The following is a 56268-nucleotide window of genomic DNA, read 5'->3' as shown; positions in this document are numbered from 1 at the left end:
ACTGGCCGTATTGCGGCTGCTGGCCCTGCTGCTGGCCATACTGCTGCTGGTCATAGCCCTGTTGCCCGTACGGATCGGACGACTGTGCGCCGTCCCGGCCGGCGGTGTTGTTCGGGTCGTACGGGTCGTAACTGCTCATTGCTGGAGGTCCCCCCGGAAGTGCTGGTGTTGACAACTGATTCTAGATGGGGCCGCCGCGCTCAGGCCGGCGACAACCAGGTCCAGCCCGGGACGTTCCGGGCCACCCAGAAGACCACGGTGATCACCGTCAGCGCGGTGGTCACCCAGGGCCGTGTGATCGAGAGTTTGGGTCTGCCCTGCCACTGGCGGCGTGTCCACAGGGCGAACATCACCACGAGACCGACCAAGGCGATCACCACGAGCGGGTTGAAACCGAATGCGCCCGACACATCGCCGTCGACCACCGAGGCGGACGCCCGCATCGCTCCGCACCCTGGGCAGTACAGGCCGGTCAGCCACAGGAAGGGACAGGTCGGGTAGTTGCCGGGCTCACGCGGATCGACCGCGTGCAGCAGCACGCCGACGCCGACGGCCGCGAACCCGAATGTCACAGGCGCGATCATCCTGCGTAGCCGGCCGTGCATCGGCCGCCACCCGGGGATGGGATCGGTGTGCTGCAGGAACCAACCTTGCCGAGGAGCGGGCGAACAGACAGCGGAAGGCGCCCGCACCGCTGCGGGTCCGGGCGCCTTCACGTCCGCCATCAGGCGTTGGTGTCTTTCAGGATGGTGAACATCAAGATTGCGTAGATGATGCCGAAGACGATTCCGGCGATCGCGCTCCAGATGGAGAACTTCTTGGCCTTCTCCGAGGCCTCGCGGGCGCCCGCGTGGTCGCCCTGGGCCCACAACGAGTTCACCTTCGTGGCCTGGATGATCGCCACGATGCCGAGCGGAAGACAGCACAGGACCGTCGTGATGATCGCCATCGCGAGGTTGTTCGGCGGCGGGGTGCCGACGGCTCCGCCATCACCGGGCATCGGGTTGTAGCCCGGTGCACCGGCACCGTACTGGCCACCCTGCTGGCCGTACTGGCCGTCGTTCTGCTGACCGTACTGGCCGCTGTGCTGGCCGTAAGCGTCGTCGCTGCCCTTGTTGTTCGGGTCGTACGGCTGGTTCGGATCGTTCGGACCGTAGTTGGTCATGTCTTCCCTCCCTGCAACGCAGCACGTTGCTTTTTTGGCCGGTGTTCCGGCGTTTCGCACCACCCTATGGGGCGGAGCACGACGACCGGTGAAGCCGAAGCGGCTCGTTTTCGTCCGTGGAAGGCGACGTCACGAAATCGCGTCCGGTTCCATCCGGTCCACCGTCCGGACAGCGAATCGGTCAGCGTGCCGCTCGAGAAGTGGCGATCTGGTAGAGCGTCACCGACGCGGCAATACCGGCGTTGAGCGACTCGACGGACGAACTCATCGGCACCGACACGATCTGGTCGCAGTTCTCGCTCACCAGTCGCGACAACCCCTTGCCCTCGGACCCGACGACGACCACCAGCGGCTCGGTCGACAGTTCGAGCTGCGGCAGTTCGACGTCGCCGTCCATGTCGAGACCGATGACGAAGAACCCGGCCTTGCGGAACTCCTCCAAAGCGCGGTTCAGGTTGCCCGCCATAGCGACCGGAACGCGTGCCGCCGCACCCGCGGACGTCTTCCACGCCGCCGCCGTCATACCCACCGACCGGCGTTCGGGAACGATGACACCATGGCCGCCGAACGCGGCCACCGAGCGGATGATCGCGCCGAGGTTGCGCGGGTCGGTGATGCCGTCGAGTGCGACGACCAGCGGGATACCCGGCGCCTCCGGGTCGATCAGGTCGCTCGGGTGCGCGTACTCGTACGGCGGGATCTGCAGCGCCAGGCCCTGATGCACCGCATCGTCGGTCAGTCGATCGAGCTCGCCGCGCGGGGTCTCCAGGATCGGGATCGCCCGGTCGGCGGCGAGTTTCAGCGCCTCGCGGACGCGGTCGTCGGAGTCGATCCGGCCGGCGACGTACATCGTGGTGACCGGGATGTGCGCGCGTAGCGCCTCCAGCACCGAGTTGCGTCCGGCGATGACCTCGGACGACGCCTTACCGCGACGGTTGCCACCACGCGATCCGGGACGGGAGGTACCTCCGGTCTTCTGGGCCGCCTTGTACGCCTTGTGGTTCGGACGCTCGGCCGCCTTCGGGGTCGGGCCCTTGCCCTCGAGGCCGCGACGGCGCTGGCCGCCACTGCCGACCTGCATGCCCTTCTTCGAGCTGCCCTTGCGGATCGCTCCGCGGCGCTGGGAGTTGCCTGCCATCGATCAGTCCTTCGTTCGTTGGGCGGCGCGATCGGCCGCCGACATGAGTGACCAGCGAGCGCCGTCCGCGGTGTCCTCGACCGCCACACCGGCGGCGGACAACTGGTCGCGGATGAGGTCCGCGGTGGCGAAGTCACGGTCGGCACGGGCCTGCTTGCGCGAGGCCAACAGCACCTCGATCACGTGGTCAAGCGCTTCGTTCGAGCGATCGTCGCCGCACGAATTCCATTGAGCGTCATACGGATTGACGCCGATCACTTCGGTCATGGCGACGACCTCGAGCGCGAGTTCCTCGGCCCGGGTCCGGTCGCCCGCGTCCAACGCGGTGTTGCCCTCGCGGATCGCGTCGAAGACGACCGCGAGCGCTCCGGAGACATTGAGGTCGTCGTCCATCGCAGTCGCGAACGCGTCCGGAACGGCCACGAAGTCGCCGGACGGCGCCTGGTCGAGCGCGCGTTCGAGGAAACCTTCGATCCGTGCGACCGCGGCAGCGGCCTCGTCCAGAGAACCGTCGTGGTACTCGATCGTCGCCCGATAGTTGACCGCGCCGAGGTAGTACCGCAGGACCAACGGGCGAACCTTCTTGGTGATCTCACCCACGGCCAGGGTGTTGCCGAGCGACTTGCTCATCTTCTCCCCGCCGAGGGTGACCCAGCCGTTGTGCAGCCAGTACTGCGCGAACCCCAGACCTGCAGCGCGCGACTGTGCCTGCTCGTTCTCGTGGTGCGGGAAGCGCAGGTCGATGCCGCCGCCGTGGATGTCGAACTCGTCGCCGAGCCAGCGGCGAGCCATCGCCGAGCACTCCAGGTGCCAGCCCGGTCGGCCCTGCCCGTAGGGGGTCGGCCAAGTGGCGCTCTCCGGTTCGCCGGCCTTGTGGCCCTTCCAGAGCGCGAAGTCGCGCGGGTCACGCTTGCCGCGCGGGTCGGCGTCAGCTGCCGCCTCCATGTCATCGACCTTCTGGCGGGTCAGCGAGCCGTATTCGGGCCAGCTGCGTACGTCGAAGTAGACGTCTCCGCTGCCGTCTTCGGCGGCGTACGCGTGCCCCTTCTCGATCAGGATCTGCATCAGTTCGACCATGTCGGTGACGTGGCCCGTGGCGCGGGGCTCGTACGACGGACGGCGCACGCCGAGCAGGTCGAGTGCATCATTGGTCTCGCGCTCATGCGCGTAGGACCACTCCTGCCACGGCACGTCGTGCTCGGCCGACTTGTTCAGGATCTTGTCATCGATGTCGGTCACATTGCGGACAAGGGTGACTTCGTACCCGTGACCGATCTCCAGCCAACGGCGCAGGATGTCGAACGCGACCGTGAAGCGCACGTGGCCGATGTGCGGCGACCCCTGAGTGGTGAGACCGCAGATGTACATGCCCACCGTGCCCGCACGAAGGGGCTCGAAGGAACGCAGCTCACCGGCTGCGCTGTCGAAGAGTTGCAGAGTCACCCGGCAAGTTTATCGGCGCCGTGAAGTACAGCAGACCACTCGGGTACTGCGTGCCCCATCCGAGTTGGCCGCCGGCCATCGAGGCGAGACCGGTGACCGAGAAGGCGTTGACCGGGCCGCGCGGATGCCACGGGCCTGACGGACGGATGGGCGATCGTCACCGGTTGACCTCGCGAGTGTCGTGAGGTTCGGGGCATCCCGACCACGAAGGTCATGACACTCACATCAGGTCACGCCCCCTCGGGACGCTCCCACTCGTCCTGTCGGGCGGCTTCTTCGCCGATGGTGGTCGAGTCGCCGTGGCCGGTCAGCACGATCGTCTCCGCCGGAAGGGCGAAGAGCTTCGTGCGGATGGAGTCGGTGATGGTGTCGTAGCTGCTGAACGAGCGCCCCGTCGCTCCCGGTCCCCCGTCGAACAGCGTGTCTCCGGTGAGCACCACGCCCAGCGTCGGGATCCGGAGACACACGGCGCCGGGGCTGTGGCCGGGCGTGTGGATCACCTCGATGGTGACCTCGCCGACCTCGATGCGGTCGCCGTCCGCCAGTTCGTGGTCGGGCCCGACGGAGTAAACGCGGTCCCAGAGCATCCGGTCGGACGGGTGCAGGTAACTCGGCGCTTTGGTCGCATCGAATACCTCACCCACCGCGGTGATGTGGTCGTCGTGCGCGTGGGTACACAGGACGGCCTTCACCGTCCGCCCACCGACGGCGTCCAGGATCGGGGCGGCATCGTGTGCCGCGTCGACGATCACGCACTCCTTGTCGTCACCGATGATCCAGACATTGTTGTCGACGTCCCAGGTGCCCCCGTCGAGACTGAAGGTGCCGGACGTGATCACCCGCTCGATCCTGGTGTCGCCGTGTCCCGCAACGATTTCGGCTGCCATGACGCTCCTCAGATCTCGACGACGGAGCGCAGCACGTCGCCCCCGTGCATCTTGTCGAACGCGGACTCGACGTCGTTCAACCCGATCCGCTCGGTGATGAACGCGTCGAGGTCGAAGCGTCCCTGTCGGTACAGGTCGATGAGCATCGGGAAGTCGCGCGAGGGCAGGCAGTCGCCGTACCAGCTCGACTTCAGCGCGCCACCGCGGCCGAACACCTCGATCAGTGGCAGTTCGATCTTCGTGTCCGGCGTCGGGACACCGACCAGAACGACCGTGCCGGCGAGATCGCGGGCGAAGAACGCCTGCTCGTAGGTTTCGGGTCGGCCGACCGCTTCGACCACGACATCGGCGCCGAAGCCACCGGTGAGTTCGCGGATGCGCTCGACGGCGTCCTCGTTCTTGGAGTTGACGGTGTGCGTTGCCCCGAAGACCTCGGCCTGCTCGAGCTTTCGGTCGTCGACATCGACCGCGATGATCGTCGTCGCTCCGGCGACCTTCGCTCCGGCGATCGCAGCGTTGCCGACGCCGCCACAACCGATGACCGCGACGGAGTCTCCACGGCCGACCTGGCCGGTGTTGACCGCCGCGCCGAAGCCGGCCATCACGCCGCAGCCGAGCAGACCGGCGGCAGCGGCGGACGCGTTCTCGTCGACCTTCGTGCACTGACCGGCCGCGACCAGGGTCTTCTCGATGAACGCGCCGATGCCCAGCGCAGGCGAGAGCTCTGTGCCGTCGGTCAAGGTCATCTTCTGCTTGGCGTTGGCGGTGTCGAAGCAGTACCACGGCTTGCCCTTCGCGCAGGCGCGGCACTGACCGCAGACCGCGCGCCAGTTCAGCACCACGAAGTCGCCAGGCTTCACCTCGGTGACCCCTTCGCCGACGGCCTCCACCCGTCCGGCGGCCTCGTGGCCGAGCAGGAACGGGAACTCGTCGTTGATGCCACCTTCGCGGTAGTGCAGATCGGTGTGGCAGACCCCGCAGGCCTCGATCGCGACGACCGCTTCACCGGGACCGGGATCAGGCACAACGACGTCGACCACTTCCACCGGAGCGCCCTTGCTGCGGGCGATGACACCTTTGACGGTCTGGGGCATTTGCGCACTTCCTCACGGTTTCGACACCTGCTCGAACTTCTTCCCCGCCAGCCTAGATGAGCTCGGGTACGTCGAAGGGCCCGACCGTCTCGCGGTCGAGCCCTTTCGTCGTCGGGTGGTGCGGTCGTTGCGGACTCAGTGTCCGCCGCCGTCACCCTTCTCAGCCGAGTCGTCCGGACGGCTGCCCGGGTGCGTGACCTCTTCGCTGCCGTACGGTGGCTGATCGAGCACGACCGGCACGGAGACCTGCTTGCTGCCGCCGTCGGCGGTGGCGAACACGACCGTGGTGGACTCACCCGGGGGAACCGGGGTGGCGGGGATGTCGATCGGGGACACAGTGGCCTTGCCGTCGCCGCTGGGCTTGCCGTCGAGGCGGACGGACTGCATCGGCGGAATGGAGACCTTGGTCGGCTGTCCGCCGGCCGGAGTGACTGTCAACTGCGCGGCAGTGTTGCCGTTGTTGGTGGCCAAACCCTGCATCAAGCCCTTGTCGCCCTTGTTCTTGGTGACTATGAGCACGTTCGACAGGTTGACCGTGCCGACCTCGGCGTTGTTGCCGTCGGAGGCGACGTAGTCCATGTCGGTGGTGGGTTCGCTGAAGTAGTAGCAGCCGCTCAGGGCAGTGCTGGCAACGCCGGCGACCAGCATCGCTCGAGCACCGCGGCGGACGGCCGGCCGGGAAGTCACACGTCGCATCACATCTGCATGGTACCGGTCTGCCCGCCGCCCCGGGGCCCCACCCTGCACCGGCCCATGACGACCCACGCGAAGCACGTGCGGCGACTCCTGTCAACCCCTCGGCCGCGATCTGTGCACGTCCGTTGTGGCCTCTGACCTGCACAAACGGTTTCTGTGACCCCGGCCACCCGTGTTATCCTTGACTTCGCGAAAGGGGCACACAACATATGGTTTTCAAGGTCGGCGAGACGGTCGTTTACCCGCACCACGGGGCGGCTCTCATCGAAGAAATCAAGGTCCGAACGATCAAGGGCGTGGAGAAGCAGTACCTCGTCCTGAAGGTTGCCCAAGGCGACCTGACGATCGAGGTTCCGGCGGAGAACTGCGATCTCGTGGGTGTCCGCGATGTCGTCGGCAAGGAAGGCCTCGACCGCGTGTTCGAGGTGTTGCGTGCCGATCACACCGAGGAGCCGACCAACTGGTCGCGTCGCTACAAGGCGAACCTCGAGAAGCTGGCATCCGGCGACGTCATCAAGGTGGCCGAGGTCGTGCGTGACCTGTGGCGCCGCGACCAGGACCGCGGCCTGTCCGCGGGTGAGAAGCGGATGCTCGCCAAGGCGCGCCAGATCCTCGTCTCCGAACTCGCGCTCGCCGAGCACACCAACGAGGACACCGCAGAGGCCACGCTGGACGAGGTCCTCGCGTCCTGAGTTCCATCACGAACAGCGACCACGCCCACGGCACTCCTGCCGTGGGCGTGGTCATCGTCGCCGCCGGCATGGGCACCCGCCTCGGCGCGGGTATGCCCAAGGCTCTCGTCGATATCGGCGGTGATGCCCTGATCGTCCACGCGCTGCGTTCGGTACGTGAGGTCGGTCGGGTGTCCGACGTGGTCGTCGTCGTCCCGGGCGGGCACCGGGGCGAGTTCGAACCGTTGTGTGAGGGCGCCGTGCTCGTCGACGGCGGCGCTGAACGCACCGACTCGGTAGCCGCCGGACTGGCCGCGCTCTCCGACAGGACCGAAGTCGTCCTCGTGCACGACGCCGCTCGCGCCTTTGCTCCCCCGGCCTTGTTCGACGCCGTGATCGACGCCGTGCTGGGCGGTGCCGACGCGGTGGTCCCCGGCCTACCCGTGGTCGACACCGTCAAGCAGGTGGACGCCGGCGGTGTGGTGGTCGGTACGCCGGATCGCTCGTCACTGCGTGCCGTTCAGACGCCGCAGGGTTTCCGCCGGTCCGCGCTCGTCCGGGCGCACTCCCGGGGTGCCCAGGCGACCGACGACGCGGCCCTGGTGGAGTCGGACGGCGGACACGTGGTGGTCGTCGACGGCGATCCCCGCGCGCTCAAGGTCACCGTTCCGGCCGACCTCGACGCAGTCCGGCGTCTGATCGCAACCGACCCACAGGAGCAACTCATCGATTCGCCGCAGCATCCTGCACCCTTGCCCCGCACCGGGATCGGTGTCGATGTACACGCCTACGCCGATGACGAGCGACCGCTGTCCCTCGCCTGCCTCACCTGGCCCGGCGAACGTGGAATCGAAGGACATTCCGACGGTGACGTCGCCGCTCACGCGGTGTGCGATGCCCTGCTGTCGGCCGCCGGTCTGGGTGACCTCGGCACTCAGTTCGGCGTCGACCGACCGCAGATGAAGGGGGCAACCGGCGCGGCGATGCTGGCCGACGTGCACGGCACCCTCGAGCGAGCAGGTTTCCGCATCGGCAATGTCAGTGTGCAGATCATCGGTAACCGGCCGAAGGTGGGTCCGCGCCGCGAGGAAGCGCAACAGGCGATCTCGGCCGCGCTCGGCGGGGCGCACGTCTCGGTGTCAGCGACGACCACCGATCACCTCGGCTTCCTGGGCCGCGGCGAGGGCATCGGCGCGATCGCCAACGCGCTGGTCATCCGTGGCTGACGCCCGAACGTGAACGAGCCCCTGCAGGTTCTGCAGGGGCTCGTCCATGGCGCAGGAGGCGCCGGAGAATGTCAGCGCTGCAGGCCCTCGTTCGGGTCGCCGTACCGGCCGGTGACCAGGTAGACGATGCGGTCCGCGACGGCGACGGCGTGGTCGCCGAATCGCTCGTAGTAGCGCGACAGCAGCGTGACGTCGACCGCGGTCTCGGTCGGGTAGTTCCAGCCCTCGCTGTGCAGGGCGGCGAAGATCTGCCGGTGCAGGTCGTCCATGTGGTCGTCCAGGCGCTCGATCTCCTGCGCTGCGTGGACGTCCTTGCTGTCGATCGCCTCGCCGGTCTTCTTCGCCAGGTCGATCGCGCACTCCGACATCGAGGTGATGTGCGGCAGCACTTCCTGCGGAACGGCCTGCTTCGGGTAACGCATCCGGGCGATCTTCGCGATGTGGCGGGCCAGGTCGCCCATCCGCTCGATGTCAGATGCCATGTGCATGGCGGTGACGACCATCCGCAGGTCGGTGGCCACCGGCTGCTGACGGGCCAGCAGGTCGACCGCCAGGTCGTCGACCTGGCGTCGCACGGTGTCGATGTCGTCGTCCGCAGCGATGACGCTCTCGGCCACGCCGAGGTCGGTGTTCACGAGTGCGTCGGTGGCGCGCGTCATCGCAGTACCGACCATCTCGGTCATGTGAACGAGCTGATCGGAAACACGATCGAGGTCGTCGTGGAAGGCGTTGCGCATGCTTGCTGAATCCTTGCTTCGGGGTGAACTCGAAAGGAGCCGAGATGGTCGGGCGGTTTTGCCGGCCTCGACCGACTTCACCGGTCGTGGCCCATTGTGCCCCAGACCGGTGACTCGCCGAGGGTCGCAGGCTGCGGTGAACGGCGACGAACGCGCAGGTTAACGGCCGATGGCTCGCAGTCGTACGCGTCTGACCAGCACCGACGACGCTTCACCGACCCCGTACATTGGGCCGCGTGTTGGAGGTCCTACTCGCCCTGAGCGCCCTGTGCGTGGGCCTCGTCATCGGCTGGTCGGCCGCCAGACGTCGGACTGCCGAGACCGCGGCGAAGAGCATCGCCACCACGCACACCAACCCGGAGCCGATCGCCCCGGAGGCCGCCGAGATCCTCGATGCGTTGCGCTCGGTCTCGCTGGTCGTCGACGCCAGCGACCGCGTGGTGCGGGCGAGCCCGTCCGCAGCGGCGCTGGGCCTCGTCCGCGGCCACGAGATCGTGCATGAACAACTGCGCACCCTCGTGCGCACGTCTCGGCGAGACAAGGACCTGCACGAACTCGAACTCGACCTGACCCGCGGACTCAACGGCGCCGGACGCCTGGTGCTCGGGGTGCGGGTGACGCCACTGTCCGACGACCACGTCCTCATCCTGCTCGACGACCGCTCGCAGCTGCGACGCGTCGAGGAGACCCGGCGTGACTTCGTGGTCAACGTCAGTCACGAACTGAAGACTCCCGTCGCCGGACTCAGTCTGTTGTCAGAGGCGATCGACGATGCTCGCGACGATCCGGAGGCGGTACACCGGTTCACCAAGCGGATGCGCACCGAGGCCGACCGCATCAACCGGTTGGTCATGGAGATCGTCGAGTTCTCCAGGTTGCAGGTCGCAGAGACCCTCGACGATCCGCAGCGCGTCGACGTGCGCGAGTGCGTCGCGGAGGCCATCGAGCATATGCGGCTGATGGCCGACGAACGCAGTATCGGCATCCAGGCGCACGACGAGGGCAACCGCGCCGAGGTGTTCGGCGACCCCGACCTGATCACCACCGCCGTGCGCAACCTGATCGAGAACGCAGTCAACTACTCCGGCAGCGGCACGCGGGTGGACGTCGCTGTGAAGGGCTCGCCCGATCTGGTCACCGTTGCAGTGAAGGATCAAGGCAGCGGCATCCCGGCCGGCGAGATCGAGCGCGTCTTCGAACGCTTCTACCGCGTCGACGCCGCCCGGTCGCGACGCACCGGCGGCACGGGGCTCGGCCTTGCCATCGTCAAACACATCTGCGCCAACCACGGCGGTGAGGTCACCGCGTGGTCCGAGGAGGGCCACGGCTCGACCTTCACCATCCGGCTGCCGGCCGCACATCCCGAACCCTCCGAAACAACGATCGGCCGACCGGTCGACGAAGCCCGAAAGGTCACCTCATGACGCGCATCCTGCTGGTCGAGGACGAGGAGTCGCTGTCCGACCCGTTGTCCTACCTGTTGTCCAAGGAGGGCTACGAGGTGTCGGTAGCGGAGACCGGACCCGACGCGCTGCTCGACTTCGATCGCAACGGCGCCGACCTCGTCCTGCTCGACCTGATGCTGCCCGGCATGTCCGGCACCGAGGTGTGCCGGGTGATCCGGCAGAAGGCGAACGTGCCGATCATCATGCTGACTGCCAAGGACAGCGAGGTCGACAAGATCGTCGGGCTCGAGATCGGCGCGGACGACTACGTCACCAAGCCGTATTCCTCCCGCGAACTTCTCGCCCGCATCAAGGCGGTGCTGCGCCGTGGCCAGGACACCGGGGAGCTCATGCCCGCCACCCTGCACAGCGGACCGGTGCGCATGGACGTCGAACGCCACACGGTCAGTGTTCAGGGCGAGCCGGTTTCGTTACCGCTCAAGGAGTTCGAGCTGCTCGAGCTGCTGCTGCGCAACGCCGGACGCGTGCTCACCCGGGGTCAGCTGATCGACCGCGTCTGGGGCAGCGACTACGTCGGTGACACCAAGACGCTCGACGTGCACGTCAAGCGGCTGCGCGCGAAGATCGAGGAAGACCCGGGCAACCCGAAGGTGATCGTCACCGTCCGCGGCCTGGGCTACAAGTACGAGGGCAGCTGACACACGCCGAAAGTCCGCAGAACCGGCGAATTGACGCAGGCGTTCTGCGGACTTACGGTTCAGCGGCCTTGGTTGGCGACCGCCTCGGCAGCTGCCTTCGCGGCCTCGGGGTCGAGGTACTTTCCGCCCTTGACGGTGGGCTTGAAATGCTCGTCGAGTTCGTAGACCAGCGGCATTCCGGTCGGGATGTTGAGGCCGACGATGTCGTCGTCGGAGATCCCGTCGAGGTGCTTCACCATCGCGCGTAGGCTGTTGCCATGAGCGGCGACCAGAACGGTCTTGCCGTCCTTCAGGTCGGGAATGATCGAGCCCTCCCAGTACGGCAGGAAGCGCTCGATGACGTCCTTCAAGCACTCGGTGCGCGGCGCGTCATCGCCGAGATCGGCGTACCGCGGGTCACCGTCCTGGGAGAACTCGGCGCCGGGCTCGATGGGCGGCGGCGGGGTGTCGAACGACCGGCGCCAGGTCATGAACTGCTCCTCGCCGAACTCCTCCAGCGTGGCCTTCTTGTCCTTGCCCTGGAGCGCGCCGTAGTGACGCTCGTTCAGGCGCCACGACCGGTGCACCGGGATCCAGTGACGGTCGGCGACGTCGAGGGCGAGGTGGGCGGTCGTGATCGCGCGGCGCAGCAGCGAGGTATGCACGACGTCGGGCAGGACGTCTGCTTCCTTCAACAGCTTGCCGCCGTTCGCGGCCTCGGAGCGGCCCTTCTCGGTGAGGTCGACGTCGACCCAGCCGGTGAAGAGGTTCTTGGCGTTCCAGTCGGATTCGCCGTGCCGCAGCAGCACGAGTGTGTAGGTCATGACTCCAGCCTAACCACCGACATAGGTGCGGTGGTCAGGCCAGCAGGTGCTTGAACGCCTCGAGGTTGCGGGTGGATTCACCGCGCGAAATTCGCCACTCCCATTCCTTCTTCATCGAGGTCAGGAAGCCGAGCACCAACAGGTCGTTGAAGGGCTCGTCCGCTGCACGCAGGACGGCACCGAGCAGCTTGTCGAGGTAGGTCTCGTCGACGGCGGCGAGCGGGACGCGTCCGCCGACGTACACGTCGCCGGAGGCATCGATCGAGTACGCGAGACCTGGCAGCTTGAGGTTGCGGCGCAACAGGAACTTGTAGAAGTCGAGGTGGTTCTCATCAGGCTGCCGGATGACGAATGCGGCTGTGATCAGATCGTTCTCACCGACCGTGAGGGACGTGACCGTCTTCAGCTTCTTCTCCCCCGGGAGGGTGACGACGTACTCGCCGTCGTTGACCCCGGCCTCCCAGTCCAGTTCGTTGTCGGCCAGCACCCCTTCCAGGACCGCCACGACGTCGTCGCGCAGGCTCACGGCACTACCGCAGTCGGCACCGTCGCGAAGTCGAGGTGCGTGTCATACGGACGCGGCGGCGCCTCACAGGCGTGCCGGTAGACGTCGAACAGCTTGTCGGTCGTCGCATCCCAGGAGAACTCGCGGGCCCGCGCAATCGCGTTGTCGCTCATTGTTTTCCGCCTCTCGTCGTCGTCCAGCAGGTCGGCGAGGACCGACGCCCACTCGTCGGGATCGTGCGAGTCGACCAGCACTCCCCCGTCGCCCACTGCCGTCGGGAGCCCACCGACGTTCGCAGCGACCACCGGTGTGCCGCACGCCATGGACTCGATCGCGACCAGGCCGAAGGATTCGGAGTGGGAGGGCACGACGGTCAGGTCGGCGGCCGCGAACCAGCGGGCAAGTTCGGTGCGGCTCTGCGGAGGCACGAACTGCACGACGTCGGCGACGCCGAGTTCGCGCGCCATCGCCTGCAGCGCACGGGGACGCTCCCGCCCGCTGCCACTCGGACCGCCGAGGATCGCGACCACTGTCCGGCCGCGGCGCTCAGGTTCGCGTTCGATCATCCTCGCGACGGCCTTGACCAGCACGTCCGGGGCCTTGAGCGGCTGGATGCGTCCGACGAACAGCAGCACATCGGCGTCCTCGGGCAGCCCCAGTTCGCGGCGGCACGCCGACTTGTCGGCCGGCCGCAGGACGTCGAGGTCGACGCCCGGGGGCACGACGCGGACCCGTTCGGGATCGGCGTCGTACAACTCCACGAGTTCGCGGGCTTCGGTATCGGTGTTGGCGATCAACCAACCGGCCACCTTGACGACCTGCTCCTCGCCGATCTCGCGACCCTTGGGTTCGGGCCGATCGCCTGCTGCGAGAGCACGATTCTTGACGCGGCTCATCGTGTGCATGGTGTGGACCAACGGCACGTTCCACCGGTCGGCGGCCAGCCAGCCGACCTGACCGGACAGCCAATAGTGGGAGTGGACCAGGTCGTAATGCCCCTCCGGGCTGATGGCGACGAATCGCATCACTCCCGCCGCGAACGCGCACAGTTGTCCGGGCAGGTCCTCCTTGTCGAGACCCTCGTACGGCCCGGCGTCGATGTGTCGCACGATCACGTTGGGTGCGAGGGTGACGACCTCCGCCAGGCTCGCGGACGTCCGACGGGTGAAGATCTCGACCTCGACGCCCCGCGCACCCAGCCGCTTCGCGGTCTCCACCACGTACACGTTGAGCCCGCCCGCGTCGCCCGTACCGGGCTGGTCGAGCGGCGAGGTGTGGACGCTGATCATCGCCACCCGCTGCACCGGGCATCCGCTGGACTCGGTCATGCGGCTCAGTCTCTCACCCGGGCAAGTCGTCCGGTCGTGGTCTCGATCGCGGCGCTCGCCCCACGGGGCTCGCACCCGGTCGACCACCGCCTGAGTGGCTCGTATCTAGGCTGAGCGGGTGGCCTCTGCACGTCCGGTGGGCGCGATCACGCGCGGCACCACGAACCCCAATCGCCTGCGCCGGTGCGACCGGTGGCTGGTGGCCACCCAGCGACATCGCCTGACGGCCCCGCTCGGCGCGCCCCTGGTGGTGGATCTCGGGTACGGCGCATCACCGGTCACCGCCGTGGAACTACGCGACCGGCTCCGCGCCGTACGCCCGGATGTCCGGGTCGTCGGAGTCGAGATCGACCCCGCCAGGGTGCGCGCGGCGCAGCACCTGCAGGACGACACGCTCAGCTTTCGCATCGGCGGATTCGAGCTGCCGGTGGACGGGAAGGTCGACGTGGTCCGCGCGTTCAACGTGCTGCGCCAGTACGACGAGTCCGAGGTGGAGTCTTCGTGGAGCCTTGTGCAAAAACGTCTTTCACCGACCGGGATCTTCGTCGACGGGACCTGCGACGAGATCGGGCGACTGGCCACCTGGGTGACGCTCGACCGTCGCTCACCGCTGAGCTTGACCTTCTCCTGGCGGCTCGGGGGGCTGGACACACCGTCGGTGATCGCCGAACGTCTGCCCAAGGCACTGATCCACCGCAACGTGCCGGGTGAACCGATCCACGAGTTTGTGCGGACCTTCGACCGTGCGTGGGCGACGGCTGCGCCGCACGGTTCGTTCGGTGCACGGCAACGCTTCCTGGCGGCGGTCGACACCATCCGTGCAGACGGCTGGCCCGTCCTGCACGGGCGTAGTCGCCACAGGCTCGGCGAACTCAGCGTGGAATGGTCTGCGGTCGCCCCGAATCGGAGGTGATCAGCCCACGAGTCCGGTGGTCGCCACGTACGCGGTGCCGTCGCCCGAGCAGTGCAGGTGGTCGACGGATGCCGGAACGAAACACGACTGTGCCGGACCCAACTCGATCTGCTCGACACCGTCGTCGAGCGTGATCTTTCCTCCGATGCAGAGCACGATGCGCGGCTTGTTACGTCCTGGTGCTTCTTCAGGTTGTGTACCCGGGTTCACTTGGTGCAGTTGGAAATACGGCACATCGACCGGGAAGCTGTGCACTCGAACACCCGACGGCGGTTCCTCCACCACAACGGGGCGGTGGACGTCGACGATACGGAGCAGTTCGGTGATGTCGATGCGTTTGGGAGTCAGGCCGGCTCGGACGACGTTGTCGGAATTGGCGAGGATCTCGACCGTCACCCCGTGCACTGCGGCGTGCAGCACTCCTGCTGGCAGGAACACGTAACTGTTCGCGGGCACGACGTGGTGCCTCATGGTCAGCAGCACCGCCGCGCCGACGTCGCCGGGGAACTGGGCGGCAATGCGGTGGATGGCCTCGTAGTGCGGGTGGTCTCGTCGGTCACCACATGCCCGGACGACCTCTTCGGTGAGCTCGCGCTGAACCGACTCCTCGGCCTGCAGGATCGACCGGAGCAACTGCTTGACGCCCGAGCCGGCCGCGGCCTCGATCAGTTCCCCGAACCGTTGACACTGCAGTTCCCCTGCCGCGGAACGGATCTCGTCGAAGGCGAGCGTCCCGGCGAACATCTCGAACTCGGTGACCGTGAGCCAGGCCTCCGGCTTCGGCCAGTTGTCGACATAGGTGCCGGTGGGCGCGGTCAGCGCTTCCTCACGGCTGGGATGCGCCTGGATCGACAACGCCTGCTCCGGTGCGAGCAGCTTGAGCAGGAACGGCAGTCGACGCTGGAACTGAGTCACGGTCGTCTCACCGAGCATGCCGATCGGGTCGGCAGCGATGAGCTTGTCCAACGTTGTGCGGTCGTCGTGGTGACCGACGACGCAGGGCGACGCCTCGTGTGCACCCATCCACATCTCGGCCTCGGGGGACTCGGTCGGCGAGGGCCGTCCGGCCAGTTCGGCCAGCGCCGTGCGCGACCCCCACGCGTAATCCCGGATGCGTGGTTCGAGCCGGACGATCATGCGAGGAAGTCTCGCACGAGCTCTCGTACGCGAGCCCGATGACTCCACAGGATCCCGCCTGCTGGGAGCACCTCGAGCCGGGCGTTCGGGATCAGGTCGGCGATCTCACGCGAGACCCACAGCGGGTGCGCGGGATCGTCCTCCTGGCCGAGCACGAGCACCTGCGCCTGCACCGCCTGCAGTGATCGACGGTCGTGCACCGCGGTCGCGTGTGGGATCGTCCGCAACGCACGGGACACGTCTGTCCGGACGATCGTGTGTGCCTGGTCCATACACCAGTTACGCACGACGGGATCGTCCCGGTGCTCCCCCGGCTGTTCCAGCAGCAACAACTCGAAGACACCGTCGACGTCGTGCTCGTCGGCGAACCGGCCCATCTCCAGCAATCGCTCGAGGGCGACGTCGGTGCGGGGTGTGTCAAGCACGGCAGGCAGCGCCAGCACAATGCGTTCGAAGCGGTCGGGCACCCGCTCGAGAAGGTGAGCGATCGCGCCGGCTCCCATGCTGACGCCCAACGCCCGGGTGGCGTCGACGTGCGTGGCCACAGCGTCGAGTTCGTCGGCCAGCGCGGTGTAGGTCCACGCCGATTCCGGCGAGGACGAGGCACCGTGGCCGCGGAAGTGGAAGTACGCCTGGCGTCCGGGCACGCCGGAGCCGAAAGGGCGCGTGGTCGATATCGAACCTGCGAGCCCGTGGGCGAAGACGGTGACTGGTTCGTCACGTCCGACCAGCAGGTACTCGATGCCGCCTTCGGACGTCGACAGGATGCAGGTGCGGGTGCTCACCATCGTCCGCGGGAACCGCCACCGCGGCGGGACTCGACCTGTCGCAACGCCGGACGGACGTCGGCGAGGTACACCCCGGCAGCCACGATCGCGATGATGCCGAAGAGGTTGAGCGGTGACTGGATCACCAGCAGCGCGAACACCGCAGCCAGGCCCGTGATCAACAACCAGCGTTGCTTGGTCATCTTGTCGGCGGCTCGGAACGCATCCTCGCGGCGACGCAGCGCATCGACGAACGCGAAGGCCGTGGTGGCCATCAGGGCGAGGCCGAGCAGCAGCGCGACGGTGGACTGGATGCGAAAAAGAGGTTCGAGCACGTCACCAGCCTAAACGTCGAACGTCGCCGATGTCCGCCGCTCAGACGTCGACGACGACGGTGAACGGTCCGTCGTTGACCAGCGACACCTGCATCATCGCGCCGAAACGTCCGGTGGCGACCTCGACCCCGGCGGCAACCAGCGCAGCGACGAGATCCTCGATGAGGGGTTCGGCGACCTGGCCGGGGGCGGCTGCGCTCCAAGAGGGACGTCGACCCTTGCGGGTGCTGCCGTACACGGTGAACTGCGAGACCACCAGCACTGGCGCACCGGCGTCCAGCACGGACTGCTCGTCGGCGAGGATGCGCAGCTCGCCGATCTTGCGAGCCATCGCGGCGACCTGTTCGGCACCGTCCTCGTGGGTGACACCGACCAGCGCCACCAGACCGGGACGATCGATGGCACCGACTGTCTCCCCTTCGACAGTCACTTCCGCGTGGGTGACCCGCTGCAGCACTGCCCGCATCAGACCGCCCGCACCGCACCGACCGGCTGCCCGTGGCCGAGGATCGGCGCGCTCGCAAGACGTTCGAGCACCTCTGCTTCCACCCCCAACTCGCGCAGTGCCGCTGCGGCAACCACCGGACGGGCCCGTTGGCCGCCGTCCGCGATCTTGACGACCACGCCACGACCGTCCGGGAGCCCGATCGCGTAGACCGCCTCGGCACCGTCCTTGGCCACCAGCCCCGGGACGCAGCGGATCAGATCGGTGACGTCGCGTCGGGTGCCACCGAGAAACTCGGGAAACTCGCGGATCGCTTGTGCGACAACACGTTCCGGGCCGTCCGTGGCGGCCGCAAGGCGGCCGAACGCACGCGCCAGACCGAGCGGCGAAACCGCCATCACCGGAGCCCCGCAACCGTCGATCCCGGTCGCGGCGACGGACTCGCCGCACAGGTCGGCGAGCGCGTCCGCCATCGCGACCTGCAACGGATGGGACGGGTCCCGATACGTGGCGGTGTCCCAGTCGTTCACCACACACGTGGCGAGCATCGCAGCGTGTTTGCCCGAACAGTTCTGGGCGATGGACGTCGGTTCGTGGCCGGCCGCGAGCCATTCGCGCCTGGCCTGCTCGTCGTACGGCAGATCGGGGGTGTTCTGCAGGTCGTCCTCGGAAAGGCCGGCGCCGGCAAGGATGCGGCGCACGCCGTCGAGGTGGAAATCCTCACCCGAATGACTGGCGCTCGCCAGCGCCAGCAGGTCGGCGGGCAGGTCGAGTCCGGACCGCACCATCGCGAGCGCCTGGATCGGCTTGTTCGACGAGCGGGGAAAGTGCGGCGCGCTCGCGTCACCTCGTTCGAACAGCACCGAGCCCTGCGCGTCGACGGCCACGACGATGCCGCGGTGCACCGACTCCACGAATCCACTGCGTTCGACGACTGCGACGATGGGGGCTTCGGAGAGTGCTTGCTGCGATCGTTGAGTCACGCAGGCGAGGCTAACGACGAAGCCCCCACCGGGGCGAGGTGGGGGCTTCGTCGTTTCTGCTCAGTCGAGCAGGGTCGGTTGTCTTCAGGCGTTGCTGTTCGCCGAAGCAGCCTTCTTGGCCGGAGCCTTGCGGGCCGTGGTCTTGCGAGCAGTGGCCTTCTTGGCGACGGTCTTGCGCGCCGGACGCTTGGTGGCAGCGCCCTCCTTGGCGGCGTTGCTGCGGACCTCGGCGCGAGCCTCGTCCTCGACCTTGCCGGCGACGTCGGCGACGACCTTGGCGGCGTCCTTGCGGCCGGCCGCGAGGGTCGAGACGGCGGTGGTCTGCGCGTCCTTGGCGGTCTTGCGAGCGGTGCTGCGAACGTCCTTGGCCTGCTGGCGCGCGGTGGTCTCGATCCCGTCGACCTGCTTGCGCAGCGACTTCACGACCTTCTCGCCGCGCTTGGCGAGGGTGACGTACTGGTCGCCGGCCTCGATGCTGGCGTCGTCGATGACCTTGGTCGCGGTCGCGGGCAGCGCCTCGACCTGTTCGCGGACATCGGCGATCTGCTTGGTGAAGCGAACCTGCACGGCGGACGGCTTGAGCTCGGCACCGACGGTCAGCGCACGGTCACGGACGGTGGTGTAGACCGTGTCCGCAGCGCCGACGGCGGCGTACAGCGGGGTGGCTCCGGTGATGGACTTCTTGAGGTCGAACTTGGTGGCCATGGCCACTCCTTCCGGTTCGGTTATCTGGAGTATGTGCTGCCGATGCGGCCGGCGGATCAGTCCTCGGTGAACGATGCGTAAAGATCGAGGAGAACCTTGCGCTGCTTGTCCGAAAGGAGCGGGTCGGACTTGATCGCCACACGGGTGTCGATCAGCGTCTCGGTCTCGCCTGCTTCGTCCAAGAATCCGGCCTGCACGTACAACTGCTCGGCCGAGATCCGCAAACCCTTGGCCAGCGCCTGGAGTATCTCCGCGCTCGGCTTCTTCAGTCCCCGCTCGATCTGGCTGAGGTAGGGGTTGGAGATTCCCGAGCGTTCGGCCAGCTGCCGCAAGGACAACTGCGCCTGCTGGCGCTGGTCCTTGAGGTAACCGCCGAGATCGCTGACGGGGTTCGGAGTCATGTCTTCATCATGCTTGCTGCAGTTAGCACTTTGCAAGCCAGAGCAAGCGTGAGACGAGTCACACCGGTGGACTGTGTCGTCAGGCCCGCACGATCGGCGTCTGCGCCGCAGTCACATCGCCCGCGCGCAGCACGGCCTCCACCGGCACATTGCGCTTGACGACGGCCAGCGCGATCGGCCCTTCCTCGTGATGACGGGCCACCGAGGTCAGTCGTCCGACGGCCCGTTCGTTCGCGGGCGCGAACAACTCGGCGCCCGGGTCGGGCAATACGTGGCCCGAACCGTCGAGATGCAGGAAGACGAGGCGGCGCGGTGGCTTGCCGAGGTTGTGCACCCGCGCGACGGTCTCCTGGCCGCGGTAGCACCCCTTGTGCAGATGCAGTGAAGTGCGTAGCCAATCCAACTCGTGCGGAATCGTGCGGTGGTCGGTGTCGACCAGGTGCCGCGGACGCCACTGGCTCACCCGCAACGCCTCTGCCGCCCAGGTGCCCGCGAGCGAACGTTCACGCACGACGGATTCCAGTTCATCGCGCGGAACGATCAGTTCACGCCACGCGCGACCGAACGCCGGGTGCGGCTCGACGTCGCAGTAGGCAGCCGTGTCCGGGCCGAGGTCGGGCCACGGGTCCACCCAGGCAAGCATCTCGACCGCCTCTGTCGACGGGTCGCCGAGCACCGCGAAATCGGCGCTGCGGTCGGCCACCTCGACGCGGAGCATGAACTGCATCGACCGCAACCAGGTCACCAGCGCCTCGGCGGTGCCCGGCTCCACGGTGATCCAGATGGTCTCCCCGTCGTCGATCAGGTGCAGGTCGTGCTCGACATGACCGTGTGGACTGAGCACCAGCGACTCGGTACTCACTCCCGGCTGCAGGTCGTCCAGCTTCTGCGTGGTGATCGAGTGCAACCAACTGCGACGGTCCGGCCCGCTCACGGTGACCACGCCCCGGTTGCTCAGGTCGACCAGGGCCTGCCTCGCCTCCAACAGTCGCTGTTCACGCATCGGGTCGCCGTAGTGCGCCGCCACGCCGGCGTCGAGCCCGTCGGCCTCGACCGCCTTCGGGCGATCCAGGAGCGGGGAGCGGTAATCGTCGAGCTTCGCAGCGTTCACGTGATCAGCGTACGTCCGCGTGCGCCTGCCTAGACTGGCGACCATGACCGACCCGTACGAGCCCACCGGACCCGCGAGCGACCGCCCGTCCGGCGACGCCGACCGCGACGACCGGTTGACGCCCCGTGACTCTCGGGGACACCACCGTGCGGTGGCCGCAGGCACCGGTGAAGGCCCGTCCGACGAAGCGGACCCCGCTGCTCACGACGAGCCGGACGACGTCGAGGAGCCGAAGAAGAGGGCCGGCTGCCTGAAGGTCGGTTGTCTGACCCTGCTGACGATGTTCGTGATCAGCGCGCTGGCCGTGGGTGGGTTCGCCGCGTACCTGAACTGGAAACTCGACAACAACATCCAGCGGTCGGACATGATCCCGGACGATGCCGGCCAGCCGACGCGCAAATCCGAGGCGGGCGAGGCCCTCAACATCCTGCTGATGGGTTCCGACTCTCGCAGTAAGGACCTCAACGACTCCAGCCGGTCCGATGTCATCCAACTGGTGCACATCAGCGACGACCGCAAGAGCGTCCAGGTCATCCATTTCCCGCGTGACCTTTACGTGTCCATCCCCGGGCACGGTAAGAACAAGATCAACGCGGCGTACGCGTATGGTGGCGAGAAGCTGCTCATCCTGACCCTGCAGAACCTGCTCGGCGTCAAGATCGACCACGCCGCTCAGATCGGCTTCGAGGGATTCGGCAAACTGACGAACACCGTCGGTGGTGTCGACGTCTACGTGCCGCAGCAGTACAACGACGGCAGGCAGACCTGGACAGTCGGCCGGCATCACATGGACGGCGAGCAGGCTCTCAGATTCGTCCGCCAGCGCTACCAGTTGCGAGAAGGCGACATCGACCGCGGACGCAACCAGCAGGCCTGGATCAAGGCCGTGATGGCCAAGACGCTGAAGGCCGGCACCCTGCTGAACCCGGTCAAGCTCAACAAGATGGTCGACGACCTCACCGCCGACAAGAATCTTCGGGTCGACGAGGACATGCAGGTGCAGAGCATCGGCCTCAGTCTGCGCAACCTACGGATGAGCGGCGTCACCTTCTACACCGCGCCGTTCACCGGCCTGGGAAGTGACCCGAGGGCCGGGTCGATCGTGATCGCCGATGAGGCGAAGATCAAGCGCCTCGGGGCGGCCGTCGCCAACGACGACTTCAGCAACTACAGCGTCTCCACCAACGCGCTGCAGTAACTGCAGCAACACTCTTCAGACCCCACGACCGAGGAAGGCACCTTCATGCCGATCGAGATCGACCCCGACATGCCGCGCGACCTGGCTCCCCTGGCCTGGCTGATCGGACGCTGGGAGGGCGCCGGCGTGGTCGGCTACCCGACCATCGAGTCCGCGAACTTCGGCCAGGAGATCCACTGCTTCCACGACGGCCGCCCTTTCCTGGAGTGGCACAGCCGTACCTGGCTGCTGGATCAGGAGGGCAACAAAGTGCGTCCGTTGGCGACCGAGCTCGGATTCTGGCGTCCGCTGCCTGACAACGAGGTCGAGCTGGTGCTCACCCACCCGTTCGGCGTCGTCGAGCTGTACTACGGCCGCACGTCCCCTGCGAAGATAGAACTTCGCACCGACGGTGTGCTGCGCAGCCCGAGCGCCAAGGAGTACTCCGCGGGCGCCCGGATGTACGGCTACGTCAACTCGAATCTGATGTGGGCCATGGACATGGCAGCGATGGGTGAACCGTTGCAGAGCCACGTGTCCGCCGAACTCAAGCGGGTCGCCAACCACTGACCCTTCGCCGACCGGTGCCCGCTCAGCGGGTCAGGGCCCAGACCACGGCGAACGGCACGATCCCGACCACCAGGACGCTCCCTGCGCCGAGGGCGACCGCGGCCGGCGCCTCGGACGCGCGTGGCAGTGAGCCCACCACGCGACGCAAGGCGTGTGCAATGCCACACGCGGCGAGCGCACTGAGCATCGGTGCGTTCCAAGGGGTTTCGCTGAGCACGCCGAGCGCGGCTCCGGCCGCCACGGCCAGCAGGAGACTGATCGGCAGCGACCATTCACCCAGCGTCCGGCCGCCGAGGAAGAAATCGACGACCACACCGACGGCCACGCCGAGACAGGCCGCGTAGGTGACGAACTTCGCGTCGAACTCGACCAGGGTGCTCAGGTGGAACGCGCCGACGGCGAGCACGGCAAGCCCGAACACCGCGCCTGCGATCGAGAGAGTCAGTGAACGCCGACCATCACTGCGAAGGAGTTCGTGCAGGAACGCCACCATCAGACCGATCGCGAGCGCCGTCGTCAGCCAACGAAGGCCGTGCGAACGGGGCGCGAGCAGTTCGACGACGCCGATCCCGACCAGTCCGGCGAGCAGGACAGCCGAACTGCCCGGTGGGCGAGGCAGATCCAGCAGGATCGGCCAGCCCCACGCGACGGCAACGCCGCAGGCGATCAGCGCGAGGGCCAACGGGAGCGCACCGCCGTAGGTGCCGAGTGCGACGGCCGCGCCGGCAGCGAGTCCGGAGACGACGGTCAGGGCGCCCGGGCTCGGGCGTTCCTCGACGTCTTCCTGGTCGCTGTGTCGCACGGCGGACATCATGGCAGCCCGGGTGGCCGCTGACTCACTCATGGGCTGCGTGTCATCCGCCGGCGAAGGGCGGCAACACCTCGATGACGTCGGACGGCCCGACCTCATGGGAGGCCTCCACCCGGCGACCGTCGACGAGCAACGCGCAGTGCGGGACGACGGAGGCGAGCGCCGGACGCTGCTGGATCACGAGTTCGAGGGCCTGGGCGACGGTGGCGGCCTCGACCGCTTCGGTCTCCACCCCGGCCGCTGCCTTGGCACCGGCCCAATAACGCATCGTCGGCATGACCCCAGCGTACGGCCCGAGGTCGGCTACTCCTGGTGTCGCACCGGCACACCGACGAAAGTGCGCCGGAAGTGACGCAGATTACTGACGCGCAGCCGCTGTCGAACCTACTCTGGTCTGTCATGGCCAACCTGCTGCTGCTCACCGACGCCCGCGGGGCGAGCGTCGAGGTGCTGCCGGCTTTGGCCCTGCTGGGTCACCGGGTCCGGATCCTGCCCGCGGTGACCGACGTACTGGTCGACCCACCCCCGAGTGACGCCGTGCTGCTCGATGCTCGCCGCGATCTGGTCGGGGCCCGGACGATGGCCAGGTTTCTGCGCGGAGCCGGCTCGACCGATCCCGTCCTCGGTATCTTCACCGAAGGCGGGCTGGCCGCGGTCAACGCCGACTGGCAACTCGACGACGTGCTGCTCGACAGTGCAGGTCCGGCCGAAGTCGAGGCACGTCTGCGTCTGGCACTGTCGAGCCGACCCGAGCAGGAGGAGGAGAACCTCACCAAGATCGTGGTCGGCGACCTGGTCATCGACGAACAGGCGTACTCGGTGCGCGTCGGACGCACCATGCTCGATCTCACTTACAAGGAGTTCGAGCTGCTGAAGCAGTTGGCGGCCCACCCGGGACGCGTGTTCACCCGCGCGCAGTTGCTGCAGGAGGTGTGGGGATACGACTACTTCGGGGGCACCCGCACAGTCGACGTGCACGTGCGTCGCCTGCGCGCCAAGCTCGGACCGGAGAACGAGTCGTTCATCGGGACGGTCCGTAACGTCGGGTATCGATTCGCCGGGCCGCGCGAGGCGCGCGGCAGTGACGAGAAGACCTCCGAGATCGATCAGAGCGAGCACGCCGACACCTGACCGCTCTGACCCGGACGTGGTGGAATCGGAGCATGGACCATCCAGCACTTTCAGACGTCGTGACCCTTGCCGCCGCTGCCGAAGCCGTCGACGGTGTCGCCCCGCTGTCGGAGGCCACCTTCCTCGCCCTTGACGCCCCTGCGTCCGATCAGGAGCTGCACGGCTACGTACAGGGAGCGGGCGGCCTGGACGCCTACTCCCACCTGCGGCTGGAGGATGACGGCACCGCCTGGGCCGAGATCGTGGTCCATCCTCGCGCCCGCCGCCACGGCCACGCGAGTCGTTTCCTGGAGTTCGTCCGTAACCAGAATCCGCAGGTTCGGGTGTGGGCGCACGGTGATGTTCCGGCCGCGCAGGAGACCGCGAGACACCGAGGGATGCAGGTCGTCCGCGACCTGTGGGTGATGTCCCGTCCGGTCGACGACAGCATCACGGATCCTGTTGTGCCCGAAGGTTTTTCGACCCGCTCCTTCCGGCCCGGTGATGAGGAGGACTGGCTCGCGGTCAACGCACGCGCGTTCGCGCACCACCCCGAGCAGGGACGGATGACCTTGCCCGACCTGCAGGCGCGCATGGCGGAGCCGTGGTTCGACCCGTCCGGCCTGCTGTTGGTCTTCGACGACGCGACCGGCCGGCTCGCGGCCAGCCACTGGACCAAGATCGCCGAGCCGTCGAGTGGCGTCGGCGAGGTGTATGTGGTGGCCGTCGACCCCGAGTTCCAGGGGCGCGGCCTCGGCGGTTACGTCACCTCGATCGGGTTGGCACACCTGCGGGACAAGGCAGTTCGGGAGATCGAGTTGTACGTCGAGGGCGACAACGAGCCGGCGATCGCCACCTACCGCCGTCGCGGATTCGAGCGGTCTGCGCAGGACGTCATGTACGCCTGGCCCGGACAGGCCTGACACCATGGGCGCCATGGACGCGGTGGAGCAGAAGACGGAGCACGACGCCGAGCAGGACGCGCAGAGCACGCCGGCGGCGACTGCCGAGACAGATGCGCACGCACCGGCCGCCAGCGACGTCGCGCTCGCCCGCATGGCCGAGCGTGCGCAACGTGCCCGTGGCTCGAACGGACGGTTCATCCGCTCGGCCGAGACCGGCGCCGACGACGCCACCGGTGAGTTGCCCGACGACCGCTTCCTGGACCGTGAGGTCTCCTGGCTGCAGTTCAACGAGCGCGTGCTCGAGCTCGCCAACGACCCCGAGGTGCCACTGCTGGAGCGGGTCCGGTTCCTGACGATCTTCGCCAGTAACCTCGACGAGTTCTTCATGGTGCGCGTCGCCGGGCTGAAGCGACGGATCGCCGCTGGTATCGCGGTGCGTTCGGCCTCCGGGTTGGAGCCGCGCGAGGTGCTCGACGCGATCTCGCAGGCCGCCCACGAATTGATGGATCAGCATGCTTTCGCCTTCCACGAGGTGATCCGAACGGCGCTGCTGGACGAAGGCATCAGCATCCTGCGGCCGGACCAGCTGACCGAGCCCGAACTCGCGCACGTCGACACCTACTTCCAGGAACGCATCTACCCGGTGCTCACTCCGCTGGCGGTCGACCCGGCGCACCCGTTCCCCTATATCTCCGGCCTGTCGCTGAACCTCGCTGTGCTGCTGGTGAATCCGAAGACCGGACGCGAGCACTTCGCCCGGGTGAAGGTGCCCTCGGTGCTCCCCCGGCTGATCCACCTGCCGGCCGACGAGACCAGCGACGAGTTGTACGAGGACCGCTTCGTATCGATCGAGGACGTCATCGCCAAGAACCTCGGCGAGCTGTTTCCCGGCATGCAGGTCGCCGAACACTTCACCTTCCGCGTCACCCGCAACGAGGACCTCGAGGTCGAGGAGGACGACGCCGAGAACCTCCTCACCGCGCTGGAGAAGGAGCTCACCCGGCGCCGGTTCGGCCCGCCGGTGCGACTCGAGGTCGCCGACGACATGGACGATCACGTCCTGGAGATGCTGGTCCGCGAACTCGGCGTGCACCGCAAGGAGGTCTACCGACTGTCGGAGCCGCTCGACCTGCGCGGCCTGTCACAGGTCGCCGACCTGTCCCGCACCGAACTGCGCTGGCCGGCCTTCGTGGCAAAGGCGCACCCGGCGCTGTCCCCGGTCGAGCGCTCGACGCAGGCCGACATCCTGGGCGAGATGCGCGGCGGCGACATTCTGCTCCACCACCCGTACGACTCGTTCTCCACCAGCGTCCAGGCGTTCATCGAGCAGGCGGCGGCCGACCCGCAGGTGCTCGCCATCAAGCAGACGCTCTACCGCACCAGCGGTGACAGCCCGATCATCCAGGCGCTCATCGAGGCAGCCGAAGCCGGCAAACAGGTGCTCGCGGTCGTCGAGATCAAGGCCAGGTTCGACGAGGAGAACAACATCTCCTGGGCCCGCAAGCTGGAGCGGGCGGGCGTCCACGTCGTGTACGGCCTGGTCGGGCTGAAGACGCACGCGAAATTGTGTCTGGTCGTGCGTCAGGAGGGCGACACGATTCGTCGTTACTGCCACGTCGGCACCGGCAACTACAACCCGAAGACCGCGCGGCTGTACGAGGACCTCGGCCTGCTGACCAGCGATCCCGTGGTCGGCGAGGACCTCACTCGCCTGTTCAATCAACTCTCCGGAATGGCCCCGCGCGCCCGGTTCAGACGGCTCTTGGTCGCCCCGCGCTCGGTCCGATCCGGCCTGATCGCGAGGATCGAGGAAGTCGCCGAAGCAGCCCGCGCCGGCGGCTCGGCGACCGTGCAGATCAAGGTCAACTCGATGGTCGACGAGAAGATCATCGATGCGCTCTACCGCGCCTCGCAGGCGGGCGCTCATGTCGACGTCTGGGTGCGCGGCATCTGTGCGCTGCGCCCGGGCGTGCCCGGGATGTCGGAGAACATCCGGGTGCGATCCGTCCTGGGTCGCTTCCTCGAGCACTCCCGAGTGTTCCGGTTCGCCGTCGACGGCGGCGACGAGACCGTCTACATCGGCAGCGCCGACATGATGCACCGCAACCTCGACCGTCGTGTCGAGGCGCTGGTGCAGGTCATCGACCCCAAGCACGTCCGGGCCCTAGGCGAACTGCTCGCCCTCGGCATGGCAGACACGTCCGCGTCGTGGCACCTGCAGGCCGACGGACACTGGGAGCGCCACCACAAGGACGCGTCCGGCGACCCGCTGATCGACGTCCAGGCCGATCTCATCGCCACCTACGCCCGTCGCCGCACGAAGGCACAGCGCCGTTGAGCCAGACGAACGGACAGGCCCCGTTGGCGACGATCGGCGCGAGCGGTGTGGTCCTGTGGCGCCGGCACCGCGGCGCGTTGCAGGTGCTGCTGGTCCACCGGGCCAAGTACGACGACTGGTCGTGGCCCAAGGGCAAGCTGGATCCCGGCGAGTCATGGATCGAGGCGGCAGTGCGCGAGGTGCAGGAGGAGACCGGGCTGCGTGCCCGCGTCGGCATCCCACTGCCGGACGCGAGCTACCCCTTGCGCTCGGGCGAACTCAAGCACGTCCAGTACTGGGCCGGCGAGGCGATCGCGGGCGACGGCGCCCTTGAGAACGAGATCGATGATGTCGCATGGTTGCCGGTCGACAAGGCCTTGGCACGGTTGAGCTATACCCGCGATTCCATTCAGCTCCAAGCGATCGTCGAAGCCGAGCGCCGGTTCGGGTTGGCCACCTGGCCGTTCGTCGTCGTCCGGCACGCGGTCGCCGTGCCCCGGGTCGACTGGGACGGCGAGGACTCCGAGCGTCCGCTCACCCCGGACGGAGTCGAACGCTCCCGCACACTCGTCCCGTTGCTGGACGCCTACGCCCCCACCCGCATCCTGAGTTCGGCATCGGTTCGTTGCTCGGCCACGGTCGCGCCCTATGTGGAGCATGCCGATATCGAGCCGATCTTCAAGGACGGACTGTCGGAGGAGGGCTTCGCCGACGACCCGCGCAAGGTGGTCAAACATGTCGCCCGCGCGTTCGCCAGGACCGACCCGGTTGCCTTCTGCACACACCGTCCGGTACTGCCTTCGATGCTGCTGCAGATCGCCAGCTACTGCACTCCGGGTGGACTGGCCGGCACGACCTTGCGCGGCCTCGCCGAGAACGGGATGGACAAGGGCGAGGCACTGGTCTGTCACGTTGCCGGGGCGGGTGACACGGCGCGCGTGGTCGCCGTCGAACGCCACCGACCTTGACCTCGCCGGCGTTTCTTGGTCAACCGTCCGGGTCCACGCTGTGATTCGGGCCACACGAGGGCCGCGTCAATAACAGAACCGCAGGTGGCGGTGGGATTTCGATGTGGCCAGTTCACCGTGTGTTCACCGACTGGGGGTCATTCGGTCACGTGCCCTGCCTACCTTCGCATCGTCGGTGCATCTGCCGGCGTATCTGGTAGTCACACCTGAGAGGTTCCCCCGTGAAGATCACGCGTTCCGGCCGCGCAGCCAGCGTGGCACTCGTTGCCGCCTTTGCCCTCACCGCTTGCGGCAGCGACAGCAACACCCCCGGATCGAGCGACAGCTCCAAGGACAACGGCTCCACGAGCTCCTCCTCGGCCGCCGGCGGTGCAGAGGGCGGCAAGGACGAGTGCGGCACCACCAAGATCACCGCCGAGGGTTCGACCGCCCAGGACAACGCGATCCAGGACGTCATCGCTTCCTACGGAGAGAAGTGCGCCGACGCCGGCGTCACCTACAACGGCACCGGCTCGGGTGCAGGTATCAAGCAGTTCATCGCCAAGCAGGTCAACTTCGCCGGCTCCGACTCGGCGCTGAAGACCAAGGAGAAGGACGGCAAGATCGAGCAGGCCGAGGCCGACAAGGCGTGCGCCTCCCCGGCGTGGAACCTGCCGATGGTCACCGGCCCGATCGCCATCACCTACAACCTCCCGGGTGTCGACAAGCTCGTCCTCACCCCGGCCGTGATGGCCGACATCTTCAACGGCAAGATCGCCAAGTGGAACGACAAGGCGATCGCCGACCTCAACAAGGACGCGAAGCTGCCGGACAGCGACATCAAGCCGATGTTCCGCTCCGACGAGTCGGGCACCACTGAGAACTTCACCAAGTACCTCGCCGCCTCGGCGAAGGACAAGTGGACCGCAGAGCCGGCCAAGAAGTGGTCCGGCAAGGGTGAGGGCAAGGCCAAGACCGCCGGTGTGGCATCCGCCGTCAAGAGCACCGAGGGAGCCATCGGCTACGTCGAGTGGGGCGCAGCCAAGGACAACAAGCTGTCGTACGCACAGGTCGACAACGGTTCCGGTGCTGTCGAACTGACCGGCGAATCGGCCGGTAAGGCCGTCGCCGCCGCGAAGGTCGACGGCAAGGGCCACGACCTGAAACTGAAGCTCGACTACGCGACCAAGGAGGCCGGCGCCTACCCGATCCTGCTGGTCACCTACGAGATCGTCTGCTCGAAGTACCCGGACGCCAAGGTCGGAGCGAGCGTCAAGGCGTTCCTGAACCACTTCGCCTCGGACGACGCGCAGAAGGCCATCGAGGAGATCGGCTACGCACCGCTGCCGGGCGAGATCGCCGGCAAGGTCAAGAACGCCATCGGCGCCATCAAGTGATTCACCGTCGGTGGTGGGTCGGCGATCGCCGGCCCGCCGCCGACGTTTGCACTTTCTCTTCATCTGCGAGTTAGGTAGCACGCATGACCTCCATCACCGGAGTCTCGGCCGCGGACAGCAGTCCCGACCCGGACGGCCGCACGCCACTCGAGGGCGATCGCGCCAACACCGGACGTCTGGGTGACAAGCTCTTCGGCGGAGCCGCCACCGCCGCCGGACTGATCATCATCCTGATCGTCACCCTGATCGGCGTCTTCCTGATCGCCCAGGCGATTCCGGCGCTGATGAAGAACAAGGACAACTTCCTCACCTCACAGGCCTGGGACGTCTCCAACCCTGACGAGATGCGCTTCGGCATCGCCCGTCTGCTCTGGGTGACCGTGAGTTCCTCGGTGGTGGCCATGCTGATCGCGGTGCCCCTGGGCGTCGCCATCGCGCTCTTCCTGACGCAGTACGCGCCCAAGTGGCTGGCCAAGCCGGCCGCGTCCCTGGTCGACCTGCTCGCAGCTGTGCCGTCGATCGTCTACGGCCTGTGGGGCGCCAACATCGTCGGCCAGTACTTCAAGCCGGTCGGTGACTTCCTCAACACTTACTTCGGCTGGATCCCGTTGTTCGCAGATGCGAGCAATGCGCGCGGGTCGTCGATCGCGTTCGTCTCCATCGTCCTCGCGATCATGATCCTGCCGATCGTCACCGCCCTGTCCCGCGAGGTGTTCGCCCAGACCCCGGCAGCCCACAAGGAAGCCGCGCTCGCCCTCGGTGCCACCAAGTGGGAGATGATCCGTACAGCCGTGCTGCCCTTCGGCAAGCCGGGCGTGATCTCGGCGGCGATGCTCGCACTCGGCCGAGCCCTCGGCGAGACCCTCGCGGTCATGCTGATCGTGTCTGCCCTGGCCGGCGGTTCGGAATGGAACCTTTCGTTGCTTGCCGGCGGCGAGACCTTCGCCTCCAAGATCGCCAACAACGCCGGTGAGTTCGACAGCCCCAGCAAGACCGGCGCCTACATCGCAGCGGGTCTGGTGCTGTTCATCCTCACCTTCGTGGTCAACGCGATTGCCCGTATCGTCATCGAGCGCCGGAAGGCCTTCACCGAATGAGCACCGTCGACACTGCCACCGCCACGAACCAGCACGTCGATCTCGGCTCGAAGTCCGCCGGACGCGCGGCCAAGGACAAGGTCGCACAGGCGGTCATGTGGCTGGCCTTCGTCATCGCGATGATCCCGCTGGTCTGGATCCTCGCCACCGTCATCGTCAAGGGTGGCTCCCTGCTGCTGGAATCGCAGTGGTGGACCCACTCCCAGCAGGGCATCACCAACCGTCGCGAGGGTGGCGGTGCGGTCCACGCGATCCAGGGCACCTTGCTGCAGGGCTTCGTCACCGCGCTCATCTCGGTCCCGATCGGTGTCTTCACCGCGGTCTACCTGGTCGAGTACGGACGCGGCAAGCTCGCCCGCGCGGTCAGCTTCATGGTCGACATCCTCACCGGCATCCCCTCGGTGGTCGCGGCGCTGTTCATCTACGCGCTCTGGGTGACCACCTTCGGATTCAACCGAATCCCGTTCGCCGTCTGTCTCGCACTCACGATCCTCATGGTGCCGACGATCGTCCGCTCCACCGAGGAGATGCTCAAACTCGTCCCGAACGAACTGCGTGAAGCCTCGTACGCCCTGGGTGTGCCGAAGTGGAAGACGATCGTGAAGATCGTGCTGCCGACGGCGTTCTCCGGCATCGTCACCGGCATCCTGCTGGGCCTCGCCCGGGTCATGGGCGAGACCGCACCGTTGATCATCCTGGCGCCCTACTTCCGCTCGATCTCGACCAACCTGTTCGACGGCCTGATGGGCACGCTGCCGACGATGATCAACGACGGTCGCGACAACATGGGTCTCGTGCCCACCCAGGAGCGCGTGTGGGCGGCTTCGCTCACCCTGATCCTGCTCATCCTCGTGCTCAACCTGCTCGGCCGGCTCGTCAGCCGGATGAGCAAGGTGAAGAGCTGACCGCCGTTTTCGTCACAAGAAGGAATCACGTACATGGGTAAGCGCATCGACGTCCAGGACCTGAACGTCTACTACGGCGACTTCAAGGCGGTCGAGGACGTCACGATGACGGTCGAGCCCCGCTCGGTGACCGCGTTCATCGGTCCGTCCGGCTGCGGCAAGTCCACCTTCCTGCGGACGCTGAACCGGATGCACGAGGTCATCCCCGGTGGACGCGTCGAGGGCAAGGTGCTGCTGGATGACCAGGATCTCTACGCCAACGGCGTCGACCCGGTCGGTGTGCGCCGCACGGTCGGCATGGTGTTCCAACGTCCGAACCCCTTCCCCACCATGTCGATCGGTGACAACGTCACCGCGGGCCTTCGCCTCAACGGCATGAAGAACAAGAAGGAACTCACCGAGCGGACCGAGCGTGCGCTGCGCGGTGCGAACCTCTGGGAAGAGGTCAAGGACCGCCTCGACAAGCCGGGTGCGGGGCTGTCCGGTGGCCAGCAGCAGCGTCTGTGCATCGCCCGCGCGATCGCGGTGCAGCCGCAGGTGCTGCTGATGGACGAGCCGTGTTCGGCGCTCGACCCGATCTCCACGCTCGCGATCGAGGACCTGGTTCACGAGTTGAAGGAGGACTACACGATCGTGATCGTGACCCACAACATGCAGCAGGCGGCGCGCGTCTCGGACAAGACCGCCTTCTTCAACCTCGCGGCCACCGGCAAACCCGGCCGGCTTGTGGAGATGGACGACACCACGACCATCTTCAACAACCCGAAGGTCAAGGCGACCGAGGACTACATCTCCGGCCGCTTCGGCTGACCGGCCGATTCGGGCCGGAGCCCGCCGGCGGCGATCAGGGGGATTCGCCGACGCGACAAGGCCCCGCACCACGAAAAGTGGTGCGGGGCCTTGGTCGTATCCGGGCGGGGAGCGCCTCACGGCGCGTGGCCGCTCGTAGCGGCTGATTTTGGGACCCGGGGCTGCCGCCGCCCGAACACGTAAGAGCCTAACCCGCCCCGACCGGGGTTTGTTCCCCTGACCGGGTGATCGTGACGAGCTACTTCTTGAGCTGACCTTCGGCCACGACGGTCTTGCCCTTGCCGGCGCACTTGTCGTGGTGATGGGAGACGTCGTCGCGGGCCTTCTCACGGGATCGACGCCCGGGGCCGCGCCAGTCGCAGCTCTTGCAGAGCCCGAAGGTGAAGCTGCCGACGTCCTCGGTCAGGTGCTTCTCCTTGACCTCGACGGTCAGCTTCTTGTGACCCCCGATCGGCGGCTTGAGGCGCAGCTTGACCGAGGTCCACTTGTTCTTACCCACGGCCGGAACGGTATCCCCCACCCCCGAAGTAGGACAACCGTACAAGAGGAACTGTGATCGTCCTCATAACGCCGTGATGCACTGAGCTCAATGCAATGTGCCTGACCGCCAGGCGGCCGCTGCTCGCCGCAGGTCCGACGCAGTACCTCGCATGGCGGAGGCGGAAACTGTCTGGGTGCGTGCCGCCTCGTCGTCGTAGCCGTCGTTGAAGTCCGCGCGGTGTGCTCGACCGGTCGCGACGACCTCGCAAAACGCAGCGGCACGCTCGAGCGCGGTGTCGAGTTCGCCGCGATAGACACCGGTCAGAATCGCGTCACCGAGAGCCAGCATGGCATCCGGTGACGGGGGCTCGGCCGAGCCGGCGATGGCCGCGGGCACGTCGGCGCGCAACCTGCCCTCGGCGAAGTCGGCGGACGCCCCCGCAGCGTCCCGGACGATCCACTCACGCAAGGCGTACAGGCGCCACAGGGCACCGGGAAGACTCACTGCCGGCTGCCTCGACCACAGGTCGGCAACCGTCGACAACCCGAGTTCGCCGACTAGGTTCACCAGTCGCGCCGTCAGGGCCGGGTCATCGTCCGCGCGGCCGGTGCGCACCAGAATCGCGGCGGATTCGTGCGCGATCTCGCTGGCCCGCGCCGGGTCGAAGCTGCCGACGTGCGACTCGATCTGCTCCGGGGACATCGGTTGGGGACGCCGGGGGCGACGCTGCTCGTCGGACATTGCTCCAGGTTACGCGTCCATGCGGTTGAGACCGAGCACGACGATGACCGGCTCCCCCGCCTCATCGGACGCTGCCAACGGCACCTCGGCATCGATGCCCCAGTCCAGGTCACCCTCGGGGTCGAGCACGACCTGACGGACCCGCCACAGGTCGGCCTGCTGCTCGATGCGCAACAACTGTGGACCCCGTGCGTCAGGGGTCAGCACCATCTCGTCGTGATCGTCGAAGTAGTGCGAAAGGTCCTGCGACCACGCGGCCTCATCCATCACGATCTGCGTGGGCGGGTCGGTCGACTCGCTCGCCGCACGGTCGAGCGCGGCCAACCGATCGACGCGGCGGATCGACGCGAGTTGGAGGCGCCGGAACATCGCATTGCGGATCTGCACCCGGAAGGCCCGTTCGTTGCGGGTGACACCGCGCGGCGTCGGCGGGATCACCTCCGCGGTGAGCAGTTGCGTGGGGTTGGTGAGCGCTTCCCACTCGTCGATGAGGCTGGAGTCCGTCTGGCGGATCGACTCCCCCAACCACTCGACGATGTCGTCGATCTCCTCGTTCTTGCGGGTGTCCGGCAGCAGTTGACGCATCGTGCGGTAGACATCGGTGAGATAGCGCAGCACGACCCCCTCGGAGCGGGACAACTCGTATTGGCGTACCAATTCGCCGAAGCTCCAGGCGTTCTCGTACATCTCCCGGACGACGGACTTCGGCGAGAGCGCCTCCTGCGGCACCCACGGCTGGTTGCTGCGGTAGGTCTCGAAGGCGGCCGTGAGCAGTTCCTCCAGCGGCTTGGGCCAGGTGACCTCCTCCAGCAGTTCCATCCGTTCCTCGTACTCGATTCCGTCGGCCTTCATCTGGGCGACGGCCTCGCCGCGTGCCCGGTACTGCTGGGCCCGCAGGACCGGGAAGGGGTCCTCGAGAATCGCCTCCACGACAGACACGACGTCGAGTGCGTAGGTGGGTGACTCCGGGTCGAACACATCCAGCACCGCGAGTGCGAACGGTGACAGTGGTTGGTTGAGGGCGAAGCTCTCGTGCAGGTCCGCGGTGAGTTCGACCTGACGACCGTCGTCCAGCGGTGCGTCCAGTCGGCGCACGACTCCGGCTGCGAGAAGCTCCCGGTAGAGGGCGATGGCCCTTTTCGACAGTCGCCGCTGACGACGCTCGTCCTCGTGGTTCTCGCGCAGCAGACGGCTGATCGCTGCGTACGGATCCCCCTCGCGCGCAACGACATTCAGGATCATAGAGTGTGTGACCCGCATGCGGGACTGCAGCGCCTCCGGGGCTGAACCGACCAGTTTGTCGAAGGTCTCCTCGGTGTAGTTGATGAAGCCCTCGGGCGGCTTCTTGCGCTGCACCTTGCGCTGCTTCTTCGGGTCGTCACCCGCCTTGGCCAGCGCGCGGGCGTTCTCGATCTGATGGTCGGGCGCCTGGACGACGACGGTTCCGCTGGAGTCGAACCCGGCCCGACCCGCGCGACCGGCGATCTGATGGAACTCGCGCGACTTGAGCAGCCGCTGCTTGGTGCCGTCGAACTTGGTGAGCCCCGTGAAGACCACCGTCCGGATGGGGACGTTGATTCCGACGCCCAGGGTGTCGGTGCCGCAGATGACCTTGAGCAGTCCACGCTGGGCGAGGGTCTCGACCAACCGGCGGTACTTGGGCAGCATGCCGGCGTGGTGCACCCCGATGCCGTGCCGGATCAGCTTGTTCAGTTGCTTGCCGAAGCCGGCCGAGAACCGGAACCCACCGATGAACTCACCGATCTGCGCCCGCTCGTCGGCGGTGAGGATCTTGAGCGAGAGCAGTGATTGCGCTCGTTCCAGCGCGGCGGCCTGGGTGAAGTGGACGACGTACACCGGCGCCTGGTGCGTGGTGAGCAGTTCCTCCAGCGTCTCGTGCAGCGGGGTCATCGCCCACTCGAACGACAACGGCACCGGGCGCTCGGCGTTCGCGACGACTGCAGTCGGTCTACCCGTGCGGCGGGTGAGGTCCTGCGCGAAGAAGCTGACATCGCCGAGAGTCGCCGACATCAGCACGAACTGGGCCTGCGGGAGTTCCAGCAGGGGTACCTGCCACGCCCAACCGCGATCCGGATCGGAGTAGAAGTGGAACTCGTCCATGATCACCATGCCGACGTCCGCCGACCTGCCTTCGCGCAGAGCGATATTCGCGAGGATCTCGGCGGTGCAGCAGATGATCGGGGCGTCGGCGTTGACCGACGCGTCGCCGGTGAGCATGCCGACGTTGTCGGCGCCGAAAATCTCACAGAGGGCGAAGAACTTCTCCGACACCAGCGCCTTGATCGGAGCCGTGTAGAAGCTCACGCGGTCGTCGGCCATCGCGACGAAACTCGCCGCCGTCGCGACCATCGACTTTCCCGAGCCGGTCGGCGTCGCCAGGATCACGTTCGCCCCGGAGAGGATCTCGATGATCGACTCTTCCTGGTGCGGGTAGAGCGACAACCCACCGTCCGTGGCCCACCCGGCGAACGCCTCGTAGAGCGCATGGGAGTCGGGACTCTCAGGGATGCGCGCGGTGAGGTCGGGTGCCTTCGACGGCGAGGTGGTGGTCATCAGCGACCATCCTGCCAACACTCGCTCGGCCGTCCGAATCGCCGGTTCGCTCCGCCGGTTTTCGGGTCCGCTGTGCGGTAGGTAGGCTGACCTCCGCTCGCCACGCGAGCGAGGGCCTTCAGCTCAATTGGCAGCGGTTATCTACGGAGATTCTGTGCCGCCTCCGAAACCAGAGGGTTTTTGTCGGTGTGAGCATGCTCAGACCGAGACTCGCTGAGCGCTGACGAGTACAACTGAACATCGACTGATGGAGGGGTCTCAGGGCCCCGCTCGGTAGGTCCTTGAGCGACCTGTAGACTCACCGATTAGTAGGGCCTCTAGCTCAATTGGCAGAGCAGCGGACTTCAATAGGAGCGCCTGGTCGGAAACGGCCAGGATGACACCACTCAAAGTCGGGGAACCCCCTGCCGGACTTGTCCGGCGAGGCAATCCCGAGCCAAGCCGGGGAAACCTCGGAAGGTGTAGAGACTGGACGGGTGGCACCTACAACGCTTCGTGCGTCATGGTGAAGGGACAGTCCAGACCACGAACGCCAACTCGGCGGCGTCGAAAGACGAAGTGGCAGGTTAATCCGTTGGTTCCGGGTTCGAGCCCCGGGGGGCCCACCAATGGCCAGGCGTCAGTCGGCACCCACAGAAGTGCTGGTGGCGAAGCGCTTCCGCGACACAAGTCAAGGGGACAAACGTGTCAACATCCACTGCGGCGAACTCGGCGGCGGAGCGAATCGGCCGCGTAATCACCAGCCACTCGGCCACGTCCATCGCGGCCCTTCTCAGCATTGCCCTCTTGATCGAGGCTGCCCAGCGGTGGGAGGAGCTCTTTCCCGGCGCGCACGCACTTGGCGAAGTAATCCGGGCTCTCGCCTACGCGTTGGTTGGAGCGCTCATATTCCACTGGTTGGTGGTGCAGCTTCCCGAGCGACGGAGAGCACGCGCCGCCTATCTGGGGCACGTGCTTGCTTTTCAGACACTTGTGGGTGCGGGCGTTGGGCCGTTGCTCCACTACAGGATGTGGCTGGCCGCCATCGCCGACAACGGTGGGCGGCGAGTCGACGAGTTGTCCGCCCATGACCGAACTGGTCTGTGGGAAGCGGCCCAGCTATGCGCAGACGCGTTGCCCAGCTACTTCGCTGCGGATGGAAACCACTTCAAGGTTCTGCGGTCGGTGATCCTCGGCGTGGAGGTCTCGTTGGACGGAATATCTCCGTCGCTGAGCTTCCTCCATCCCGACGTGGCCCAGGCTCTCGGCCTGTTTCCAACCTCTCGCGGAGTGAACGGGCTGCAGATCCCTCCGCTCGGTTCGGACCGGGAGCTATGCATCAATCGTGCGGCACACATCACGTGGGAGCTGCTTCAGGGTGTTCAGCGCCTTGCTCCGGCACTTGCCGCACACGCCCCGGAGATCGAGCTTCAAGTAAGCGCCGATCTCACCGTGCACGGGAAGCAGTACCAGCTGGCTCCGTCCCGCGAGGATCTGTTCCCGTCAGCCTGAGTTGTAGTCGTCTCGCGCTTGCGCTCATTCGACGTATTTGGCTAGCTCGCAGGTGAGCCGCTCGATGGTGCGTCGTAGTTCTCGATTTTCGTCCTTAGCCTTGCTCAGGGCATCGAGAGTGACGAATAGTCGGGCGCCGAGACTCGCTTCGCTTGACGGTGTTGGTTGTGTTCGGTGTAACCGGTGGCTGCAGGCACCGGTCGCCGCGACAGATCTGATCGCCGCCTACCGGGCGAACGCGTTGTTCGACGCCCACCGCGACGACCCGGAGTTCGGGTATCGGTATCTGGTCGAGGAGGCCACCGACGCGGGCCAGGTGATGGCGCAGCGGACCGCGTGGGCAATCTGCTCCCGGCAGGGCTGGTGGTCGGCGTTCGGGAAACCCAAGCGGGGCAAGAAGAGCAGAAAGGCCGGCCCGCCGGTGCACGAGGACTACTGCGCTGTGGTCGACCAGCACGGCGTGACCCGGCACGTCTTCACTGCGGACCCACCGAACCGGTTGTGGCTGGCTGACCTCACCGAGCACCACACCAGCGAGGGAAAGCTGTACTCGTGCGCGATCAAGGACGTCTACTCCAACCGGATCGCGGGCTACTCGATCGACTCACAGATGAAGTCTCGGCTCGCGGTTACCGCGCTGGACAACGCGGTCGCTCGGCGCGGTGACGTGGCTGGTTGCGTCCTGCACACCGACCGCGGGTCGCAGTTCCGCAGCCGTAAGCATGTCCGTGCGCTCAGCCGGCACGACATGGTCGGATCGATGGGGCGCGTCGGTGCCTGCGGTGACAACGCCGCGATGGAGAGCTTCTTCTCTCTGCTGCAGAAGAACGTCCTGGACCGACGCTCCTGGGCCACCCGAGACGAACTTCGGATCGCGATCGTGACCTGGATCGAACGGACCTACCACCGCCGCCGGCGGCAGGACGCACTCGGCCGATTGACCCCCATCGAGTTCGAGGCCATCATGACCACGCCAGCCACTCAGGCAGCGTGACCGAACCTGTCACCTAACCGTGCAGCAGTCCCGAGCCCGTCCCCACTCCTACGCTCGCGCGGGCGATGTGATGTGGCGGAACAGCGCGGATCTTGTCTACGGGCGATTCCGTCCCCAACTTCGTAGCCGACTTTGGCCGTGACTCAAACTTGCGGATGATGATGCAGAGTGAAGCATCCTCGCTGGCATACGCACCCTGACCTGCGGTAACGGTGATTCAGCCCGATTCCCTGTGATCCCCGATGAACACTGCCCTCGTGGACTCCATTGGTTCCGGGTTCGAGCCCCGGAGGGCCCACAGATTTCTGTCGACCGTCAAGCCCCACCCACCCTGACCGGAGTGGTTCCCTGGTTGTCAGGTGCTCCCGACGAGGGTCACCTGGCACGAACCAACCGACAACAAGGAGTTGATTGTGATGGGTCTCGGCGACAACTTGGGTGGCCTCGGCGACAAGGCCAAGGACCTCGGCGGCCAGCACAGCGACAAGGTCGACCAGGGCATCGAAAAGGGCGGCGACTTCGTCGACGACAAGACCGGCGGCCAGCACGCCGAACACGTCGACAAGGGCCAGGACTTCGCACGTGACCAGTTCGGTGGTGGCGACCAGGGCGCCGGCCAGGGCGGCGAGCAACAGTAGGGCTGCACCACGATCCAGCGCATGTCGGGGCGCGTCACCACGGGTGACGCGCCCCGTTCTCCTTGCTCACCTGCTTGCTCGTCTCCTTGTTCGGCCCTCCGCGTGATGTGCATCGCCACCCCGCAACGCCCGTCCGGACGCCATGGGTGGGCAAGATGGGAGCCATGCCCTTCACCAGCACCTACCGCCTGCAGTTGCACTCCGGATTCACCTTCGCGGACGCGGCGCAGCAGGTGCCCTACCTCGCCGAACTCGGCATCTCACACCTGTACCTCTCCCCGATCCTGACCGCCGTCCCCGGCTCCATGCACGGGTACGACGTCGTCGACCACACGCGGATCAACCCCGAGCTCGGCGGCGAGGACGGTTTCCGCGAACTCGCCGAGAAGACACACGAGCTCGGCCTCGGCATCGTCGTCGACGTGGTCCCCAACCACATGGCGTTCGTCGCCCCGGAGTACCTGAACCGTCCGTTGTGGGAGGTGCTGCGGGACGGGCGGGACGCGTCCACCGAGCAGTGGTTCGACATCGACTGGAAGGTGGGTGGCGGGCGCATCGGCCTGCCCGTGCTCGGCCAGTCACTCGCTGAAGTGCTCGAGGCCGGCGAACTCACCCTCGACACCTTCGACAGCGGCGAACCGGTGCTGCGCTACTACGAGCACGTCTGGCCGGTCGCCCTCGGCACCGAGGAGGGCGACGTCGCCCAGGTGCTGGACCGGCAGCACTACCGCCTGGCGTCCTGGCGCGAGAAGGACGAGGTGCTCAACTACCGCCGGTTCTTCGAGGTCGACGGACTCATCGCGGTGCGGGTCGAACTGCCCGAGGTCTTCGACGCCACCCATGAGCTGCTGCTGCGCCTGCACCACGAAGGCCTCATCGACGGGTTCCGGATCGACCACCCGGACGGCCTCGCCGACCCGTCCGGCTACCTGGAACGCCTGACGTCCGCATGCAAGAAGGACACCCCGATCTGGACCGAGAAGATCCTGGAGGGTGACGAGCGCCTGCCGACGGACTGGAAGTGTGCCGGCACCACCGGGTACGACGCACTACGGGTCGTGCAGGCCGCGTTCACGGATTCCGCGAGCGCCGACGTGCTGGACGAAACCTGGATCGCGGCGGGCGGCAATCCCGACTTCCACGCGATCGTCCAGGACTCCAAGCGCTGGATCGTCACGCATGCGCTCGCGCCGGAGGTCGACCGACTGACCCGTCGCGCCCGCGAGGCGCTGCCCGATCTCGACCCAGAGCGGTTGCGCGAGGCGGTCGTGGAGCTGCTCGTCGCCGGTGAGGTGTACCGCGCATACGTGCAGCCCGATCAGCGTCTGACGCCGGCCGCCCGGGCGCGACTGCGGGAGGCCTTCACGGCCGCGGTCGAGGCGCGTCCGCAACTCCAGCACGAGATCGAGTCCCTCATCCCAGTGACGTTGCTCGCCGACGACGACGAATCCGCAACGGATTTCGCCATTCGCCTGCAGCAGACCTGGGGCCCGGTGATGGCCAAGGGCATCGAGGACACCACCTTCTACCGCTACCACCGCCTCGTTGCACTCAACGAGGTCGGCTCCGACCCCACGCTGGTCGCCGGTGCCAGCCCCGACCTGCTGCACCAGTGGGCCGTCTACCAGCAGCGGAACTGGCCGCGCACCATGACCAGCCTGTCGACCCACGACACCAAGCGCAGCGAGGACGTCCGAGCCCGGATTCTCGCGGTCGCCGGCGAGCCGTCCGCGTGGCAGGAACTGTCCGCGTCCGCAGCCGCACTCGCGCAGGGTCACATCGACGGACCGACGGCTCACCTGGTGTGGCAGACCCTCTTCGGCGTCGGCGAGATCGACGACGAGCGGCTGACCGGTTACCTGGAGAAGGCCTTGCGCGAGGGTAAGGAACACACCGCCTGGGTCGACGGAGACGCCGAGTACGAGGCACGGGTGATCGCGTTCGCCGAGCGCCTGCGTGACGACGCCGGACATTCCGCGCTCAGCACCCGGATCGAAGCCGACCTGGCGGAGTCCATCCGGGCGATCACGTTGGGCACCAAGCTGATTCAGCTGATGCTGCCCGGCGTGCCCGACACCTATCAGGGCACGGAGTACGTCAACCTGTCGCTCGTCGACCCGGACAACCGGCGTCCGGTCGACTACTCCGAGCGTGCGCAGACCCTCGGCACGCACGAGACTCCTGACCTCGATTCCGAGAAACAGTTCGTCGTGCAGAGCGCGCTGCTGACCCGCCGGCGGCACCCCGAGGTCTTCGGTGACTCCGGCGGGTACACCCCGATCGAGTCCGACAGCCCGCACCTGCTCGGGTTCGTGCGTAACTACGCACCCGGCCTGGTGTCCGGCGTGCTGCGCCGCGAGCAGCCCGCCGCCGTCGCCGTTCTGGCCACCCGCACCCCGAGTCGGCTCGCTCTCGAGGGCGGTTGGGCCGACGCCACCGTCGAACTGCCGGAGGGCACCTGGACCAACCTGCTGTCCGGGCGCCTGTACGACGGCGGCCGCCACGTGCGTTGTGCCGACCTCTTCACCACGATGCCGGTGGCGCTGCTGGAGCTCGCCGCCTCATGACGACCAAGGAGAACACCGCTGTGAGTCCGGGAAATCACACCTTCCGTGTCTGGGCACCGTTGGCGCAGACCGAGGTCGAGCTGTGCGTCGACGACACGTCCGTGCCGATGCACCCGGCGGACGACGGATGGTGGCAGGTCGACGCCCCCGGCGGTCCGGGATCGCGATACGCCTACCGGGTCGACGGCGCCGACGAGCGTCCCGACCCGCGGTCGCTGTCGCAACCCGACGGACCCCACGCCCGTTCCGAGGTGGTCGACCTCGCCCGGCACCGGTGGACCGACGAGGGGTGGGAGGGCATCGAACGCAGCGACGCGGTCATCTACGAACTGCACGTCGGCACCTTCACCGACGAGGGCACGCTGGACGCCGCCATCGAGCGTCTCGACCACCTGGTCGATCTCGGGGTCAACCTGATCGAGTTGATGCCGGTCGCCGCGTTCCCGGGCGAGCGTGGCTGGGGTTACGACGGCGTCAGCCCGTACGCCGTCCACCAGGCCTACGGCGGTCCCGCAGCGCTGCAGCGGTTCGTCGACGCCGCCCACAGCAAGGGCCTCGGGGTGTGCCTCGACGTCGTCTACAACCACCTCGGCCCGAGCGGCAACTACCTTCCGGTCTTCGGCCCGTACTTCACCGACCGTCACCACACGCCGTGGGGCTGGGCGGTCAACCTCGACGGGCCACAGAGCGACGAGGTCCGCCGCTACCTCATCGACAACGCCACAATGTGGTTCCGCGATTTCCACCTCGACGCGCTGCGCCTGGACGCGGTGCACGCCCTGATCGACGATCGCGCCGTGCATTTCCTGGAAGAGCTTGCGGCACAGACGGATTCGCTCTCCGACGTGCTCGGTCGGCCGCTGCTCCTGATCGCCGAGTCCGACCGAAACGACCCGGCGACGGTCACCGACCGAGCGCCGGGTGGCGAGGGCGGACAGGGCTTGCACGCCCAGTGGGCCGACGACGTCCACCACACCTGGCACGTGCTGCTCACCGGCGAGACGCAGGGCTACTACGCCGACTTCGCCGACCCAGAAGCGATCACCAAGATCGCCCGCACGCCGTTCTTCCACGACGGCACCTGGAGCAGTTTCCGGCAGCGCCACCACGGCCGTCCGGTCGACGGGTCGAGCACTCCCGGCGACCGTTTCGTGGTGTCGCTGCAGACCCACGACCAGGTGGGCAACCGGGCCACCGGCGACCGCCTCTCTCACCTGGTCTCCCCCGGCCGTCTGGCGATCGGTGCCGCATTGATGCTCACCTCGCCGTACACACCGATGCTGTTCATGGGTGAGGAGTGGGGCGCTTCGACCAAGTGGGCGTACTTCACCGATCACGAGGAGTCCGACCTGGCTACAGCAGTCTCAGAAGGACGCCGCAAGGAGTTCGCCGATCACGGCTGGAGCGACGAGGTGCCCGACCCGCAGGCGAGGTCCACGCGGGACGCGTCGGTGTTGCAGTGGCGGGAGCTCGACGAGCCGACCCATCGCGCGCTGCTGGAGTGGTACCGTGCGCTGATCTCGCTGCGCCGGGAGGTCGCCGACCTGCACAACCCGTCACCGGAATCGTCGCGCATCGAGCGCTCGGGCGATCTGCTGATCGTGCACCGAGGTGAGCACCGGGTCGTCGCGAACCTCGGTGGCGAACCGGCGCGCATCGACAACGACCAGCACATCGTGGCTGCGTTCGAGACCTCCATGGACGCTGGTGGAGACGTCGTCGTCGAGCCGGACGGCGTCGTCCTGCTCGGGCCCCGTACCGACAACGAAGGGACAGTTCGATGAGCAAGGGTTACTGGATCGCACACATCTCGGTGCACGACCCGGATGGTTACACCCAGTACACCGACCGCAACGGTGCGGTGTACGCGAAGTACGGCGGACGTCTGCTCGTGCGCGGCGGCACCTTCGAGGCGGTCGAGGGCAAGGCACGCGACCGCAACGTGGTCGTCGAATACCCCAGCTATGAGGCTGCCCTGGCGGCGTACCACTCACCGGAGTACGCCGAGGCGAAGAAGTACCGCCAGGCGTCCTCCGACGGCGAACTGCTCGTCATCGAGGGCTACGACGGGCCACAGCCCGGCGAGTGATTCCCGAAACCGCTGCATCACAGCGGTATCGGTCACTTCACCAGGAAATCCGACCACCCGGATTCGGGGGCGTCGTTCAGTGCCCGAAGTGCGTCCAGGGTGGCCGGCTCCTGGGCGTCGAGCCAGTCGCACAGTTGCCGGAAGGTGACAAAACGGGTGTCCGGCTTGGCCGCCATCCGGACGATGGCGTCCTCAACGGCGTCCATGTAGATGCCGCCGTTCCAGCCTTCCAAGTGGTTGCCGATGATCAGCGGTGCCCGGTTGCCGTCGTAGGCGCGCTCGAAGCCGGCGACGTAAGTGTCGGCCGCCTGCTTGCGCCAGCCCGGACGTTTCGCCGGATCGCCGTTGGTGCCGCCGGACTGGTTGACCATGATGTTGTAATCCATCGAGAGCACCGTGCCGCCCTTGCCGGCGAACGGGATCGACTGCAGCGACAGGTCCCACAGCGTGCCGTCCTTCTTCGGCCACACCTGGTTGTTCCCGGCACTCGTGTCATAACGCCAGCCGAGCTTGCTCGCCGCCTTACGGACGTTCTTCACCCCTTGCAGGCATGGAGTGCGTCCGCCGACCAGTTCCTTCTCGTAATCGAATGGCAGCGGCGGTAGGTCGGTGAACCCGGTGTTCGTCTTCCAGGTCCGCACGACGTTCTTGGCCTGGCGGATCTCGTCCAGCCAGTCCGCCTCGGACCAGGTCTCCACACCGTTGTCGCCACAGAAGTGGCCGTTGAAGTGGGTGCCGATCTCGTGGCCGTCGAGCCAGGCCCGGCGCAGCAGTTCGATGGTCCGGCGGATCTCGGCGTCCTTCTGGAATCCGACATCGGAAGCACCCGCCTTGAAGCCCGGACCTTTGTAGAGCGTTCGCTTCGACTCGGGGAGCAGGAAGATTCCGGTGAGGAACCACGTCTGCTGGCACTTGTACTTCTTGCCGACCTCGAGGAAGCGCTCGAACAGCGGCGGCATGTCCTGGTTCTCGCCCGCGCCGTCCCAGGAGATCACCACGAACTGCGGCGGGGCCTGTCCCGGCTTCAGCTTCTCCGGTTCGGGCTGGTGCGGCTGCGGACCACAGTCCGCGGTCGATCCGTCACCGATCAGCCGCGGGTTGTCGATACTCGGCTTGCCCGACGGTTTGCCTGGGGCGCTCGTGCTGGACGATTCGGCGTCCGGGTTCTTGCCGGGCTGCTTGGGATCGGCCTTGTCCTCCCCGCTGCAGGCGGCCAGCGTGCTGGCCGCGAACCCCGCTGCGATGACGGATCGACGGCGGACGGTGCGAGACATTCGATATTCCCCCTGAAACTGCGTTCTAACCCTGGACGCCCCTGTGCGTCGTCCGGTTGGACGTTCAACACCGTGCCAGCCCTCGGCGCCATACCCAAGCCCCCACGCCAGGGTTTGCCGATCGTTTGCCAAGTCCTGGGTTCTGTTTGAACCGTCCGATGCCCGCCGCGCGGGTGGTGTCGGCTCCTAGAGTGGGAGCCATGCCGAACAACTCCGCTCTCCGCTCCCCCGCAGCCCAGAATCTGCTCGCTGCCGCCGTCGCCGGTCTGGGCGTTCTTGCCCGCCCGGCCAGGATCCCCACCTGGGCCCGTCGGGGCCTCACGGTCGCGAACACCGCAGGCACGGCCGGCTCGCTGTTCATGACCGACAAGGCCGCCGAGAACTCCGACGCGCTCGGCCTCAAGCCGGTCCACACCAAGCGTGACGTCGCCGTCACCTCCGGCTCCGCGATCGCTGCGGCCGCCGGCAGTCTGAGCCTGCTGAGCTCCGGCATCGGGCTCAAGCTCGACGCCAAGGCCGAGAACTACCTGCTGAAGAAGGGTGTGCGGCACCCGCGCATCTGGATGGCCGTCGCCGCCGTGGGCCTGGTCTTCGCGATCAAGTCCTTCCAGGATGCGGCCGCGCGTACGGCCGACACGGCAGCGTCCAAGCTGGCTGAGAAGCAGGCCGGCAAGCAGGGTTCGGCCGGCCAGGTCACTGCCGGCACCGCCAAGCCGGCCGTCGCGCGTTCCTCGTTCGCTCCTGCGACCACGGCGTCCGCATCCTCGGACAACAAGTCCACCGTGGGCAGCGCCGACCAGAGCACGAACAACGGCCAGGACAGAAGCGACAAGGCCTCGAACGAGGCCACCGGCACAGGTGGCTCTGACGCCCTACGTGCCGAAGCGTCACGTCCGGCTGCCGGTTCCGCCACTGCGGAGGGCGCATCGGACGCTCCCGGTGCTGCCCCGGCCGGCGACGTCGAGGACACCCCCATCTGGAAGAACGTCACCGACAACCGCGGCGCGTCGACGGACAACAGCGACGAGGGCTCGAACCGGGCCGCAGGTGACAACTCGGACGGGCCGTCCACCCAGCACGCCGACCACGGCTCGGACGCGTTCGGTACGGGCAACAACGGCGCCACCGACGGTTCGGACGCCTCGGGTCACCGTCCCTCGTTGTTCGAGCAGCAGCTGGCCGAGACGACCGTCGACGATGTCGACGAGCCCAACCCCGCCGACCTGTCCACGGAGGACGAGAAGAGCTAGTCAGTTACGCAGGTGGTGCCAGGTCAGGATCAGCACCGCCGCGAGCATGACCAGCGAGCCGAACAGGCTCCACGGGCGTCCCGCCCGGGCGATCGCAGTTGTGACGTCCGGCGGGGCGCCCAGTTCTTTCATCCGTTGTTCGACGGTCCTGCGCACCTTGCGCAGTTTGGTGCGCCCCAGAGTGGCCGCGAAGGGCACGTAGACCAGCAGGACGGACGCGGCGAGCGGCACCCGCAGGTAGACCGCGTTCCAGGGCAGTTCGACAAGCACTGCTGCAGCAAGGACCAGGACGGCGATGAACGCGGCGGCCGCCTGGACCAGGTGGGTCACCCGTGCTCCGCGCGATGAACTCCCCCCGCGCGCCCCACCAGGAACGACAGGACACGGTGCTGCATCCGCGCCTGGGCCCACAGCATCCAGGCCAACGACACGGCCAGCAGTGCGACGAATAGCCCGGCTCTCACGCAGGTGACGATAGCGGCGCCCGTCGCCCCTTAGTCTCGCCGTATGGCCGAACCCGTCATCGAACCCGTCGACGCCCTACGCCGGATCGCCTTCGTGCTCGAGCGTGCGCGAGCCGGCACCTACCGGGTCAAGGCCTTCCGTCAGGCGGTTTCGACGGTGGTGGCGACGCCTCGCGAGGAACTCCGACAGCGTGCGGAGGCCGGAACCCTGGCCGAGCTTCCCGGGATCGGGAAGTCGACCGAAGCCGTCATCCGGCAGGCGCTCGCGGGCGAGCGGCCGGAGTACCTGGCGACCGTCGAGGCGAAGTACCCGGACAAGATGGTGGACGGTGGTGAAGAGCTGCGGGCCGCGCTGCGCGGCGACTGCCACAGCCACTCCGACTGGAGCGATGGCGGATCACCGATTCCCGAAATGGTCGCTACCGCAATGGAACTCGGACACGAGTACCTCGTGCTGACTGATCATTCGCCGCGACTTCGAGTGGCGAACGGACTGTCCGCGGCGCGCCTGGCCGAGCAGTTGCAACTCGTCGACCGCATCAACGCCCACCTCGCCGACTCGTTCACCCTGCTGAAGGGGATCGAGGTCGACATCCTCGATGACGGCGGACTCGACCAGACCGAGGAGATGCTCGATCAGCTCGACCTGCGCGTCGCGTCCGTGCACTCCAAGCTTGCTATGGCGTCCGCGCCGATGACCCGTCGGATGATCGCCGCCGTCCAGAACCCGCGCACGAACGTCCTCGGGCACTGCACCGGACGCCTCACCGGTGGTTCACGTGGCACGCGAGGTCAGTCCTGCTTCGACGCGAAGGCAGTCTTCGAGGCATGCGCTGACAGCGATGTCGCCGTCGAGATCAATTCGCGCCCGGAGCGTTGCGACCCGCCCGACGACCTAATCGTCCTGGCTCGGGATGCCGGCTGCCTGTTCAGCATCGACAGCGACGCCCACGCGCCCGGTCAGCTCGACCTGTTGCAGTTCGGCTGCGCCCGCGCGCAGGAGTTCGACATCCCGATCGAACGCATCGTGAACACCTGGGAACGTGACCGGCTCGTGGAGTGGGCCGCGAGGCGCTGACCTGCACAAATGCGTTCGAATCGGCCGGCGTCCGGGGTCGTTTTGGAAATCCTCCGAAGACTCCCCTATAGTTGCGCAGGTCCTCAACGGATCCGAGCCGAGTTCGCTCGGCGGTGGAACTGACCAGGACAGGTCCCCATCGTCTAGCGGCCTAGGACACCGCCCTTTCACGGCGGCGGCACGGGTTCGAATCCCGTTGGGGATACGCAAGTCAGGTCTTGCAACAGCAAGGCCCCGTAGCGCAGTTGGTTAGCGCGCCGCCCTGTCACGGCGGAGGTCGCGGGTTCGAGTCCCGTCGGGGTCGCCAGTTCGGTGACGAGGCTCTGCCGAGCCGAAAGGTTCGGTGGGGCTTTTTTCACCGGGCGGAGTTGGCCAGATAGCTCAGTTGGTAGAGCGAGCGACTGAAAATCGCTAGGTCGGCGGTTCGACCCCGTCTCTGGCCACATCGATGAAACCCGCTGCCCATGGCAGCGGGTTTCTGCGTCTGCTGAGTGGCAGCGCGAGCCGGATGAACCCGCAACATGCCGCGAATCCTGTGGTGGGCAGAATGAACCCATGCTCCGGATCCTGACGCGAGTCACCTTCGCACTGCTGCTATTGCCCCTGCTGCTGATCAACCCGGGGCAGGCGATGGCTCATGACAGGCTGACCGACTCGGTCCCGAAGGCAGGCGCTCGCACCGAACCGATCGACGCGGTCTCGCTGGTCTTCAACAATGCTGTACTTGGCACAGGCGCCGCGGTCCGGGTCGACGGGCCCGCAGGCACCGTCGCGCAGGGAACGCCGGCCGTCAGCGGTGCCCGCGTGACCCAGAACCTGAAGACGCCGCTCGCGAACGGTGGCTACCGGGTCGTCTGGCGCGTGGTCTCGTCCGACGGTCACCCCATCTCGGGCACGTTCGACTTCACCGTCGAGGGCGCGAGCGATCCCGCCGACGCCGCCGCATCGTCGCGCAGCGCCGACGCCAGTTCCGAGGCCACGATCGCGCCTTCGTCCTCGAAGCCGACGCCGCCCGCCCAGGAGGTGCCGACGTCCGAGACCGACAACAACGCACCGCTGATCATCGCCGCTGCCGCCCTCGCCCTGTTGCTGATCGCCGGTGGCGCCTTCCTGACCAAGGGACGCCTCAAGGACGACGACGTCGACACGCGCACCGACGAAGCAAGTGCTGATGAGTCCTCCCCGACCCAGGCGGCGAACGAACCCGACGAGAAGATCGCTGATTCAGGCCGCGCAGAAGCGGATTCCGGCACCGACACTGGTTCCACCAGCTCCCCCGATTCCGGCGATGACGACGAGTCCGGACCGCGTGACCAGCATTCGGACGAGCATCCTCGTGACTGATGCATCGGTGGGTCGTTCCCTGATGTACCGTTGACCCCACGACAGATACCAAAGATCCCGGGGTCTCCGGATGATCGATCCTCGGGCTTCGGCTCGAGGGTTCTTCGTTACGGGCACACCGGCAACACACACGAGGGGGTCTCGCCATGGGGCGCGGCCGGGCCAAAGCAAAGCAGACGAAGGTTGCCCGGGAGTTGAAGTACTTCTCTCCCGACACCGACCTCACCGCTCTGGAGCGCGAACTTCGCGCTTCGTCTTCCACCCGATCTGCGGAGAGTTCCGCCGCAGACGACGAAAAGGGTGATGACGACGATTACGACGACTACGCGGATTGGGCTTCCCACAACCGCTGATTCGTCGGTGACCGAATTCTCGGTGACCAGCAGTACGCATCGCTGACCTCGCACAGGTGATCTGTCCCGACCACCGGTGACCGTCTCGAAGAATGCTTCGAGGCGGTGTCAGTGTGCGTTCGACGTCCGCTCAGCGTGCGTAGGTGCCGATCAGTTGGGCGCCACCGGCGTCCACACCCTTCGCGCCGGTGATGACCTCACCGCGGGTCGTGTCTGCGTCTTCGGCGGACATGACCGTTCCCATCTGCCACGCCGGCAGGTCGACCGACTCCAGCACCTCCAGGGCGGTCTCCACCGACTCCTGTGGAAGCACCGCGACGAACCCAACCCCCATGTTCAGGGTCGCTTCGAGGTCGGCCTGCGGCACGCGACCGAGTTCGCCGATGACGGTGAAGACGGGTGCTGGTGTCCAGGTGGAGCGGTCCATGACAGCGGTGACGCCCTGCGGCAACACGCGGGCGACATTCGCCGCCAGGCCTCCTCCGGTGACGTGCGAGAGCGCGTGCATGTCGACGCCGTCGGTGCGGATCAGGCGCAGCAGGTCGGCGGCATAGACCCGGGTCGGGGTCAGCACCTCCTCGCCGAGCGTGCGACCGAACTCCGGCACCTCACGATCCCACCCCCATCCCGCGCCGGCCACGACCTTGCGCACCAGCGACAGTCCGTTGGAATGCAGTCCGGACGACGGGATGCCCAGGACGACGTCGCCGACCCGGACACGGTCGGAGGTCAACAGGTCGGCGTACTCGACCACGCCGGTGGCCGCACCGGCCACGTCGTACTCGTCAGGCTCCAGCAGGCCCGGGTGCTCTGCCGTCTCGCCGCCCACCAGGGCGACACCCGCTTGCTCACAGGCGGCCGCGATGCCACCGACGATCGCGGCGACGCGCTCGGGCACGACCTTGCCGGTGGCGATGTAGTCGGTCATGAACAGCGGCTCGGCGCCACATACGACGATGTCGTCGACGACCATGCCGACCAGGTCGAAACCGATCGTGTCGTGCTTGTCCATCGCCTGGGCGACCGCGACCTTCGTCCCGACACCGTCGGTGGAAGTGGCGAGGACCGGACGCTGCATACGGGTGAGCATCGAGGCGTCGAACAGGCCCGCGAAGCCGCCGAGTCCGCCCAGTACCTCCGGGCGCTGCGCGCGGCGCACGGACGCCTTCATCAGTTCGACCGCCTTGTCACCGGCATGGACATCGACGCCGGCGTCGGCGTAGGTCATCGGGGTGTCGCTCATCGTCTGCTCTCGTTCGCGCTGAGTGGGAGGTGAGTGCGGCTCACGGGTGGTCGAGGGCGCCCGACCCGCCGCCGCTGACCCCGGTGCCGACACCTTCGGCGTCCGAACCACCGGAGCGGCTTGAACGATCGCCGCGGTCCTCGGGAGCGAGGGTGATGCTGCGGTCGTGGCCGGACGCGATCTCGATCGGCAGGGTCTCCAGGACGTGCTTGCCGATGCGGCCGTCCTCGGGCAGTTCGATCGGGTACTCGCCGGTGAAGCAGGCCGCGCACAACTGGGAAGGCGGCTGATTCGTCGCGGCGATCATGCCCTCGGTGGAGATGTAGCCGAGCGAGTCGGCACCGATCGATGCCCGGATCTCCTCGACGCCGAGCCCGGTCGCGATGAGTTCGGCGCGGGTTGCGAAGTCGATCCCGTAGAAGCACGGCCACTGCACCGGCGGGCTGGAGATCCGGACGTGGACCTCTGTGGCGCCGGCCTCGCGCAACATCCTGATCTGCGCCCGCTGGGTGTTGCCGCGCACGATGGAGTCATCGATGACGACGATGCGCTTCCCGCGGATCGAGTGCTCAAGAGGGTTGAGCTTCAACCGAATTCCGAGCTGACGCAGGGTCTGGCTCGGCTGGATGAAGGTACGGCCGACGTAGGCGTTCTTGACGAACCCCTGTCCGAACAGGATTCCGCTCTCCTGGGCGTAACCCGTGGCTGCCGGAACTCCCGACTCCGGTACTCCGATCACCATGTCGGCCTCGACGGGGTGCTCGCGGGCCAACTGGCGCCCCATCTCCACGCGGGCCTCGTGCACCACGCGTCCGCTGATCACGGCGTCGGGACGGGCGAGGTAGACGTACTCGAAGACGCATCCCTTGCGCTTTGGTTCAGCGAACTTGTGGCTGCGCAGGCCGTTCTCGTCGATCGCGATGAGTTCGCCGGGCTCGACCTCGCGGACGACGCTCGCACCGACGGTCTGCAGCGCCGCGGTCTCGGACGCGACCACCCAGCCGCGCTCGAGGCGTCCGAGCGCGAGCGGACGAACGCCGTACGGGTCACGGGCGGCGTACAGGGTGTGTTCGTCCATGAAGACGAAGCAAAAGGCACCTTCGAGGTTCGGGAGCACGTCGAGCGCGGCTTCCTCGAGCGACTTGTCCTCGTCAGCGGCGAGCAGCGTGGTCACCAACGCGGTGTCGGAGGTGTTACCGCGGGCGATCTCGCCGCGGACGGTGCGGCCTGCGTGCTCGCTGTCGACCATCTCGCGCAGTTCGACGGTGTTGATCAGGTTGCCGTTGTGGGCGAGGGCGACCGTGCCGCCGGCGTGGCCGCCGAGCGTCGGCTGGGCGTTCTCCCAGGTGCTGCCGCCGGTCGTGGAGTAACGGGTGTGGCCGATCGCGATGTGACCGCGCAGGCTGCCCAGGCTCGACTCGTCGAAGACCTGGGACACCAGACCCATGTCCTTGTAGACCAGGATGCTGCGCCCGTCGCTGGTCGCGATGCCGGCCGACTCCTGGCCGCGGTGCTGCAATGCATACAGACCGAAGTACGTGAGCTTGGCGACTTCCTCGCCGGGGGCCCAGACGCCGAAGACTCCGCAGGCGTCCTGCGGGCCCTTCTCGCCGGGGATCAGATCATGGGAGAGACGTCCGTCGGAGCGAGCCACGTCACGATCCTCCCACGCAGGTGTTCAGCGTCCGGCGCGGCGGTCGAGCAGGACGCCGACGATGCCGCCGAGCATGGCGCCGAGGAGACCGAAGATGGCCGCGAAGTAACCGAAGGTGGTCATCATCGAGTAGTTGGCATCGTCGGTAGGAAGGTTCGCGACGACGACCGCGGCGATGATTCCGAGCACGACCCCGGTCAGGACGAACATCAGGACGTTCGGGCGACGCCGCACCGGGATCAGCTGGGGTGACTCACCGGTAGGTTCGTCGGAGGTTTCCCTGGCTGCTTGGTGGGTGACCCCCGGGCCGGCAGTCACGTCGGTGACGTCGTCGGATTCGTCGGGCACTTGCTGTGACACGTGCCTACGGTATGCGACCGGTGGCTAGGGTTGCCGACAGGTCTTGTTCCTGCACTGTTCCTGCACGTTCTCTGCACTGCGAAGGAGTGCCCATGAAGTGGGTCATTCTCGTCCTGGTCATCATCATCCTCATCCAGCTGGCGATCATCGTGCTGCGCGATCCCAAGCGCGGCGGGTCGGTCGGTATCCATGGTGTCGACTCCGACAAGAAGGTCGGCTCGCCTGAGCCCGAGGTCGAAGAGACCGAGCAGACCCCCGCCGAGGAGGTCACGGCGGGTAAGAGCGAGGCTCCGCAGAAAGCCACGGCGAAGACCGAGCAGCCGGCGAAGGACTCCGGTCCCTCGAACGCTGCCGGAGGCACCGCCACCGCAGGAGCCGTCGGCGCCACCGGAGCGGTCGCTGCTGCGACGTCGGACGCGAAGGACGACGCCGCCACGAAGGATGAGCCCACGAAGTCCGAACCCGCCGAGCCCGCTGCTGGTGCGGCCGACGACTGGGACGCCGACCCTGCGCCTGTGGCCGACGAGAAGCCGGCAGAGCAGGCTGCTTCGTCCGGCGGTGACGATTGGGACGCCGACCCTGCGCCCGTGGCCGACGAGAAGCCGGCCGAGGCTCCTGCCACATCCGGGGGGACGACTGGGACGCCGAGCCTCCCGCCGTGGAGGACAAGCCTGCTGCGGCGGCTGCTACGTCCGGTGATGATTGGAACGCCGAACCCGCGCCCGTCACCGACGACACAGCGGACAAGACCTCGAAGACCGACGAACCGAAGGCGGCCCCCGCCGCCGCATCGGGCGCAGACGACTGGGACGCCGAACCACCCGCGTTGGACGATGCGTCGGCCCAGGCTCCCACCGAAGCGGCGAAGACCGACAAGTCCGCCGATGAGCCGAAGCAGGCCGAGGCGCCGGCAGCGTCCGGTGGCGATGACTGGGGCACCCCTCCCCCGCCGCTCGACGACGCTCCTGCTGCCCCCGCCGCCGAGACGACCGCGTCGGCAACGACTGCGGAACCCGTCGAGGAGCCGAAGGCGACCGAACCTGCCCAAGCAACCAAGGCTGAGTCCGAGCAGGCTGAGTCCGAGCGGGCTGAGCCCAAGCCCGCCGAGGCGCCGGCTGCGACCGGTGGCGACGACTGGGCCACCCCGCCCCCGCCCCTGGACGACGCACCTGAAACCGCTACCGCCGAAAAGACGGAGCCGGCGAAGTCTGCCGAACCGGCCGACACCGGAGCATCCACACAGGAGAGCCACGCGACGGAAGAACGTGCCGCCAAGGCGCCGAAGGACGAACCGGCTGAGGCACCCAAGACGGAGTCCGAAACCGAACCCGCCGCGGAGTCCGAGCAGGCTGAGCCCACCTCGACCGAGGCACCCGCAGCGACCGGCGGCGACGACTGGGCCACCCCGCCCCCGCCCCTGGACGACGCACCTGCAGCATCCACAGTAGACGGTTCTGTCGAGGAGCCGAAGGCAGCTCAGGCGGGCGCGGAACCGACGGAACCGGCCGAGTCGAAGGCGGCCGAAGATGCTGACCCCGCGACAGAAGCACCTGCCGAGCAAAGGTCGTCGACGAGTGCCACACCGGCCGTCGACCCCCATGACCCGGCCGGAGATGCATCCGCGTCGCGGGACGGCGAATGGTCGACCCCCGCGCTGCCGTTGGGGGATTTCGAGGAGCAGCACCCGAGCGGCAAGGTCGCCCCGATGCGGGATGACCAGCGCAGCGGTGAGATTCAGGGAACTCCCCGCGCGGCGCAGCCCAACCTGCCGTCGGACGGCGTCTTTGCTTCCGATACCGCGGCGCCGGCCGACCCCGCGTCGACCGAGGTTGCCGACGGTCCCGCCGACGGTCCCTTCGGTCCGGGTTCTGCGATGCCCGAGGAGGACGGATCGGGCCCGACCGGCTGGATCAAGGGCAACGCCGACTCGATGCTCTTCCACACGACCGACTCCCCGGCGTACGCCGACACCGAGGCCGAGGTCTACTTCAAGGACGAGCAGATCGCGGCGTCGGCGGGCTTCCGCCACTGGGACGCGTCCAAGCGCTGACCGCGTTCGTCGATCGAGTTGTTGATCGAGCCCCGCCCACGACCCCGGGCGGGGTTCGGCACATCTGGCGCCGAAAACTCGCCCGTCTCACCCCGCGTGCGTGGGCTCCGACAAGCGGAGGCGCCTGCGTCCGGGCTCTACGAACGCACCGGTCGACGCGGAAGCAAAGGCAAGTAGGCAGAGAGATCCGCTCGCCCACCTGACGCACGCAAGTCGCCACTCTCCTCGGCATCCGCCCAGGCCAGATCACCGACGACCAACGCCAGCCAAGTCGCAGCGGACAACTCGACGACGTTCGGCGGCGTACCCCGACGGTGCGTCGTTCCCTCGATCACCTGCACCGCACCGAACGGCGGGACGCGTACCTCGACCGACCGTCCCGGCGCCTGCAGACCGAGTTCCTCCAGCGTGTAACGGACCGCCGTGGCGAGCGTCGGACGCGGCACCTGCGGGTCAGCACACCAGTCCTGGACGGCCTGCCTACCTGCACTCGGGTCGATTCGTCGCACTGCCACCGCCTTAGGCTCTCACCGTGCCCTCCGACGACAGCGCTCGCATCGAGTTCCGAGACGACGAACGCGGTGGTGTCACCGTGCTGCGTGACGGGCACCCGCAGTCCTACGTCGATGTCGGCGACCCGGGACTCCTGGCGTTCGAGTACGTCCAGCACTTCGCGAGCGTCCTCGACCTACTGTCCGCCGGACCGCTCGCTGTGACCCATGTCGGCGGGGCAGCACTCACGCTGCCCAGGTATGTCCAGCACACCCGACCGGGTTCACCGCAGATCGTCCTCGAGCCGGACGCCGAGCTCACTCAGGCTGTGCGCGAGAAGTTGCCGCTCCCCCGCGGCCACCGCATTCGGGTGCGCCCGACGGACGGCTGGACCGGTCTGCAGCAGCTGGCCGACGCGAGCGCGGACGCCGTCGTCATCGACGCTTTCGACGAAGGCCGGATACCCAGCGACCTGGTGACGACCGCCTCAC

At 67.2% G+C, this 56268-nt stretch carries 58 protein-coding genes, 3 tRNA genes and 1 pseudogene (2 of these 62 running past the window's edge); 30 read left to right on the top strand and 32 right to left on the bottom strand.

Going from position 1 to position 56268, the window contains the following annotated elements; all coding sequences use genetic code 11:
- From MF407_RS15500 to MF407_RS01995, 8 genes are all read right to left on the bottom strand, one after another.
- Positions 1 to 139, bottom strand: the start of a protein-coding gene (locus MF407_RS15500; RefSeq protein WP_129624596.1) for a CD225/dispanin family protein. Its footprint begins 401 nt before the window's first position; 139 of the gene's 540 nt are visible here — the first part of the coding sequence; its start codon is at positions 137 to 139; its stop codon lies off the left edge, out of view.
- Positions 140 to 200: 61 nt separating this feature from the next.
- Positions 201 to 572, bottom strand: coding sequence for a DUF2752 domain-containing protein (locus MF407_RS02025; RefSeq protein WP_168990133.1), 372 nt, complete (start codon positions 570 to 572; stop codon positions 201 to 203).
- A 152-nt stretch (positions 573 to 724) separates the two neighbouring features.
- Entirely contained in the window at positions 725 to 1165 is a 441-nt protein-coding gene (locus MF407_RS02020) for a CD225/dispanin family protein (RefSeq protein ID WP_239701073.1), read from the bottom strand.
- Between the two features lie 181 nt (positions 1166 to 1346).
- Positions 1347 to 2303 (bottom strand): 23S rRNA (guanosine(2251)-2'-O)-methyltransferase RlmB, encoded by a 957-nt coding sequence (gene rlmB, locus MF407_RS02015; RefSeq protein WP_141929255.1) that lies wholly within the window; start codon positions 2301 to 2303, stop codon positions 1347 to 1349.
- A 3-nt stretch (positions 2304 to 2306) separates the two neighbouring features.
- Positions 2307 to 3746: a cysteine--tRNA ligase gene (gene cysS / locus MF407_RS02010; RefSeq protein ID WP_129624599.1), complete on the bottom strand. Its 1440-nt coding sequence runs from the start codon at positions 3744 to 3746 to the stop codon at positions 2307 to 2309.
- Positions 3747 to 3976: 230 nt separating this feature from the next.
- A complete protein-coding gene (locus tag MF407_RS02005) occupies positions 3977 to 4633 on the bottom strand; it encodes an MBL fold metallo-hydrolase (RefSeq protein ID WP_239701072.1) in 657 nt (218 codons plus the stop codon).
- Positions 4634 to 4641: 8 nt separating this feature from the next.
- Positions 4642 to 5727 carry an S-(hydroxymethyl)mycothiol dehydrogenase gene (locus MF407_RS02000; protein ID WP_239701070.1) on the bottom strand — a complete coding sequence of 362 codons (1086 nt, stop codon included), beginning with the start codon at positions 5725 to 5727 and terminating at the stop codon, positions 4642 to 4644.
- A gap of 135 nt (positions 5728 to 5862) precedes the next feature.
- A complete protein-coding gene (locus MF407_RS01995; RefSeq protein WP_239701069.1) occupies positions 5863 to 6423 on the bottom strand; it encodes a hypothetical protein in 561 nt (186 codons plus the stop codon).
- A 209-nt stretch (positions 6424 to 6632) separates the two neighbouring features.
- Between MF407_RS01995 and MF407_RS01990 the strand changes: the two genes are divergently transcribed.
- Both MF407_RS01990 and ispD read left to right on the top strand, forming a co-directional pair.
- On the top strand, positions 6633 to 7115 hold the full coding sequence (locus tag MF407_RS01990; protein WP_115923962.1) for a CarD family transcriptional regulator: 483 nt from the start codon (positions 6633 to 6635) through the stop codon (positions 7113 to 7115).
- The gene (gene ispD / locus MF407_RS01985; protein ID WP_275578331.1) at positions 7112 to 8320 is read left to right on the top strand and encodes a 2-C-methyl-D-erythritol 4-phosphate cytidylyltransferase; all 1209 of its coding nucleotides are present in this window, start codon (positions 7112 to 7114) and stop codon (positions 8318 to 8320) included. The genes MF407_RS01990 and ispD overlap by 4 nt, the downstream gene beginning before the upstream one ends.
- Positions 8321 to 8391: 71 nt before the next feature.
- Here the strand turns inward: ispD and phoU are convergent, their stop codons facing one another.
- Complete coding sequence (gene phoU / locus MF407_RS01980; RefSeq protein ID WP_239701068.1) at positions 8392 to 9057, bottom strand: phosphate signaling complex protein PhoU; 666 nt, start codon at positions 9055 to 9057, stop codon at positions 8392 to 8394.
- 236 nt (positions 9058 to 9293) lie between these two features.
- On the opposite strand from phoU, the gene MF407_RS01975 reads away from it, so the two are divergent.
- Entirely contained in the window at positions 9294 to 10481 is a 1188-nt protein-coding gene (locus tag MF407_RS01975; RefSeq protein WP_239701067.1) for an ATP-binding protein, read from the top strand.
- On the top strand, positions 10478 to 11161 hold the full coding sequence (locus MF407_RS01970) for a response regulator transcription factor (RefSeq protein WP_129624605.1): 684 nt from the start codon (positions 10478 to 10480) through the stop codon (positions 11159 to 11161). Before MF407_RS01975 ends, MF407_RS01970 begins: the two co-directional genes overlap by 4 nt.
- A gap of 59 nt (positions 11162 to 11220) precedes the next feature.
- On the opposite strand, the gene MF407_RS01965 is transcribed toward MF407_RS01970, so the two are convergent.
- Genes MF407_RS01965 through mshA form a run of 3 tightly spaced genes read right to left on the bottom strand, consistent with a single transcriptional unit; the run spans position 11221 to position 13797 of the window.
- Positions 11221 to 11964, bottom strand: coding sequence for a phosphoglyceromutase (locus MF407_RS01965; protein ID WP_239701066.1), 744 nt, complete (start codon positions 11962 to 11964; stop codon positions 11221 to 11223).
- Between the two features lie 34 nt (positions 11965 to 11998).
- The gene (locus MF407_RS01960; protein ID WP_168990134.1) at positions 11999 to 12490 is read right to left on the bottom strand and encodes a YbjN domain-containing protein; all 492 of its coding nucleotides are present in this window, start codon (positions 12488 to 12490) and stop codon (positions 11999 to 12001) included.
- Positions 12487 to 13797: a D-inositol-3-phosphate glycosyltransferase gene (mshA, locus tag MF407_RS01955; RefSeq protein ID WP_239701064.1), complete on the bottom strand. Its 1311-nt coding sequence runs from the start codon at positions 13795 to 13797 to the stop codon at positions 12487 to 12489. Before mshA ends, MF407_RS01960 begins: the two co-directional genes overlap by 4 nt.
- A 118-nt stretch (positions 13798 to 13915) precedes the next feature.
- Here mshA and MF407_RS01950 point away from each other — a divergent pair, with 118 nt between their 5' ends.
- Positions 13916 to 14710, top strand: coding sequence for a class I SAM-dependent methyltransferase (locus tag MF407_RS01950; protein WP_239701063.1), 795 nt, complete (start codon positions 13916 to 13918; stop codon positions 14708 to 14710).
- On the opposite strand, the gene manA is transcribed toward MF407_RS01950, so the two are convergent.
- The 8 genes from manA to MF407_RS01910 all read right to left on the bottom strand — a co-directional run bounded on the left by manA (position 14711) and on the right by MF407_RS01910 (position 20594).
- Positions 14711 to 15847 (bottom strand): mannose-6-phosphate isomerase, class I, encoded by a 1137-nt coding sequence (manA, locus tag MF407_RS01945; protein ID WP_129624609.1) that lies wholly within the window; start codon positions 15845 to 15847, stop codon positions 14711 to 14713.
- Positions 15844 to 16635 (bottom strand): alpha/beta hydrolase, encoded by a 792-nt coding sequence (locus MF407_RS01940; RefSeq protein WP_129624610.1) that lies wholly within the window; start codon positions 16633 to 16635, stop codon positions 15844 to 15846. Before MF407_RS01940 ends, manA begins: the two co-directional genes overlap by 4 nt.
- Entirely contained in the window at positions 16629 to 16949 is a 321-nt protein-coding gene (locus MF407_RS01935; RefSeq protein ID WP_239701062.1) for a DUF2516 family protein, read from the bottom strand. Before MF407_RS01935 ends, MF407_RS01940 begins: the two co-directional genes overlap by 7 nt.
- Before the next feature lie 40 nt (positions 16950 to 16989).
- A complete protein-coding gene (dtd, locus tag MF407_RS01930) occupies positions 16990 to 17415 on the bottom strand; it encodes a D-aminoacyl-tRNA deacylase (RefSeq protein WP_239701061.1) in 426 nt (141 codons plus the stop codon).
- Positions 17415 to 18377, bottom strand: a complete 963-nt coding sequence (locus MF407_RS01925) for an asparaginase (RefSeq protein WP_239701060.1) — start codon at positions 18375 to 18377, stop codon at positions 17415 to 17417. The genes dtd and MF407_RS01925 overlap by 1 nt, the downstream gene beginning before the upstream one ends.
- An 84-nt stretch (positions 18378 to 18461) precedes the next feature.
- A complete protein-coding gene (locus tag MF407_RS01920) occupies positions 18462 to 19082 on the bottom strand; it encodes a hypothetical protein (protein ID WP_239701059.1) in 621 nt (206 codons plus the stop codon).
- Positions 19083 to 19138: 56 nt separating this feature from the next.
- A complete protein-coding gene (locus MF407_RS01915) occupies positions 19139 to 19483 on the bottom strand; it encodes a helix-turn-helix transcriptional regulator (protein WP_129624613.1) in 345 nt (114 codons plus the stop codon).
- A 79-nt stretch (positions 19484 to 19562) separates the two neighbouring features.
- Positions 19563 to 20594 carry a folate-binding protein gene (locus tag MF407_RS01910; RefSeq protein ID WP_239701058.1) on the bottom strand — a complete coding sequence of 344 codons (1032 nt, stop codon included), beginning with the start codon at positions 20592 to 20594 and terminating at the stop codon, positions 19563 to 19565.
- Positions 20595 to 20637: 43 nt separating this feature from the next.
- Here MF407_RS01910 and MF407_RS01905 point away from each other — a divergent pair, with 43 nt between their 5' ends.
- A complete protein-coding gene (locus MF407_RS01905) occupies positions 20638 to 21792 on the top strand; it encodes an LCP family protein (RefSeq protein ID WP_239701057.1) in 1155 nt (384 codons plus the stop codon).
- Positions 21793 to 21837: 45 nt separating this feature from the next.
- Positions 21838 to 22341 carry an FABP family protein gene (locus tag MF407_RS01900; RefSeq protein ID WP_129624616.1) on the top strand — a complete coding sequence of 168 codons (504 nt, stop codon included), beginning with the start codon at positions 21838 to 21840 and terminating at the stop codon, positions 22339 to 22341.
- Positions 22342 to 22363: 22 nt separating this feature from the next.
- Here MF407_RS01900 and MF407_RS01895 read toward each other — a convergent pair whose 3' ends face one another.
- Both MF407_RS01895 and MF407_RS01890 read right to left on the bottom strand, forming a co-directional pair.
- The gene (locus MF407_RS01895; RefSeq protein WP_129624617.1) at positions 22364 to 23185 is read right to left on the bottom strand and encodes a hypothetical protein; all 822 of its coding nucleotides are present in this window, start codon (positions 23183 to 23185) and stop codon (positions 22364 to 22366) included.
- 10 nt (positions 23186 to 23195) lie between these two features.
- Positions 23196 to 23429 (bottom strand): MoaD/ThiS family protein, encoded by a 234-nt coding sequence (locus MF407_RS01890; RefSeq protein ID WP_129624618.1) that lies wholly within the window; start codon positions 23427 to 23429, stop codon positions 23196 to 23198.
- A gap of 122 nt (positions 23430 to 23551) precedes the next feature.
- Between MF407_RS01890 and MF407_RS01885 the strand changes: the two genes are divergently transcribed.
- The 8 genes from MF407_RS01885 (at position 23552) to pstB (ending at position 32640) form a co-directional block, all read left to right on the top strand.
- Positions 23552 to 24283 (top strand): response regulator transcription factor, encoded by a 732-nt coding sequence (locus tag MF407_RS01885; protein WP_239701055.1) that lies wholly within the window; start codon positions 23552 to 23554, stop codon positions 24281 to 24283.
- Positions 24284 to 24315: 32 nt separating this feature from the next.
- Positions 24316 to 25185 carry a mycothiol synthase gene (gene mshD / locus MF407_RS01880; RefSeq protein ID WP_239701053.1) on the top strand — a complete coding sequence of 290 codons (870 nt, stop codon included), beginning with the start codon at positions 24316 to 24318 and terminating at the stop codon, positions 25183 to 25185.
- Between the two features lie 13 nt (positions 25186 to 25198).
- Entirely contained in the window at positions 25199 to 27505 is a 2307-nt protein-coding gene (locus MF407_RS01875; RefSeq protein WP_205744664.1) for an RNA degradosome polyphosphate kinase, read from the top strand.
- Positions 27502 to 28452: an NUDIX hydrolase gene (locus tag MF407_RS01870; RefSeq protein WP_129624622.1), complete on the top strand. Its 951-nt coding sequence runs from the start codon at positions 27502 to 27504 to the stop codon at positions 28450 to 28452. The genes MF407_RS01875 and MF407_RS01870 overlap by 4 nt, the downstream gene beginning before the upstream one ends.
- Before the next feature lie 221 nt (positions 28453 to 28673).
- On the top strand, positions 28674 to 29828 hold the full coding sequence (gene pstS, locus MF407_RS01865; RefSeq protein WP_129624623.1) for a phosphate ABC transporter substrate-binding protein PstS: 1155 nt from the start codon (positions 28674 to 28676) through the stop codon (positions 29826 to 29828).
- A gap of 83 nt (positions 29829 to 29911) precedes the next feature.
- A complete protein-coding gene (gene pstC, locus MF407_RS01860; protein ID WP_239701050.1) occupies positions 29912 to 30925 on the top strand; it encodes a phosphate ABC transporter permease subunit PstC in 1014 nt (337 codons plus the stop codon).
- The gene (gene pstA / locus MF407_RS01855; RefSeq protein ID WP_129624625.1) at positions 30922 to 31830 is read left to right on the top strand and encodes a phosphate ABC transporter permease PstA; all 909 of its coding nucleotides are present in this window, start codon (positions 30922 to 30924) and stop codon (positions 31828 to 31830) included. The genes pstC and pstA overlap by 4 nt, the downstream gene beginning before the upstream one ends.
- 33 nt (positions 31831 to 31863) lie before the next feature.
- The gene (gene pstB, locus MF407_RS01850; protein WP_141929281.1) at positions 31864 to 32640 is read left to right on the top strand and encodes a phosphate ABC transporter ATP-binding protein PstB; all 777 of its coding nucleotides are present in this window, start codon (positions 31864 to 31866) and stop codon (positions 32638 to 32640) included.
- Between the two features lie 238 nt (positions 32641 to 32878).
- Here the strand turns inward: pstB and MF407_RS01845 are convergent, their stop codons facing one another.
- The 3 genes from MF407_RS01845 to MF407_RS01835 form a co-directional block, all read right to left on the bottom strand.
- Positions 32879 to 33139 (bottom strand): hypothetical protein, encoded by a 261-nt coding sequence (locus MF407_RS01845; protein ID WP_239701048.1) that lies wholly within the window; start codon positions 33137 to 33139, stop codon positions 32879 to 32881.
- A gap of 87 nt (positions 33140 to 33226) precedes the next feature.
- Positions 33227 to 33862 (bottom strand): hypothetical protein, encoded by a 636-nt coding sequence (locus tag MF407_RS01840; protein ID WP_239701046.1) that lies wholly within the window; start codon positions 33860 to 33862, stop codon positions 33227 to 33229.
- A gap of 9 nt (positions 33863 to 33871) precedes the next feature.
- Positions 33872 to 36436, bottom strand: a complete 2565-nt coding sequence (locus MF407_RS01835; protein ID WP_239701044.1) for a DEAD/DEAH box helicase — start codon at positions 36434 to 36436, stop codon at positions 33872 to 33874.
- A gap of 786 nt (positions 36437 to 37222) precedes the next feature.
- On the opposite strand from MF407_RS01835, the gene MF407_RS01830 reads away from it, so the two are divergent.
- From MF407_RS01830 to MF407_RS01805, 6 genes and pseudogenes are all read left to right on the top strand, one after another.
- Positions 37223 to 37927 carry a hypothetical protein gene (locus MF407_RS01830; RefSeq protein ID WP_239701042.1) on the top strand — a complete coding sequence of 235 codons (705 nt, stop codon included), beginning with the start codon at positions 37223 to 37225 and terminating at the stop codon, positions 37925 to 37927.
- A 181-nt stretch (positions 37928 to 38108) separates the two neighbouring features.
- Positions 38109 to 38921: pseudogene (locus MF407_RS01825) on the top strand (IS3 family transposase); the annotation flags it as partial.
- A 416-nt stretch (positions 38922 to 39337) separates the two neighbouring features.
- Complete coding sequence (locus MF407_RS01820; RefSeq protein WP_239702833.1) at positions 39338 to 39559, top strand: antitoxin; 222 nt, start codon at positions 39338 to 39340, stop codon at positions 39557 to 39559.
- A gap of 164 nt (positions 39560 to 39723) precedes the next feature.
- Entirely contained in the window at positions 39724 to 42126 is a 2403-nt protein-coding gene (gene treY, locus MF407_RS01815) for a malto-oligosyltrehalose synthase (RefSeq protein ID WP_239701040.1), read from the top strand.
- Complete coding sequence (gene treZ, locus MF407_RS01810) at positions 42123 to 43910, top strand: malto-oligosyltrehalose trehalohydrolase (protein WP_129624637.1); 1788 nt, start codon at positions 42123 to 42125, stop codon at positions 43908 to 43910. The genes treY and treZ overlap by 4 nt, the downstream gene beginning before the upstream one ends.
- Complete coding sequence (locus MF407_RS01805; protein ID WP_129624638.1) at positions 43907 to 44215, top strand: DUF1330 domain-containing protein; 309 nt, start codon at positions 43907 to 43909, stop codon at positions 44213 to 44215. Before treZ ends, MF407_RS01805 begins: the two co-directional genes overlap by 4 nt.
- A gap of 32 nt (positions 44216 to 44247) precedes the next feature.
- On the opposite strand, the gene MF407_RS01800 is transcribed toward MF407_RS01805, so the two are convergent.
- Positions 44248 to 45489 carry a hypothetical protein gene (locus tag MF407_RS01800; protein WP_129624639.1) on the bottom strand — a complete coding sequence of 414 codons (1242 nt, stop codon included), beginning with the start codon at positions 45487 to 45489 and terminating at the stop codon, positions 44248 to 44250.
- A 200-nt stretch (positions 45490 to 45689) separates the two neighbouring features.
- Here MF407_RS01800 and MF407_RS01795 point away from each other — a divergent pair, with 200 nt between their 5' ends.
- Positions 45690 to 46739, top strand: a complete 1050-nt coding sequence (locus MF407_RS01795) for a hypothetical protein (RefSeq protein WP_239701038.1) — start codon at positions 45690 to 45692, stop codon at positions 46737 to 46739.
- Here the strand turns inward: MF407_RS01795 and MF407_RS01790 are convergent, their stop codons facing one another.
- Both MF407_RS01790 and MF407_RS01785 read right to left on the bottom strand, forming a co-directional pair.
- Positions 46740 to 47069: a hypothetical protein gene (locus MF407_RS01790; RefSeq protein WP_239701036.1), complete on the bottom strand. Its 330-nt coding sequence runs from the start codon at positions 47067 to 47069 to the stop codon at positions 46740 to 46742.
- Positions 47066 to 47203, bottom strand: a complete 138-nt coding sequence (locus MF407_RS01785) for a hypothetical protein (protein WP_239701033.1) — start codon at positions 47201 to 47203, stop codon at positions 47066 to 47068. The genes MF407_RS01790 and MF407_RS01785 overlap by 4 nt, the downstream gene beginning before the upstream one ends.
- Positions 47204 to 47246: 43 nt before the next feature.
- On the opposite strand from MF407_RS01785, the gene MF407_RS01780 reads away from it, so the two are divergent.
- The 6 genes from MF407_RS01780 (at position 47247) to MF407_RS01755 (ending at position 49978) form a co-directional block, all read left to right on the top strand.
- Positions 47247 to 48281 carry a PHP domain-containing protein gene (locus tag MF407_RS01780; protein WP_239701031.1) on the top strand — a complete coding sequence of 345 codons (1035 nt, stop codon included), beginning with the start codon at positions 47247 to 47249 and terminating at the stop codon, positions 48279 to 48281.
- A gap of 132 nt (positions 48282 to 48413) precedes the next feature.
- A tRNA-Glu gene (locus tag MF407_RS01775) sits at positions 48414 to 48486 on the top strand.
- Positions 48487 to 48511: 25 nt separating this feature from the next.
- Positions 48512 to 48588 (top strand) — tRNA-Asp (locus tag MF407_RS01770).
- A 63-nt stretch (positions 48589 to 48651) separates the two neighbouring features.
- Positions 48652 to 48724, top strand: a tRNA-Phe gene (locus tag MF407_RS01765).
- A gap of 112 nt (positions 48725 to 48836) precedes the next feature.
- Complete coding sequence (locus tag MF407_RS01760; protein WP_129624643.1) at positions 48837 to 49625, top strand: copper resistance CopC family protein; 789 nt, start codon at positions 48837 to 48839, stop codon at positions 49623 to 49625.
- Between the two features lie 146 nt (positions 49626 to 49771).
- Positions 49772 to 49978 (top strand): DUF3073 domain-containing protein, encoded by a 207-nt coding sequence (locus tag MF407_RS01755; RefSeq protein ID WP_129624644.1) that lies wholly within the window; start codon positions 49772 to 49774, stop codon positions 49976 to 49978.
- A gap of 130 nt (positions 49979 to 50108) precedes the next feature.
- Here the strand turns inward: MF407_RS01755 and purM are convergent, their stop codons facing one another.
- The 3 genes from purM to MF407_RS01740 are packed head-to-tail and all read right to left on the bottom strand — an operon-like array spanning position 50109 to position 53235.
- On the bottom strand, positions 50109 to 51221 hold the full coding sequence (gene purM, locus MF407_RS01750) for a phosphoribosylformylglycinamidine cyclo-ligase (RefSeq protein ID WP_129624645.1): 1113 nt from the start codon (positions 51219 to 51221) through the stop codon (positions 50109 to 50111).
- Positions 51222 to 51261: 40 nt separating this feature from the next.
- Complete coding sequence (gene purF / locus MF407_RS01745; RefSeq protein WP_129624646.1) at positions 51262 to 52875, bottom strand: amidophosphoribosyltransferase; 1614 nt, start codon at positions 52873 to 52875, stop codon at positions 51262 to 51264.
- A gap of 24 nt (positions 52876 to 52899) precedes the next feature.
- Positions 52900 to 53235, bottom strand: a complete 336-nt coding sequence (locus MF407_RS01740; RefSeq protein ID WP_129624647.1) for a hypothetical protein — start codon at positions 53233 to 53235, stop codon at positions 52900 to 52902.
- A gap of 658 nt (positions 53236 to 53893) precedes the next feature.
- On the opposite strand from MF407_RS01740, the gene MF407_RS01735 reads away from it, so the two are divergent.
- Positions 53894 to 55285 carry a hypothetical protein gene (locus MF407_RS01735; protein ID WP_239701027.1) on the top strand — a complete coding sequence of 464 codons (1392 nt, stop codon included), beginning with the start codon at positions 53894 to 53896 and terminating at the stop codon, positions 55283 to 55285.
- Between the two features lie 137 nt (positions 55286 to 55422).
- On the opposite strand, the gene MF407_RS01730 is transcribed toward MF407_RS01735, so the two are convergent.
- A complete protein-coding gene (locus MF407_RS01730; protein ID WP_239701025.1) occupies positions 55423 to 55800 on the bottom strand; it encodes a sterol carrier family protein in 378 nt (125 codons plus the stop codon).
- Positions 55801 to 55817: 17 nt separating this feature from the next.
- Here MF407_RS01730 and MF407_RS01725 point away from each other — a divergent pair, with 17 nt between their 5' ends.
- A protein-coding gene (locus MF407_RS01725) for a fused MFS/spermidine synthase (RefSeq protein ID WP_239701023.1) crosses the window boundary here: on the top strand, positions 55818 to 56268 show its 5' portion. It continues 362 nt past the right edge of the window; the window shows 451 of its 813 coding nt (coding positions 1-451); it begins with the start codon at positions 55818 to 55820; the stop codon falls past the right edge of the window.

Origin of the sequence: Yimella sp. NH-Cas1 (genome assembly GCF_022359705.1) — a bacterium.
GTDB classification, from domain to species: Bacteria; Actinomycetota; Actinomycetes; order Actinomycetales; family Dermatophilaceae; genus Yimella; species Yimella lutea.
Note: the sequence above shows the minus strand (reverse complement) of the source record. Positions and strands in the feature narration are given on the sequence as shown.

Coding starts and splice junctions, on each gene's coding strand:
- MF407_RS01990 (WP_115923962.1), top strand. CDS start 6,633: ATGGTTTTCAAGGTCGGCGAGACGGTCGTTTACCCGCACCACGGGGCG.
- MF407_RS01800 (WP_129624639.1), bottom strand. CDS start 45,489: ATGTCTCGCACCGTCCGCCGTCGATCCGTCATCGCAGCGGGGTTCGCG.
- MF407_RS01890 (WP_129624618.1), bottom strand. CDS start 23,429: ATGCCGACGATGCGTTATTGGGCCGGTGCCAAGGCAGCGGCCGGGGTG.
- MF407_RS01940 (WP_129624610.1), bottom strand. CDS start 16,635: ATGGTGAGCACCCGCACCTGCATCCTGTCGACGTCCGAAGGCGGCATC.
- purM (WP_129624645.1), bottom strand. CDS start 51,221: ATGAGCGACACCCCGATGACCTACGCCGACGCCGGCGTCGATGTCCAT.
- mshA (WP_239701064.1), bottom strand. CDS start 13,797: ATGACCGAGTCCAGCGGATGCCCGGTGCAGCGGGTGGCGATGATCAGC.
- treY (WP_239701040.1), top strand. CDS start 39,724: ATGCCCTTCACCAGCACCTACCGCCTGCAGTTGCACTCCGGATTCACC.
- MF407_RS01920 (WP_239701059.1), bottom strand. CDS start 19,082: ATGGCCACCAAGTTCGACCTCAAGAAGTCCATCACCGGAGCCACCCCG.
- MF407_RS01900 (WP_129624616.1), top strand. CDS start 21,838: ATGCCGATCGAGATCGACCCCGACATGCCGCGCGACCTGGCTCCCCTG.
- MF407_RS02005 (WP_239701072.1), bottom strand. CDS start 4,633: ATGGCAGCCGAAATCGTTGCGGGACACGGCGACACCAGGATCGAGCGG.
- manA (WP_129624609.1), bottom strand. CDS start 15,847: ATGATCGTCCGGCTCGAACCACGCATCCGGGATTACGCGTGGGGGTCG.
- MF407_RS01795 (WP_239701038.1), top strand. CDS start 45,690: ATGCCGAACAACTCCGCTCTCCGCTCCCCCGCAGCCCAGAATCTGCTC.
- MF407_RS01915 (WP_129624613.1), bottom strand. CDS start 19,483: ATGACTCCGAACCCCGTCAGCGATCTCGGCGGTTACCTCAAGGACCAG.
- dtd (WP_239701061.1), bottom strand. CDS start 17,415: ATGCGGGCAGTGCTGCAGCGGGTCACCCACGCGGAAGTGACTGTCGAA.
- MF407_RS01905 (WP_239701057.1), top strand. CDS start 20,638: ATGACCGACCCGTACGAGCCCACCGGACCCGCGAGCGACCGCCCGTCC.
- rlmB (WP_141929255.1), bottom strand. CDS start 2,303: ATGGCAGGCAACTCCCAGCGCCGCGGAGCGATCCGCAAGGGCAGCTCG.
- pstB (WP_141929281.1), top strand. CDS start 31,864: ATGGGTAAGCGCATCGACGTCCAGGACCTGAACGTCTACTACGGCGAC.
- MF407_RS01995 (WP_239701069.1), bottom strand. CDS start 6,423: ATGCGACGTGTGACTTCCCGGCCGGCCGTCCGCCGCGGTGCTCGAGCG.
- MF407_RS01895 (WP_129624617.1), bottom strand. CDS start 23,185: ATGAGTGAGTCAGCGGCCACCCGGGCTGCCATGATGTCCGCCGTGCGA.
- MF407_RS01755 (WP_129624644.1), top strand. CDS start 49,772: ATGGGGCGCGGCCGGGCCAAAGCAAAGCAGACGAAGGTTGCCCGGGAG.
- MF407_RS01965 (WP_239701066.1), bottom strand. CDS start 11,964: ATGACCTACACACTCGTGCTGCTGCGGCACGGCGAATCCGACTGGAAC.
- MF407_RS01760 (WP_129624643.1), top strand. CDS start 48,837: ATGCTCCGGATCCTGACGCGAGTCACCTTCGCACTGCTGCTATTGCCC.
- MF407_RS01780 (WP_239701031.1), top strand. CDS start 47,247: ATGGCCGAACCCGTCATCGAACCCGTCGACGCCCTACGCCGGATCGCC.
- MF407_RS01835 (WP_239701044.1), bottom strand. CDS start 36,436: ATGACCACCACCTCGCCGTCGAAGGCACCCGACCTCACCGCGCGCATC.
- pstC (WP_239701050.1), top strand. CDS start 29,912: ATGACCTCCATCACCGGAGTCTCGGCCGCGGACAGCAGTCCCGACCCG.
- phoU (WP_239701068.1), bottom strand. CDS start 9,057: ATGCGCAACGCCTTCCACGACGACCTCGATCGTGTTTCCGATCAGCTC.
- MF407_RS01885 (WP_239701055.1), top strand. CDS start 23,552: ATGGCCAACCTGCTGCTGCTCACCGACGCCCGCGGGGCGAGCGTCGAG.
- MF407_RS01840 (WP_239701046.1), bottom strand. CDS start 33,862: ATGTCCGACGAGCAGCGTCGCCCCCGGCGTCCCCAACCGATGTCCCCG.
- MF407_RS01970 (WP_129624605.1), top strand. CDS start 10,478: ATGACGCGCATCCTGCTGGTCGAGGACGAGGAGTCGCTGTCCGACCCG.
- MF407_RS01875 (WP_205744664.1), top strand. CDS start 25,199: ATGGACGCGGTGGAGCAGAAGACGGAGCACGACGCCGAGCAGGACGCG.
- MF407_RS01805 (WP_129624638.1), top strand. CDS start 43,907: ATGAGCAAGGGTTACTGGATCGCACACATCTCGGTGCACGACCCGGAT.
- MF407_RS02020 (WP_239701073.1), bottom strand. CDS start 1,165: ATGACCAACTACGGTCCGAACGATCCGAACCAGCCGTACGACCCGAAC.
- MF407_RS01820 (WP_239702833.1), top strand. CDS start 39,338: ATGGGTCTCGGCGACAACTTGGGTGGCCTCGGCGACAAGGCCAAGGAC.
- treZ (WP_129624637.1), top strand. CDS start 42,123: ATGACGACCAAGGAGAACACCGCTGTGAGTCCGGGAAATCACACCTTC.
- MF407_RS02000 (WP_239701070.1), bottom strand. CDS start 5,727: ATGCCCCAGACCGTCAAAGGTGTCATCGCCCGCAGCAAGGGCGCTCCG.
- pstA (WP_129624625.1), top strand. CDS start 30,922: ATGAGCACCGTCGACACTGCCACCGCCACGAACCAGCACGTCGATCTC.
- mshD (WP_239701053.1), top strand. CDS start 24,316: ATGGACCATCCAGCACTTTCAGACGTCGTGACCCTTGCCGCCGCTGCC.